General features: G+C 58.3%; 34 protein-coding genes. 32 read left to right on the top strand and 2 right to left on the bottom strand.

Going from position 1 to position 45438, the window contains the following annotated elements; genetic code table 11:
* The coding region (locus RIN49_RS26750; RefSeq protein WP_309123173.1) for an S-layer homology domain-containing protein at nucleotides 1-3905 on the top strand (3905 nt) is incomplete at its 5' end.
* A gap of 77 nt (nucleotides 3906-3982) precedes the next feature.
* On the opposite strand, the gene RIN49_RS26745 is transcribed toward RIN49_RS26750, so the two are convergent.
* Entirely contained in the window at nucleotides 3983-4462 is a 480-nt protein-coding gene (locus RIN49_RS26745) for a DinB family protein (protein WP_309123172.1), read from the bottom strand.
* 111 nt (nucleotides 4463-4573) lie between these two features.
* Between RIN49_RS26745 and RIN49_RS26740 the strand changes: the two genes are divergently transcribed.
* The 31 genes from RIN49_RS26740 (at nucleotide 4574) to RIN49_RS26590 (ending at nucleotide 45273) form a co-directional block, all read left to right on the top strand.
* Nucleotides 4574-5215 (top strand): CGNR zinc finger domain-containing protein, encoded by a 642-nt coding sequence (locus RIN49_RS26740; RefSeq protein ID WP_309123171.1) that lies wholly within the window; start codon nucleotides 4574-4576, stop codon nucleotides 5213-5215.
* 189 nt (nucleotides 5216-5404) lie between these two features.
* The gene (locus RIN49_RS26735) at nucleotides 5405-5803 is read left to right on the top strand and encodes an NADH-quinone oxidoreductase subunit A (protein ID WP_202914570.1); all 399 of its coding nucleotides are present in this window, start codon (nucleotides 5405-5407) and stop codon (nucleotides 5801-5803) included.
* Complete coding sequence (locus RIN49_RS26730; RefSeq protein ID WP_138195894.1) at nucleotides 5788-6306, top strand: NuoB/complex I 20 kDa subunit family protein; 519 nt, start codon at nucleotides 5788-5790, stop codon at nucleotides 6304-6306. Before RIN49_RS26735 ends, RIN49_RS26730 begins: the two co-directional genes overlap by 16 nt.
* Nucleotides 6303-7388 (top strand): NADH-quinone oxidoreductase subunit C, encoded by a 1086-nt coding sequence (locus RIN49_RS26725; RefSeq protein ID WP_309123170.1) that lies wholly within the window; start codon nucleotides 6303-6305, stop codon nucleotides 7386-7388. The genes RIN49_RS26730 and RIN49_RS26725 overlap by 4 nt, the downstream gene beginning before the upstream one ends.
* A gap of 6 nt (nucleotides 7389-7394) precedes the next feature.
* On the top strand, nucleotides 7395-8498 hold the full coding sequence (locus RIN49_RS26720) for an NADH-quinone oxidoreductase subunit D (RefSeq protein ID WP_309123169.1): 1104 nt from the start codon (nucleotides 7395-7397) through the stop codon (nucleotides 8496-8498).
* Nucleotides 8498-9502 (top strand): NADH-quinone oxidoreductase subunit NuoH, encoded by a 1005-nt coding sequence (gene nuoH / locus RIN49_RS26715; RefSeq protein WP_309123168.1) that lies wholly within the window; start codon nucleotides 8498-8500, stop codon nucleotides 9500-9502. Before RIN49_RS26720 ends, nuoH begins: the two co-directional genes overlap by 1 nt.
* 24 nt (nucleotides 9503-9526) lie before the next feature.
* Nucleotides 9527-9979: an NADH-quinone oxidoreductase subunit NuoI gene (gene nuoI, locus RIN49_RS26710; RefSeq protein ID WP_309123167.1), complete on the top strand. Its 453-nt coding sequence runs from the start codon at nucleotides 9527-9529 to the stop codon at nucleotides 9977-9979.
* Nucleotides 9980-10492, top strand: coding sequence for an NADH-quinone oxidoreductase subunit J (locus RIN49_RS26705; protein ID WP_309123166.1), 513 nt, complete (start codon nucleotides 9980-9982; stop codon nucleotides 10490-10492). It begins immediately after the preceding gene.
* Nucleotides 10489-10803 carry an NADH-quinone oxidoreductase subunit NuoK gene (nuoK, locus tag RIN49_RS26700; protein WP_138195899.1) on the top strand — a complete coding sequence of 105 codons (315 nt, stop codon included), beginning with the start codon at nucleotides 10489-10491 and terminating at the stop codon, nucleotides 10801-10803. The genes RIN49_RS26705 and nuoK overlap by 4 nt, the downstream gene beginning before the upstream one ends.
* Before the next feature lie 15 nt (nucleotides 10804-10818).
* The gene (nuoL, locus tag RIN49_RS26695) at nucleotides 10819-12699 is read left to right on the top strand and encodes an NADH-quinone oxidoreductase subunit L (protein WP_309123165.1); all 1881 of its coding nucleotides are present in this window, start codon (nucleotides 10819-10821) and stop codon (nucleotides 12697-12699) included.
* Nucleotides 12700-14331, top strand: a complete 1632-nt coding sequence (locus RIN49_RS26690) for a complex I subunit 4 family protein (protein ID WP_309123164.1) — start codon at nucleotides 12700-12702, stop codon at nucleotides 14329-14331.
* 3 nt (nucleotides 14332-14334) lie between these two features.
* On the top strand, nucleotides 14335-15858 hold the full coding sequence (locus RIN49_RS26685) for an NADH-quinone oxidoreductase subunit N (RefSeq protein ID WP_309123163.1): 1524 nt from the start codon (nucleotides 14335-14337) through the stop codon (nucleotides 15856-15858).
* 188 nt (nucleotides 15859-16046) lie between these two features.
* Entirely contained in the window at nucleotides 16047-18605 is a 2559-nt protein-coding gene (locus RIN49_RS26680; protein ID WP_309123162.1) for a S8 family serine peptidase, read from the top strand.
* Between the two features lie 24 nt (nucleotides 18606-18629).
* Entirely contained in the window at nucleotides 18630-18845 is a 216-nt protein-coding gene (locus RIN49_RS26675) for a DUF1146 family protein (RefSeq protein WP_309123161.1), read from the top strand.
* 240 nt (nucleotides 18846-19085) lie between these two features.
* Nucleotides 19086-20420, top strand: a complete 1335-nt coding sequence (murA, locus tag RIN49_RS26670; RefSeq protein WP_309123160.1) for a UDP-N-acetylglucosamine 1-carboxyvinyltransferase — start codon at nucleotides 19086-19088, stop codon at nucleotides 20418-20420.
* Between the two features lie 146 nt (nucleotides 20421-20566).
* The gene (spoIID, locus tag RIN49_RS26665) at nucleotides 20567-21613 is read left to right on the top strand and encodes a stage II sporulation protein D (RefSeq protein WP_309123159.1); all 1047 of its coding nucleotides are present in this window, start codon (nucleotides 20567-20569) and stop codon (nucleotides 21611-21613) included.
* A 76-nt stretch (nucleotides 21614-21689) separates the two neighbouring features.
* The gene (locus RIN49_RS26660; RefSeq protein WP_309123158.1) at nucleotides 21690-22418 is read left to right on the top strand and encodes a peptidoglycan DD-metalloendopeptidase family protein; all 729 of its coding nucleotides are present in this window, start codon (nucleotides 21690-21692) and stop codon (nucleotides 22416-22418) included.
* Between the two features lie 216 nt (nucleotides 22419-22634).
* Nucleotides 22635-22919 carry a sporulation transcriptional regulator SpoIIID gene (spoIIID, locus tag RIN49_RS26655; protein ID WP_138195908.1) on the top strand — a complete coding sequence of 95 codons (285 nt, stop codon included), beginning with the start codon at nucleotides 22635-22637 and terminating at the stop codon, nucleotides 22917-22919.
* 168 nt (nucleotides 22920-23087) lie between these two features.
* On the top strand, nucleotides 23088-24086 hold the full coding sequence (gene mreB / locus RIN49_RS26650; RefSeq protein ID WP_309123157.1) for a rod shape-determining protein: 999 nt from the start codon (nucleotides 23088-23090) through the stop codon (nucleotides 24084-24086).
* 70 nt (nucleotides 24087-24156) lie between these two features.
* On the top strand, nucleotides 24157-25044 hold the full coding sequence (locus RIN49_RS26645; protein ID WP_309123156.1) for a flagellar hook-basal body protein: 888 nt from the start codon (nucleotides 24157-24159) through the stop codon (nucleotides 25042-25044).
* Nucleotides 25041-25904 (top strand): flagellar hook-basal body protein, encoded by an 864-nt coding sequence (locus tag RIN49_RS26640; RefSeq protein WP_309123155.1) that lies wholly within the window; start codon nucleotides 25041-25043, stop codon nucleotides 25902-25904. Before RIN49_RS26645 ends, RIN49_RS26640 begins: the two co-directional genes overlap by 4 nt.
* A 25-nt stretch (nucleotides 25905-25929) precedes the next feature.
* Nucleotides 25930-26157 carry a DNA-directed RNA polymerase subunit beta gene (locus tag RIN49_RS26635; RefSeq protein WP_309123154.1) on the top strand — a complete coding sequence of 76 codons (228 nt, stop codon included), beginning with the start codon at nucleotides 25930-25932 and terminating at the stop codon, nucleotides 26155-26157.
* A 188-nt stretch (nucleotides 26158-26345) separates the two neighbouring features.
* Nucleotides 26346-26774: a 3-hydroxyacyl-ACP dehydratase FabZ gene (gene fabZ / locus RIN49_RS26630; RefSeq protein WP_309123153.1), complete on the top strand. Its 429-nt coding sequence runs from the start codon at nucleotides 26346-26348 to the stop codon at nucleotides 26772-26774.
* 30 nt (nucleotides 26775-26804) lie between these two features.
* Nucleotides 26805-28526, top strand: a complete 1722-nt coding sequence (locus tag RIN49_RS26625; RefSeq protein ID WP_309123152.1) for a phospho-sugar mutase — start codon at nucleotides 26805-26807, stop codon at nucleotides 28524-28526.
* A gap of 46 nt (nucleotides 28527-28572) precedes the next feature.
* The gene (locus RIN49_RS26620) at nucleotides 28573-30600 is read left to right on the top strand and encodes a DUF5693 family protein (protein WP_375295294.1); all 2028 of its coding nucleotides are present in this window, start codon (nucleotides 28573-28575) and stop codon (nucleotides 30598-30600) included.
* The gene (gene csaB / locus RIN49_RS26615) at nucleotides 30585-31700 is read left to right on the top strand and encodes a polysaccharide pyruvyl transferase CsaB (RefSeq protein ID WP_309123150.1); all 1116 of its coding nucleotides are present in this window, start codon (nucleotides 30585-30587) and stop codon (nucleotides 31698-31700) included. Before RIN49_RS26620 ends, csaB begins: the two co-directional genes overlap by 16 nt.
* 12 nt (nucleotides 31701-31712) lie before the next feature.
* Nucleotides 31713-32477, top strand: a complete 765-nt coding sequence (locus RIN49_RS26610) for a WecB/TagA/CpsF family glycosyltransferase (protein ID WP_309123149.1) — start codon at nucleotides 31713-31715, stop codon at nucleotides 32475-32477.
* Between the two features lie 141 nt (nucleotides 32478-32618).
* A complete protein-coding gene (locus RIN49_RS26605) occupies nucleotides 32619-33689 on the top strand; it encodes a glycosyltransferase family 4 protein (protein ID WP_309123148.1) in 1071 nt (356 codons plus the stop codon).
* Nucleotides 33690-33968: 279 nt separating this feature from the next.
* Nucleotides 33969-39431 (top strand): S-layer homology domain-containing protein, encoded by a 5463-nt coding sequence (locus RIN49_RS26600; RefSeq protein ID WP_309123147.1) that lies wholly within the window; start codon nucleotides 33969-33971, stop codon nucleotides 39429-39431.
* 532 nt (nucleotides 39432-39963) lie between these two features.
* Complete coding sequence (locus RIN49_RS26595; protein ID WP_309123146.1) at nucleotides 39964-42960, top strand: S-layer homology domain-containing protein; 2997 nt, start codon at nucleotides 39964-39966, stop codon at nucleotides 42958-42960.
* A 147-nt stretch (nucleotides 42961-43107) separates the two neighbouring features.
* Nucleotides 43108-45273 (top strand): hypothetical protein, encoded by a 2166-nt coding sequence (locus RIN49_RS26590; RefSeq protein WP_309123145.1) that lies wholly within the window; start codon nucleotides 43108-43110, stop codon nucleotides 45271-45273.
* A 76-nt stretch (nucleotides 45274-45349) separates the two neighbouring features.
* Here RIN49_RS26590 and RIN49_RS26585 read toward each other — a convergent pair whose 3' ends face one another.
* Nucleotides 45350-45433 carry an IS3 family transposase gene (locus RIN49_RS26585; RefSeq protein ID WP_309122735.1) on the bottom strand — a complete coding sequence of 28 codons (84 nt, stop codon included), beginning with the start codon at nucleotides 45431-45433 and terminating at the stop codon, nucleotides 45350-45352.
* Between the last annotated feature and the right edge of the window lie 5 nt (nucleotides 45434-45438).

Genomic DNA, 45438 nt, shown 5'->3' with positions numbered 1-45438 from the left:
CGACGGCGAGCAACGTGACGGTGAGCGGGACGGCGCAAGTAGGGTCGCAGCTGACCGGCGCGTATGACTATGCCGACGCGAACGGCGACGAGGAGTCGGGGACGACGTACCGCTGGCTGCGGTATGACGCGGCGACGGGCGGAACGGGCGAAGCGATCGAAGGAGCGACAAACCCGACCTACACGTTGACGCAGGCGGACGTCGGCAAGTACATCGCGTTCGAGGTGACGCCGAAGAACGCGGCAACGCCGACGACGGGCGCCGCGGTAGAGAGCGCGAACCGTTCGGGCCCGGTAGCTTCGGCAGGCGCGGCGCCGACGGCGAGCAACGTGACGGTGAGCGGGACGGCGCAAGTAGGGTCGCAGCTGACCGGCGCGTATGACTATGCCGACGCGAACGGCGACGAGGAGTCGGGGACGACGTACCGCTGGCTGCGGTATGACGCGGCGACGGGCGGAACGGGCGAAGCGATCGAAGGAGCGACAAACCCGACCTACACGTTGACGCAGGCGGACGTCGGCAAGTACATCGCGTTCGAGGTGACGCCGAAGAACGCGGCAACGCCGACGACGGGCGCCGCGGTAGAGAGCGCGAACCGTTCGGGCCCGGTAGCTTCGGCAGGCGCGGCGCCGACGGCGAGCAACGTGACGGTGAGCGGGACGGCGCAAGTAGGGTCGCAGCTGACCGGCGCGTATGACTATGCCGACGCGAACGGCGACGAGGAGTCGGGGACGACGTACCGCTGGCTGCGGTATGATGCGGCGACGGGCGGAACGGGCGAAGCGATCGAGGGAGCGACAAGCCCGACCTACACGTTGACGCAGGCGGACGTCGGCAAGTACATCGCGTTCGAGGTGACGCCGAAGAACGCGGCAACGCCGACGACGGGCGCCGCGGTAGAGAGCGGGAATCGCTCGGGTCCGGTCACCGTGCCGACGACGCCTCCCGTTACGGCGGTCGGAAGCGTAGACGGAGCGGGAACCGTAACGGTAAGCGCAGCTTCCCCGAACGCGGCGCTCGCGTTGTACGATAAGTTCGGGGTACCGGTCGCAACCGGAACGGCAGACGCCGAAGGGCGGTTCACGTTCACAGGAGTGGCGTTCGGGGCGGATTATGCAGCGACCCAATCCGTGAACGGCGTGGAGAGCGCCTTGTCGAACAAAGTCGCGGTCGGCCCCGGCGCCGTCGTCGCGGTCGGAAGTGTCGGCGGCGAAGGAACGGTCACGGTAACCGGCGCGGTATACGATACGGTGGTTACACTTTATGACAAGCTGGGGAACGTCGTCGGAAGCGGAATCGCCGACGGAACCGGAAGCTACACGTTCCAAGGGGTGCTTCCGGGAACCGACTACGCGGCCACGCAAACCGTCGACGGCATCGAAAGCGCCGTATCCAACAAAGTGTCGGTTGGCACGGGCTTGGTAACGATAACGGGCAGCCGAAACGGGGCGGGCACGATCACCGTGACCGGGGCCGTATACGGCGCCACATTGACGCTGTATGACAAGAACGGGGGCGTAACGTCGACCGGGATAGCGAACCCCGACGGGACGTACACGTTCGTCGGCGTGCCTGTCGCCACGGACTACACGGTGACCCAAACGGTGGACGGCTTGGAGAGCGGCCGCTCTTCCAAAGTTGACGTCGGGCCGGGAATCGTTGCGGCCGTCGGCAGCTCCAATGGCGAGGGGACGGTAACCGCAACCGGCGGGAACCCGAACGCGACGCTCAAGCTGTACGATAAGGACGGTCGACTCGTAGCGACGGGGATCGCGGACGGGAACGGTGCATTCGTCTTCGCCGGCGTTCCGACGGGTACCGATTATTCGGTAACGCAGACAGTGGGAGGCTTGGAAAGCGAACCCTCGGCGAAAGTTCGGGTCGGCGACGACGTCGCGGACGCGTTAAAGCAAGTCAAAGTGCGATTCTCGCAAGGGGATATCTGGGAGAGCGTGACGCTGCCGGTCTTCTTGATTGCGGATGGCGCCTACGAAACGGTCGTCGGTTGGAAGTCGAGCAAGCCGGCCGTCATCAACATCGAACCGGAAGCGCAAATGCAGGGCGGCGAAGTGCCGGAATATAAGACGAGGGTGAATCGTCAAGCGGAAGACGTCAACGTCATATTAACCGCGATCGTCGAAAAAGACGGCCGAAAACTGGAAAGAACGTTCCTGCTCATCGTAAAAAGCAATCAACTCGAAGAAGAGAAGGTAACGACGCCCGCGACGAACGCGGTCAAGGTCGGAGATACGGTAGTCGATCAAGGCGTCAGGGTGACGAGAACGACGCTGAGCACGGACGGCGCGCCGGTGCAAACCGTCGATAAATTAGTAATGTCGGACACGGCGATGCAGGCGATCGTAAATTCGGTGACGGGAAATATTCGAATCGACTTCGACGACAAGCCGAACGCGTCTTCGGACGCGCGGGCGGATGAAATCGCCGTCGAGATCGCGAACGCGGCGCTGCAGGTCATCGAACGAAACGGGGGAGCCCGCGCGCTGAACGTCACGACGCCGGAAGGCGCCATCCAACTGCAGCCGAATTCCATCTCGCAGTTGACCGAAGCCGGCATCGACTTGTTCTTCCGCATCGTTCCGATTCGGGACGCGGGGGAGAAACAGGTCGTCGTGAACCGAACGGCGCAGACGATGCAGGCCGAGGCCGGAAGCGGGAAAACCGCGGAAGTGCTAGGCATCCCAAGGGAAATCGTCACGAACTATGTCGGGTACGAAACGGAAGTCATTTTCCCATTGACGGGACTTGGGATTACATCCGAACAGATCGATTCGATTCGGCTGCTCATCGAGCATGACGACGAAACTAGAATCGTGAAAGTCGGAGACGGTCCGTTGGACGGAACGATCGTTACCGACGAAGGGAACGTTCCCGTAGGATTTAAGTTCAAGCTGCAAAAATTCAGTACGTTCACGTTCTTCCGGGTTTCCGACGCGCCGACGGCGACTGCGCCCGTCGATTCCGTCGAATCCGTAGACGTTCCGAAGCAAGAAGTGTCCATTACGCCTCCGAAGGGGAACGAAGTCGTAACGGATCGGGAAGTCACCATCGTTGGGAAGGCGACGCCGAATGTGCAAGTGGACGTATACTTGAACGGTCGGAAGGTCGGGACCGCGAAGAGCGACGCGCAAGGGACGTGGACGTTCCTCGCGGGAGAATTGGCGGAAGGCGAGTATGAGGTACAGGCGGCGATCGCAGGTTCGGGCGGCGCCAAGAGCCAAGCTTTCAAATTCGTCGTCGCGAAACCGTTCGTTCATTACAAATACATTAACGGGTATCCCGACGGCGAGTTCAAACCGGAGAACTCCATTACGAGAGCGGAGATGGCGATGATGCTCGCGCGGATCCTGCAGCGGAGCGAAGAATTCACGGCGTCTCCGGGAATCGGCGCCGCGTCGTATCCCGACGTGCCGACGTCGCACTGGGCGTTCGGGGCCATCGAACGGATGAAGGAAACGGGAATCATGAAGGGATACGAGAACGGCGAGTTCCACCCCGACAAACGGATCACGAGAGCCGAAATGGCGGCGACCATGCTGCGCTTCCTCGATCTCGAGCCGCTGACCGGTACGACTACCGTCTACACCGACCTGGAGGGGCATTGGGCGATCGATCATGTCGAAACGCTTCGTCAGAAGGGGATCATGAACGGGTATCCGGAAGGGAACTTCTACCCGAATCGGGATCTGACGAGAGCCGAAGCGGTGACGATGATCAACCGGGCCGTCGGACGCGGGCCGTTAACGGGCAATTACGCTTCGTTGTGGCCGGACGTATCGAAGACGTACTGGGCATACGCCGACGTCGGAGAAGCTTCGAAATCGCATGAAGCGATTTGGACGCAGGACGGCAAGGAACAGTGGATTCGTTTCGTAGAAGGGGAATAAATGAAAAGGCGGTCGCACCTCGGAATGAACCGAGGGACGGCCGCCTTTTTCGTCGTGGGGGAGAAAGCGGATGTCGATCAGAGGAGCGCTTCGCGGCCGTGCAAGCGCCGTATGTAAGCGATTTGACCCGCGTGGAACGCTTCGTGATGAAGAATCTGCTGGACGAGGTCATACGGCGCAGGGCGGTTCGCGTCGGCGGCCTCCAGCGCGGCGTCGCCGAGCTTGAAGGCAGCGTCGCGGAACGCGCGTCGCGTATCGTCGTAACGTCCGATCGTCGCCTGCCATTCCTCCGCGGTCAATGCGGCCGGCGTCTCGACCCAGCTTCTCGCTTCGTCCCATTGGCTAGGACGTCCGCCCAACCGATGCGTCGCTTCTTCCGCGCTGTACAACAGATGATGGACGATTTCGTAAATGGTATGCCCGCCTTGAACGGGGCGGCGAATCGCCTCGTCAGGGGTGACGGCTGCGAGCAAGTCGCGCAGCGGCGCGTACCAGTGGTTTCTTTCGTAAATCATCTCGAATTGTTTCGCTAGCGAAAGCTCGGGGGTAAAATCCATGCTATAACCTCCTAAATATACTTTGATGGTTAGATTGTAACTGTAGGACATTGCCAATGTCAATACGGCATGGTACGGTGGACATAGTATCGCTCGGCGGGGGTGGAAGACTTGAATGACAAGGAAGCGGGGCCGGCGTTCAGCTTTCTCGGGGGATCGTTGCCCCTCGATTATTGCAATACGGTAGATTGGCATTCCAGCGCCGCGCCGGTCGATCGACTTCACGGTTATGCGGATGTCGTGGCATGGGCGATAGCCGCCGAAACCTTGAGTCCGGAGTCCGGTGCAGCGCTGCTGAACGCGGCGAAGACGCGAGAGCCGGAAGCCGAAGCGGCGTTCAGGAAAGCTTTGGACGTGAGGGAAGGGTTATTTCGCATCTTCAGCGCGGTCGCGCACGGGGAGCCTCCCGCCAGGGGAGACGTCGAGATGCTGAACGGGATGTGGCGAGAGGTCGGAGCCAACCTGTCGTTGGATTTCGTTAACGACGCATTCGTTTGGCAATGGCAGCCCGGATCCGAAAGCGCGTGGCTGAGGCCCTTGTATCCGGTCATCCGGGCCGCCGTCGAGCTGCTAACCTCGACGCAGGCGGCCGACGTGCGCAGATGCGAAGGGCCGCCCGGCTGCGGATGGCTGTTCCTGGATCATACGAAAAATCATAGCCGCCGTTGGTGCAGCATGCGAGACTGCGGGAACCGGGCGAAGATGCGAAGGTTCCAAGAGCGCAAAAAAGGAAAGCCTGGCAGCAACGGTTAGAAAACCGGCTCGAGTGAAAGACTGGGAGTTGGGTAAGGGAGAGTTTAGCCGTTAGAAATCGCGAGTCGCCATGGAACGGTTCGATCCGATTTCGCAACAAAAACGACCGTTGCATATACTCCGATTGGAGTTTTTGTTATAATGGTAACGTTTTATAGCCAATCTTTGTTAATTCCATAAGTACGCCTGATGCGACGACAAGGAGGAATCGAGAACTTGGAACATTACATGAACAATTACGTGCTGGTGGCGATTTTCGTGGCGCTCGGCGTGTTTTTGCCGGTCGCCGCGCTGACGCTCGGCCGCTTGCTGAGGCCCCATAAGCCGACGGCGCAGAAGCAGACCACCTACGAGAGCGGCAACGATCCGGTAGGGTCCGGGCAAGTTCGGTTTAACGTGCGGTATTATTTGTTCGCGCTGATGTTCGTCGTTTTCGACGTGGAGGCGGTTTTCTTGTACCCGTGGGCGGTCGCCTACGATAAGCTCGGCTTGTTCGCCGTCGTGGAAATGTTGATATTCGTATTGCTGCTCGTCATCGGACTCATCTACGCTTGGAAGAAGAAGGTGTTGAAATGGACCTCGATTTAAGCAAGATTTCGCCGGAGGAACACGAGGAGCTGCAGCGCAACGTCTTCATGACGACGCTCGAACAGCTGAAGGCCTGGGCTCGCAGCAACTCGCTGTGGCCGATGACGTTCGGTCTCGCTTGCTGCGCGATCGAGATGATGGGGACGGGCGGGTCCCATTACGACTTGGACCGCTTCGGCGTCATCTTCCGGACGTCGCCGCGCCAGTCGGACGTAATGATCGTTGCGGGTACGGTTACGAAAAAGATGGGACCGCTCCTTCGCAAGCTGTACGATCAGATGCCCGAGCCGAAGTGGGTCATCGCGATGGGCTCTTGCGCGACCGCGGGCGGCCCGTACGTAAAGTCTTACGCCGTCGTGAAGGGCGTCGATCAGATCGTCCCGGTAGACGTGTATATTCCAGGCTGCCCTCCGAATCCTGCCGCGCTCATCTATGGCATCAATAAGCTGCAAGAGAAGATCCGGTACGAAGCGAAGACCGGGAAGCGGGTGACGAGTCAGTGACGGAAGACGATAAGATCAAGAAGGCGGCGGAAGAGCTGGCGAAGGAAGCCGGCGGCAACCCGCCCGAGCCGGCGCCGGAAGGCACCGACGTATCGATGCCGCAGAACGAGGCGGAGGTTCAGAAGTATAAACCGGAGCCCGATAAGGACGGAGAAATCCATACGAATCATGTCGGCGCGGAAGTGAAGGTCGAAGACGGGAAGGCGACGCCGACCGAGGAGACGGTGAAGCGGGCGGAAGCGCTGCAGGCGACGGGCGACGAGGTCGCCAAGGAGCAAGCGCGCGACGCGGAAGCGGCCAGCGAAGGCAAGAAGGAGCTCGCGGAGACAAGCGGCGCGGATTCGCAAGGCGAGACCGTCGAGAATCCTTCCGCGAAAGCGGTTACCGACGAGGATCGCGAGGCGAAGATCCGTCGCGCCCAGGAAGCGCGGGCGGCTCGAGCCGCGGCGGCGGGCGGCGGAGCACCCGCGGCGGAAGGCGCTGCGGCCGAACGGCCGGCGCGCGCCCCGAGAGCGGAAGGCGCCGGCGAGCGGCCGGCTAGAGCGCCGCGCGCGGCGAAGGCGGAGGACGGCGATGCCGAGCCGCCGAAGCCGAAGGAGCCGTCGAAGAACCAGCCGCTGCTCGACCGTATCGCGGCGATCGTGGCGGAGAGCGTCGGTCCGGAAGCGGTCGAATCGGCGACGATTAACGAGAAGGGCCTAGAGATCCCGACGCTGACCGTGAAGGGAGAACAGTGGTTCAAGACGGCGGAGACGCTCAAGACGCATCCCGAGACGGGGATGAATTACTTGCGCAATCTGTCCGGCGTCGACCACGAGACGCATCTGGAAGTCGTCTATCACCTGGTGAGCCTGACCACGAAGCATGAGGTGTGCGTGAAGGTGAAAGCCGACCGGGAAGCGCCGGTCGTCCCTTCCGTCACGCCGCTCTGGTCGACGGCCAATTGGAACGAGCGCGAAGTATTCGATCTGCTCGGCGTCGACTTCCCGGGTCATCCCGACCTCAGGCGCATTATGATGTCCGACGACTGGGTCGGCCACCCGCTGCGCAAAGACTACGAACCGCTCGACCCGGAGGTGTAAGGACAGATGGCCTTAAGAACCGAAGAACTGCTGCTGAACGTAGGCCCGCAGCATCCAAGCACGCACGGCGTCTTCCGGATCGTCGTCAAGCTGGACGGCGAAATTATTAAGGAAGCGATGCCGGTGATGGGGTATCTGCATCGCGGCACGGAGAAGCTGGCCGAAAACCTGACCTACACGCAGATCATCCCGTATACGGACCGCATGGATTACGTATCGGCGATGACGAACAACTATGTACTGTGCAATACGGTCGAAAAGCTGATGGAGCTGGAAATACCGGAACGGGCGGAATATTTGCGCCTGGTCGTCATGGAGCTGCAGCGCATCGCTTCCCATCTCGTGTGGTGGGGGACGTATTTGCTCGACATCGGCGCGATGAGCCCGTTCCTGTACGCGTTCCGCGACCGAGAGAAGATCATCGACATGTTCAACGAGCTGTGCGGCGCGCGGTTAACCTACTTCTATATGCGCGTCGGCGGCGTCAAATGGGACGCGCCGGAGGGCTGGCTCCAGAAGGTGCGCGATTTCGTGCCGTACATGCGCGAGAAGCTGAAGGAGTACGACGACCTCGTCAGCGGGAACGAAATTTTCTTGTCTCGGATCAAGGGCGTAGGGAAGTACGACGCGCAAACCGCGATCGACTACGGTCTGAGCGGCGCCAATCTGCGCTGCACCGGCGTCAAGTGGGATTTGCGCAAGGATCAACCTTACAGCTTATACGAAAAGTTCGACTTCGACGTTCCGGTAGGGACGAACGGAGATTGCTACGACCGGTACCTATGCCGTCTGGCGGAGATCGAGCAGAGCCTTCGGATTCTCGAGCAAGCGTTGGACAACTTCCCGGGGGACGGCCCGGTCATCGGCAAGGTGCCGCGCGTCATCCGGCCGCCGGAGGGCGAGATTTATTCGGCGATCGAATCGCCTCGGGGCGAGATCGGCTGTTACCTCGTCTCCCGCGGGAAGGATAAGCCGTTCCGCTTGAAGTTCCGTCGCCCGTCGTTCGTAAATCTGCAAATATTGCCGAAGCTGCTCGTCGGCGAGACGATGACCAACTTAGTTACGATTCTTGGAGCGACCGATATCGTCGTCGGGGAGGTGGATGGCTGATGCAAACCTACTTCGAAAACCCGCTCTCTTGGACCGGGTTTTTCACCATGTTGGCCGTGGGCGTGCTCATGCTGCTCATCGTGCTCGGCTTCGTGACGTACGCGATATACTTCGAGCGCAAGGTCATCGGCTACATGCAGCTCCGTCCGGGCCCGAACCGTACGGGACCATGGGGACTCTTGCAGTCGGTCGCCGACGTAACGAAGCTGCTGATCAAGGAAGACACGATCCCCTCGAAGGCGGACCGGGCGTTGTTCATCCTGGCGCCGGCGATCGCGTTCGTGCCGTCGTTCGCGGTCATCGCGACGCTGCCGTACACGAGCAACCTATACGCGGCGGACTTGAACGTCGGATTGCTCTATTATGGGGCGCTGACGAGCATCTCGACGCTCGGCATCGTGCTCGGGGGCTGGGCTTCCAATAATAAGTACTCGCTGCTCGGCGGGATGCGGTCCGCGGCGCAGATGATCTCCTACGAGGTGCCGCTCATCCTGTCGATGGTCGGCGTCATCATGCTGTCCGGCAGCTTGAACCTTCGCACGATCGTCGAAGGGCAAGCAGGCTGGATCTGGAATTGGAACATCTTCCCGCAAATTATCGCGTTCGGCGTGTTCGTCATCGCGGCCATCTCCGAGCTGAACCGGACGCCGTTCGACTTGCCCGAGGCGGAATCGGAGCTCGTCGCCGGCTATCACGTCGAGTACAGCGGCTTCCGCTTCGCGTTTTTCATGCTCGCGGAGTACGTCTACGTGTACGCGATCGCGGCGTTGACGACGGTGTTGTTCTTGGGCGGCTGGCATGCGCCGGCGCCGTTCCTGACGTTCATCCCGGAACTGATCTGGTTCCTGCTCAAATTTTCGGCGGTCGTCTTCGTCTTGTTCTGGCTGCGGGCGACGATGCCGCGCATTCGGATCGACCAGCTGATGGGTCTCGCGTGGAAATACTTGCTGCCGATCGCGTTGATCAACATTTTCCTAACGGCGCTCGTCAAAGAATTGCTGTAAAAACCGCTGGATGGAGGGGTAAACATGAAAGGGATCGCGAAAGGTCTAGGCGTCACGCTCAAGAGCTTCACGAAAGAGAAAGTGACGTACGCTTATCCCGACGTGCCGTTGAACATGCCCGACCGGTTCCGCGGCGTGCAGCATTTCGACCCGGACAAGTGCATCGTGTGCAATCAGTGCGCGCGCGTCTGCCCGACCGAATGCATTACGCTGACCGGGAAGCCGAATCCGGACCCGGAGAAGAAGGGCAAGGTCATCGACACGTACGACATCAATTTCGAAATTTGCATCCTGTGCGATCTATGCACGGAGGTATGTCCAACCGAAGCGATCGTCATGACGAACAACTTCGAGCTCGCGACGTACAGCCGAGACGATCTGTTCAAAAACATGGAATGGCTGAGCGACAACAACACGAACGTTCGCAGCGAGAACAGCAAAAACTTGACGCCTGCCGCCAAAGGAGGGGCCAGCTAGATGTCGTTCCTGACAGGCGAATTGGTCGCCTTCTTCGTGTTCGCCTTGCTCATCATCGGCGGCGCGATCTTTATGATCAGCTTTACGAAGGTCGTACACATGGTCGTCTCGCTTGCGTTCGCGTTCTTGAGCTTGGGCGGCCTGTACGTGCTGCTGGAGGCGGAGTTCGTCGCGTTCGTGCAAATCTTGATTTACGCGGGCGCGGTCTCGATTCTGATGATCTTCGGCATTATGCTCACCAAGCATGAGGAGAACGAGGAAGCGCCGCCGTGGACGACGCAAGAGACGGTAACGGCGATCGGCTGCGTCGCGTTGTTCGGCGCCTTGTTCTTCGCGATCCAGAACGCGGAGCTTCCGAGCGGGGCGGGCTTCGACCCCGGCGCCGACAATACGGCCGCGATCGGTCAAATCATCTTTACGGAGCGGGTGCTGCCGTTCGAGCTCGTATCGGTGCTGCTTACCGTCGCCTTCATCGGCGCGATCGTGCTCGCGAGAAGGGAGGAAGGGCAATGACGGTCGATTTAGCCTCTTCCTACCTGACGCTGGCGGCGATCTTGTTTTGCATCGGATTGTTCGGGGCGCTGACGAAGCGCAACGCCGTCATCGTGCTGCTGTCGATCGAACTGATGCTGAACGCGGTGAACTTGAACCTGGTCGCCTTATCCAAGTACGGCGTCGTCCCTTCGCTGACCGGCCAAATTTTCTCCTTGTTCACCATTACGGTAGCGGCCGCGGAAGCGGCCATCGGCGTCGCGATCTTGATCGCGCTGTTCCGCAACCGGGGCACCAGCGACGTGAAAGACATGAACGAGATGAAGCGATAAGGAGGGGGAAGACAAGTGGATTATACTTTCGTGAATTACGCCTGGCTCATTCCGGTCTTTCCGCTCCTGAGCTTCTTGATACTTACGGCTCTGGGCAAGGGCGCAAGGAAAGTCGGCCCGGCGATCGGCGTCGTCGCCGCATTCGTATCGCTCGGTCTCGCGCTGCTCGTCTTCTTCGAACGGATGGACGGTGCGGCGGCGGCGTATACGTGGGAAGAGTGGCGCTGGCTCGATATCGGCAGCTTCTCGCTGCATATGGGCTTCGAAGTGACGAACCTGAACGCGCTGATGCTCGTCGTCGTCACGCTCGTCAGCGCATTGGTCAATCTGTATTCGCTCGGATACATGGCGGAGGACGAACGGATCTCGACGTTTTTCGCGTATGTGTCGCTGTTTACGTTCTCGATGCTGGGGCTCGTCCTCTCGTCGAACATCGTGATGCTGTACATCTTCTGGGAGCTCGTCGGCGCATGTTCGTTCCTGCTGATCGGCTTCTGGTATCACAAGCCGGAAGCGAAGGCCGCCGCGAAAAAGGCGTTCATCGTCACGCGCATCGGCGACGTCGGGCTGTTTATCGGCATCCTGCTGCTGTTCTGGGCGATGCCGGGGCACCAACTCGATTTCAGCGCCATCCATAACGCCTTCGAGGGCGGCGAAATCGACGGCGGCCTCGCGACGTGGATTGCCTTGCTGATTTTCGTCGGCGCGGTCGGCAAGTCCGGTCAGTTCCCGCTGCATACGTGGCTTCCCGACGCGATGGAAGGCCCGACGCCGATCTCGGCGCTCATCCACGCGGCGACGATGGTCGCGGCGGGCGTCTATCTCGTCGCGCGCACGTACGACATCTTCCTCGCGTCCTCGGCCGCGCTGGAGGTCGTCGCATATGTCGGCGCGTTCACCGCGTTATTCGCGGCGACGATCGCCGTCGCCCAGAACGACATTAAGCGGGTGCTCGCATATTCGACCGTCAGCCAGCTCGGATACATGATGCTGGCGCTCGGCATGGGCTCGGATTTGGGCATGGCGGCGGGCATCTTCCATCTGTTCACCCACGCGTTCTTCAAGGCGCTCTTGTTCCTCGGGGCGGGCAGCGTCATCCATGGCGTACATAACCAAGACATTCGCGAGATGGGCGGACTATTCGGGAAAATGAAAATCACCGCCGTCACGTTCGCGATCGGCACGCTGGCGCTGTCGGGCCTCGTTCCGTTCGCGGGCTTCTGGTCGAAGGACGCGATTCTCTCGGAGACGCTGCACCATGGGCATACGATTCTGTTCGCGGTCGGCTTGCTCGCCGCGTTCTTCACGGCGTTTTACATGACCCGACTGTACGTCCTAGTATTTCTCGGGAAATCGCGCGCGAAGGATCCGCATGCGTATCAACGCGCGCACGAATCTCCGTTCGTCATGACGCTGCCGCTCATCGTGCTGGCCGTGCTCGCCGTCGTCGCCGGCTTCGTCAACGTTCCGGGCGAGCCGTGGCTCGCGGGTTGGCTTGCGGGCAAGACGCTCGTAGAGCATGCGAACTGGATCGTGATCATTCTGTCCAACGTCGCGGCGATCGCCGGCATCTTGATCGGATACATCGTCTTCCGCAAGCCGAATGCGGCCGAGCCGTCCGTGGAAACCGGCCCGGCGGTGTTGCGCAACAAGTATTACATCGACGAAATCTACCAGGCCGTTATCGTAGCGCCGTATCGCGCGATCGGGCAGCTGCTCCATCTCTTCGATACGTACGTGGTGGACGGCGCCGTGAAGCTCGTGACGGCGGCGACGAACGGCATCGGCCGCGTCGGCACCCGATTGCAAAACGGTCAGATGCAGACGTACGGCTTGATCATGCTGTTAGGGTGCCTCGTCTTCATCGCGGCGCTTGCCGGAAGGAGGTTCCTCTAGATGCTGGATAACATCCCGATCTTATCGCTGATCGTCTTCGCTCCGTTGCTCGGCGTATTGGCGCTCTTGTTCGTCCCGAAGGAGAACGGCCGTCTCATCCGTTGGATCGGCATCGGAACGACGTTCCTGCCGCTCCTTCTCGCGGGATGGCTGTACGCGTCGTTCGATCTCGCGGGCGAAGGCACGCAGTTCGCGGAGACGATGCGATGGATCGCCGTCTCGTTGAATTCCGAGTTGCTCGAGCAGCTCGGTTCGGTAGAAACGTATAGAGTGCAGTTCGATTACGCGTTGGCCGCGGACGGCATCTCGCTGCCGCTCGTGTTTCTGACGGCGTTCGTGGCGACGATGGCCGCATTCGCATCCGTTCATATCAAGAAGCGGTTCAAGACGTATTTCATCTTGTTTCTGTTGTTGGAGACGGGCATGCTCGGCGTCTTTCTCGCGAGAGATTTGTTTCTCTTCTTCCTCTTCTTCGAAATTACGCTCGTTCCGATGTTCTTCTTAATCGGAATCTACGGGCTGTACGAGAGGGAAAAGGCGGCCAACCGGTTTCTCGTTTACAACGGATTAGGTTCGGCGCTTATGCTGGTCGCGTTCCTGATCTTGATCGCGACGGCCGGCATGTCCGTCGACGGAGCTTCCTTCATTTATTCCGGGAGCTACGACGTCGTTTTCAAGAACATGCACGATGCCGCGTCCTTCTCCAACATGGGGCCGGAATTCGCGCAAAACTTCCCGAACCCGTTCTTCCTGACGGAAGGGAATCGAACGTTCGTGTTCTTCCTGCTGCTGATCGCGTTCGGCATCAAGCTGCCGATTTTCCCGTTCCATACGTGGATGCTGCGCGTGCACACGGAAGCGCCGCCGTCGATCGTCATGATTCATTCCGGCGTATTGCTGAAGATGGGAGCGTACGGCTTACTGAAGTTCGGCGTCTTCCTGTTCCCGAACGAAGCGAAGCAATGGGCGGTCTTGATCGCGATCCTCGGCGTGGTGAACATCCTGTACGGAGCGGCGCTCGCCTTCGTGCAGAAGGAGTTCAAGCTCGTCCTGGCGTACTCTTCGATCAGCCATATGGGCATCGTGCTGCTGGCCGTCGCGGCGATGAACGGCATCGGCGTACAGGGCGCCGTCTTCCAGATGATCTCGCACGGTCTCATCTCGGCGTTGATGTTCCTCATCGTCGGCAGTTTGTACGAACGGACGTCGTCGACGCTTCTGTCCTCGATGGGGGGCTTCGCCAAGTCGATGCCGTTCATGAGCGGCATGCTGCTCGTGGCGGGCATGGCGTCGCTCGGTCTGCCCGGCTTGTCCGGGTTCGTTAGCGAGTTCCTAGCGTTCGTGTCCTTGTTCGACGCGATGCCGATCCTTACGGCCGTCGGCTGCCTCGGCATCATCCTGGCCGCCGTCTACGTCCTGCGAGGGGTGCTCGGCATTACGTTCGGCGCGGCTTCCGAAGCGTCTTTAACGTATAAAGACGCGCGTTGGGTCGAGGCGGTGCCGATGATCGCCTTGGCGGCGTTCATCTTCTTGATCGGCATCTATCCCGCGGTTTTGAGCGAGCCGCTGCAAACGACGATCGGCGGCTTCGAGCAACTGCTCACGGGCTCCGAAGCGAACGGGGGAGGTTAATCGATGTCACCGGACACATTACTACGACTGCAAGTATCGGACCTCGCCTTCCTGGCGCCGGAGCTGACGCTCGTGATCGCGGCGGTCGTCTTCTCGCTCGTGGATCTTCTGATGCCGCGAAACTTCGATCGGTCGGCGATCGGATGGCTGACGATCGTCGCGCTCGCCGGGTCCGCCGCGTTCGTCGCGCTTCAGCTCGGCGTCGACCAGCCGGTCTCGCTGCTGAACCAATCGTACCGCGTGGACGACTTCGCCTTGGTGCTGAAGCTGCTGTTCCTGGTCGGTACGGCGATGGCGGTGCTGATCAGCCTTGGGATGAAGAAGGAAGATCTCGGCGGCGAAGACATCGGCGAATACTACTACTTCTATCTGCCGGCTACGCTCGGAGCGATGGTCGTCGCTTCGTCGGCCGACCTGATCATGTTGTTCGTCGGACTGGAGCTGCTCAGCATTACGACCTACGTCATGGTCGGCATGCGCAAGCGCGTATCCGTCTCCAGCGAAGGGGCGTTCAAGTACATCGTCATGGGCGGGATTTCGTCCGCGTTCATCTTGTACGGCATGTCCTTCTTGTACGGCTTGACCGGATCGACGAACTTGCTAGAAATCAACGCGGCGCTCCGCGAAAGCGGAATCGACCCGTTCGCGGCGCTGCTCTATGTCGCTTTCTTCCTGATGCTGACGGGCATCGGCTTCAAGATCGCGGCGGCGCCGTTCCATTCGTGGGCGCCGGACGTGTACCAAGGCGCGGCGACGCCGGTCGCGGCCTATCTGGCCGTCGTGTCGAAGGCGGCCGGGTTCGCGCTGCTGTTCCGGTTGTTCTACACCGGCTTCTTCCAAGTCGGTTCGACGAAGTATCCGCTGCATGACGACGTGTTCTTGACGCTCGCCGTGCTTGCGGCGGCCGCGATGATCGTCGGCAACGCGATGGCGCTCCGCCAGCAGAACGTCAAGCGGCTGCTCGCGCTGTCCGGCGTGGCGAACGCGGGCTATCTGCTCGTGCCCATCGTGGCGCAAGTCGGCTTGTTCCACGTGAGCGGGTATGCGGAGCTCGTCTACTATATGATCGCTTACCTGTTCATGAACATGGGGGCGTTCGCGGCGCTTGCGATCGTCTCGCGGGCGTCGGGTCACGACGACATGCGCGGCTTCGCCGGGTTATATCACCGGGCGCCGGCGACGGCGTTCGCGATCGTGCTGATCGTGCTCTCGTTGGCCGGCATTCCGGTGACGGGCGGATTTTTCGGCAAGCTGTTCATCCTGCTCGGCGCGGTCGAGATGAAGCTGTTCTGGCTGGCGCTCGTCATGATCGTCACCAGCGTCGTGTCGTTCTATTATTACTTCGGCCTCATCCGCCAAATGTTCATGCGATCGGGCTCCGAAGAATCGCCGATTCGCGTGACGCCGGCGCTCGGCGTCGCGCTGTGGGTGTCGGCTGCGGCCGGCGTGCTCTTGGGCTTCTTCCCGGGGCCGGTGCTGAACGGACTGGAGCGGCTGTTCCGGTTCTCCACGGACTTCTTCGCGTAAGCGAATGACGAACTTGCCAGACCTTGAGGCTTGCCTCGATCGCAGAGAAATCTGCTTCGGGGCAAGTCTTTTTATTTTCTGTTACAATTTACCGAACATGAAGGCAGGGCAGGGTTTAGGGCGCGAACGGCGAATAGTATATAGTTATGGAATTCTACTGCATGGGCTTTGCAAAGCGGGGAATGAAAATGAACCTATCATTCGCTATCACATCGTGGTTTGCGGCGGCATTGGTAGCGGCCGTAACGGCGGTCGGCGCGGGAACGCCCGCGGCCGCGGCGGCCGATGCGCCGAACGATCCGCATTACAATAAACAACGGTATTTGGAACAGACGGGCGTGCCCGCGGCGTGGGAGGCGATCCAGGCGAGCGGGAAGACGCTCGCCGACGTGACCGTGGCGGTCGTCGACACGGGCGTGGACTTGAAGCATCCGGATTTGGCGGGGCGGCTCGTCGACGGAACGAACATCCTTCAAGCGAAGCAGGCGCCGCAGGACGACAACGGGCACGGCACCGCGGTCGCCGGCGTCATCGCGGCCGTGACCGGCAACGGCCAAGGGATCGCCGGCATCGCGCCGAACGCGCGGATCATGCCGATCAAAGCGGTCGGCGCCAACGGGAAGGGCGACGAGGAGCAGCTCGGCCAAGGGATCCGATATGCCGTGGATAACGGGGCCGACATCGTCGTGCTTTCGCTTGGATTGCACCTGTATTCGCCCTACCTGGCGGAGATCGTGGCCTACGCCGAGAGCAAAGGCGTCTTGCTCGTCGCGGCGACCGGCAACGAAGGGAAGACGGTGCGTTACCCTGCGGCGTACCCGACCGTCGTCGCCGTCGGCGGCGCGTCGGTGACCAACGAATATAAGCCGTTGTCCAACTTCGGTCCCGAGGTCGATCTGATCGCGCCGTGGTTCGTGTTCACGACCGGCAACGGGGGCGCCTACGTCTCGAAAGAAGGCACCTCCATGGCGGCGCCGCAGGTGGCCGGGGCGGTCGCGCTTATGCTGGGGCTCGATCCCGAGCTGACGCCCGGCGACGTGCGCGAGCGGCTGCGGCAATCGGCGCTGCCGCTCGAAGCGGGTTGGAACGTGCGCACCGGCTACGGCTTGCTGCGCACGGATGCGGCGCTCTTGATTCAGCCGAAGGCGGATATGCACGAGCCGGACGACCGCAAGGACCAGGCGAAGCCGACTTCGGTTTCGACGGTCGTACGCGGGGAGTTCGCCTCGAAGAGCGACGTCGATTGGTTCGCCTTCGACCCGCCGTATCAAGGGGAAGTCAGCGTCCGCGTGAAGGGCTGGGACGGCCGGTCGGTCGCCGCCGAGCTCGTGCTCGATCAAGGCGGGGGCTCGTCGAAGACGTTCGACCTGTCGGGCGGCAAGGAAGCGCGTCTGCCGTCCTCGGACGGCGAGCGGCTGTACGCGATGCTTCGGTTGAAATCCGACGCGGGAGCCGGTCCGACGCCGTACCGGATCGAAACCGATTTCCACATCTATTCGGACCCGTACGAACCGAACGACAAAGCGTACCAATCGTACCGCTTGCCGACGAAGGCGACGAACGTCGTAGAAGGCACGTTCAGCAAGATCGACGATCAAGATTGGTACTCGATGAAATTCGATTCGCCGGGCACGATATCCGCGCGGCTCGAGACGGACACGTGGCGGATCGACCCGGAGCTGTACATCGTCCGCGAAGGCGATGCGCCTACGAAGCCCTTCGATGAAAACGGAGAAGGCTTGCCCGAATTTTCCGGAGACATCGAAGTCAAACCAGGAATCTACTATATCCGGGTGAGAAACGTCAAAGCGTTGTTCCCGCTGCCCGTCGTCGGGGAGTACACGCTAACGGTGAAGTTCGAGAAGAAGTTCTTCGACGACTTCGAGCCGAACGACCGCTCGTACCAGGCGACGACCATGGCGCAGGACCGAACGTACCGGGGCGTATTCGATTCGGCGAAGGACGAGGACTGGTTCCAAATTCGACTCAGCCGCAAAAGCTTGGTGACGATCGAAATTACCGACATTCCGCTCGACCGCTACATGTATTACACGCTGTTCACCTCCGGCACCCAGCAAAAGTACGGCCGCACGAGCCCGTTCGGCACGACGTCCATGAAGCTGACGCATGAGCTGGAAGCGGGCGTCTATTACATTCGGTTAATGACGGACGCCGCATACCAAGACAAACAATACGGCGTCGCGTACCGCAGAGCGCCGCTCGTGGCGGGCTTCACCGACCTCGACGAGCATTGGGCGCGGGACAGCGTGAAAGAGTTAGTGGAGAAGGGGATCGTCAAAGGGTACGACGATTACCGCTTCGATCCGAACGGCACGCTGACGAGAGCCGAAGCGGCCGCATTCATCGCGAGAGCCTATGGCTTGAAGCCGAGCGCATCGGCGCGCGCGTTCCCGGACGTCGCCGAAACGCATTGGGCGAAGGATGCGGTGGCGGCGGCCGCGACCAGAGGCGTCATTCAAGGGTACCCGGACGGCACGTTCCGACCGAACGATCCGGTGACGCGCGCCGAGATGACGGTCATGGCGGCGCTTGCGTCGAGTACCGTCAGGAAATCGTCGTCGAGGTCCGCCTTCACGGACGTATCGCCGGATCATTGGGCGGCCTCGTACATTCACGCGTTCGTCGACGGCGGGAAGCTGCAGGGCTTTAAAGACGGCACGTTCCGGCCGAACGGCCGAGCGACCCGCGCCGAATTCGCGACGCTGCTCGCGCATCTTCTGAAATAACGGAACACGAGAGGGGCCAGCTCGATGGATTCGATTCTTAGTCTCGTCATGCTGCGCATGATCATCTTGCTCTTCTGCGTCGCCGTCGCCTGGTGGGCGCTGTCGGGCCTCAAATTCGAGAGGTTCGTCAGCGCTCCCGGCAGCCGGCAGGCGAAGCTGCTTCATCTGTTGCTGGCGATCGTGCTGGGCCATCAATGCTCGGCGTTCGTCTTCTCTTATATCGGTTGGTCGATCCCCTGAAGAGGCGGTTTTCGCTCCCGACGGAATAGGATAGGAACAGTTTGTTAACAATGAGTAGTACAACCGTCATAAATCGAAAGACCCTTTCGAATACTGTAGAAACTTAACAGTTGTTTCGGACGTTGGCTGGTGCTACACTGGAAAGCAGCGTGCAGAAACACGTCGAAATTTGTCATGGTTTCCGATAAATTTCGGCATTTACGATTTCTACAGAGCGGAAAGCGCGGAGGGAACGAACGTATGGACAAAATTTTGATCCGCGGGGGCAATCGTCTTCAGGGCAAAGTGAAAGTAAGCGGCGCGAAGAACGCCGTATTGCCGATTATCGCTGCCTCGATTTTGGCATCGGAAGGCGAGTGCCGCATTCATGAAGCGCCGCCTCTGGACGATGTCATCACGATTAGCCAAGTGCTGCACGCCCTTGGAGTCAACATTCGCTACAAAGACGAAACGATTTACATAACCGCGTCGCAGCTGGAGAAGAGCGAGGCGCCGTACGAGCTGGTTCGGAAAATGAGAGCCTCTTTCCTCGTGATGGGGCCCTTGCTCGCCCGCACGGGCTATGCGCGCATCGCGCTTCCCGGCGGCTGCGCCATCGGGACGCGTCCGATCGATCAGCATCTGAAGGGGTTCGAGGCGATGGGCGCCGAGATCGAGATCGGTCAGGGCTTCATCGAAGCGCGGACGAACGGCCGCAAGCTGCAAGGCGCCAAGATTTATTTGGACGTCGCCAGCGTCGGCGCGACGGAGAACATCATGATGGCGGCCGCGCTCGCCGACGGCGTGACGACGATCGAGAACGCGGCGAAGGAGCCGGAGATCGTAGACCTCGCCAACTTCATGAACGCGATGGGCGCGAAGGTTCGCGGCGCCGGTACCGGCATCATCCGCATCGAAGGCGTCGACAAGCTCGTAGGCGTTCGCCATACGGTCATTCCGGACCGCGTAGAAGCGGGAACGTACATGATCGCTGCGGCGATCACGAAGAGCGACGTTTACATCGAAGGGGCCATCGCGGATCACTTGACGCCGGTCATCTCGAAGCTGCAGGAGATGGGCGTCGCCATCGAGGAGGACGAGAACGGCATTCGCGTCCGCCCCGGCGGCAACCTGAAAGCGGTCGACATTAAGACGCTGCCGTACCCCGGCTTCCCGACCGATATGCAAGCGCAAATGATGGCGCTCTTGCTCGTATCGGACGGCACGAGCATCATAACGGAGACCGTGTTCGAGAATCGGTTCATGCACGTCGACGAATTCAAGAGCATGAACGCGCAAATCAAGGTGGACGGGCGCTCGGCGGTCATTAAGGGCAACGCCGCCCTGAAGGGCGCCAAGGTGTGCGCGACCGACCTGCGGGCCGGCGCGGCGCTCATTCTCGCGGCGCTCGCAGCGGACGGAGAGACGGAAGTGACGGGGCTGCATCATCTGGATCGAGGCTACGTCGACATCGCAGGCAAGCTCCGCCGACTCGGCGCCGACGTAGAACGCGTGGTCGCGGGCGCTCTCGTCGAGGAAGAGCAGGAGCAAGGCCTGACGTTCTTCTCCACGCATGTATCGCCCTCCATGGCGTAACGACGGGATCCGACAGCCAACTGAATATTTTAGAAATCGAAGCGAGCCCTCGGGCTCGCTTTTTTTGCGTCTCTTTCGGCTCGACGGCGTTCTACCAACGGCCCCTCGTTCATAGAATAGTAGCGTACGAACGGGAGGCTAGAAGCATGCGCAGCAAACATCGTCGTTCGCGGCGAACGCGACGAAATCTCGTGATCGGAGCGGCGGGCGTCGCGTCGTTCATGGCCGTCGTTTTCCTCATTCCCAGTATTCTAGTAAATCGGTTCGAGGCGTGGGAGCCGACGCAGCTGCTCCCGCTGCAGCCCAGGGAAGAGTTGGTCGCGCAGGAGCAGCAAATCATGGTGCCGGTATATTTGACGGATCGGAAGGAGACGGTGTCCGTGCCGCTCGAAGCGTACGTTCGCGGCGTGCTGGCGGCGGAGATGCCGGCGGACTTCGAGCTGGAGGCGCTCAAGGCGCAGGCGATCGCGGCGCGGACGTATTTGGCCCGGCGGCTGGCGTCGGGGGAGACGTCCGGTCTGCCGCCCGACGCCGCGGGCGCGCTCGTGACGGACACCGTGGCGCATCAAGCGTACGCGACGGAAGAAGAGCTGCGCGAGCGGTGGGGGTTTTTCAAGTACGCCCGAAACCTCGACAAATTGACGCGGGCGGTGAACGATACCGAGGGGCTCGTACTAACCTACGAGGGGGAGCCGATCGAAGCGACGTTCTTTTCTACCAGCAACGGGTTTACGGAAAACTCGGAGCTGTATTGGCAGGCGGCGATCCCGTATTTACGAAGCGTAGAGTCGCCCTGGGACGAACGCTACGCGCCGAACTACGAACGGGAGGCGTCCTTCGCCTATAAGGATTTCTATACGAAACTAGGACTGAAGGCGTCGAACAAGATGCCGGAGCTCGTCGTCGAGCGAACCTCGGACAGCGGCCGCGTCCTCTCCGTGCGGATCGCGGGGACGTCGTTCGCAGGGCGGGAGGTGCGCGAGAAGCTGGGACTGGCCTCCACGGATTTTACCTGGTCGGCCGCGGACGGCCGCATTACGTTTCATACAGAAGGGTATGGACACGGCGTCGGCATGAGCCAATGGGGCGCGAACGGCATGGCGAAGGAAGGGCGGACGGCGGAGGAAATTCTGCTCCATTACTATCAAGGGGTGCGGCTCGAGCCGCTGCGGAACGTTCTAGCAAAAGCGTAAAATTTTTTTCTATCACCTTACAGGGCCACGTATAAAAGAGTCCGCGCTGGCAACACTGGCTACTGAGGTGATAGATATGAAAGAAGAAAACAAGATTCAATCTTCGCAGGGGGAGCAAAATCACACTTCCCGTCCTGTCGAAGGACCAAGAGCGTCGGGTTCGGTAGGGAAACGGCTGCTCGGCAAGAAATGGGTGTTCCCGGCTACTTACATCGCAGCTGCGGCAATCATCCTAACCCTGATGTGGGCGTATCAAGACAACGCCTCGACTCCGGTCGACGAGACCGACTTGAATCTGTCCGTCACCGGCGACGTGACCGGCGAAGAGCAAGGTCCGGACGCGGTCGCGGTCACGGCGGAAGCGGAGACGCTCGGATGGCCGGTGCAAGACCATAACAGCTTGGAAGTCATCTTGGGCTTCTTCGACGTCAACAACACGAACGAAGACAACCAAGCGGCGATGGTCGAGTACGGCGACACGTTCACGCCTCATTACGGCATCGACCTCGCCAGCCCGAACAACGAAGCGTTCGACGTCTTGGCGGCGATGAGCGGCACGGTCACCCGCGTCGAGCAAGTTCCGGTCGTCGGTCATCTGATCGAGATTACGCACGCGAACGGATTGAGCACGATCTACTCCAGCGTCGAGTCGGTGCAAGTCGCGCAAGGCGACGAAGTCAAGAAGGGCGACATGATCGCGAGGTCGGGCCGCAACGAGCTCGAGAAGGATCTCGGCAACCATGTGCACTTCGAAATTTGGGAAAACAAACAGCCGGTCAATCCGGAGGATTACATCGAGCAATAAGCTCGGCTGAGCGCGGTGTCGGAGACGACGCCGCGCTTTTTTCGCGCGCCGAGGCGAATCGATTCGAGGCGCTCGGCGAGCGTGAAGCGGGCGGCAAGCGGGAAAATGTGAAAATATATCGTCGGAAAAGGCTCGTCAGGCTTGGCTACAAAGAATAAGTGCGTCTACCCCTCAATATACTGTACCAAACATCTCGATCACAGGGAGGCGAGGGGTGTGCACGATTATATTAAGGAGCGAACGATTAAAATCGGGCGCAGCATTGTGGAAACGAAGAATACGGTTCGCACGATCGCGAAAGAATTCGGCGTATCGAAGAGCACGGTGCACAAGGATCTCACCGAGCGGCTGCCGGAAATCAATCCGGAATTGGCCAATCAAGTGAAGACCATCCTGGAGTATCACAAGTCCATCCGCCACCTGCGCGGCGGCGAAGCAACGAAGATCAAATACAAGAAGACGAAGTCGAAACCAGCTCCCGTATTGTCAGGACGTTCTTAGCGCCCGTAAGAACGTTCGCTCCGGCACCGAGTATCTAAGATTTCCCTTCTCCCAAAAAAGGATTTTGCCTTTTTACAGCGAATTATCTTATAGTTAACGTGCTTAATATGGTGCATCGGTTGTTCGGCCCGCCCTCTTCGGCGGGAACGCCGTGAGGAGGATTCTTGGATGTTTGGCAAAGATATCGGTATTGACTTGGGGACGGCCAACGTTCTCATTCACGTTAAGGGACGCGGCGTCGTCCTTGACGAACCTTCCGTCGTCGCGATCGAGAGCGAGACGAAACGAGTTCTTGCCGTGGGCGAGGAAGCTAGGCGAATGGTCGGTCGTACCCCTGGCAATATCGTCGCGGTGCGTCCCCTGAAGGACGGCGTGATCGCGGATTTCGAAATTACGGAGATGATGTTGAAGCACTTCATCAGCCGAGTGGGCGGCAAGCGGTGGTACAGCCACCCTCGGATTTTGATTTGCGCGCCGACCAACATCACCTCCGTAGAAAAGAAAGCGATTCAGGAGGCTGCCGAGCGCAGCGGGGCGAAGGAAGTATTTTTGGAGGAAGAACCGAAAGCGGCGGCGGTCGGCGCCGGCATGGACATTTTCCAGCCTAGCGGCAACATGGTGGTCGACATCGGCGGCGGCACGACGGACGTGGCCGTCTTGTCGATGGGCGACATCGTGACGGCCTCTTCGATCAAGGTCGCAGGAGACAAGTTCGACTCCGCCATCATGAAGTATATCAAGGACAAGTACAAGCTGCTGATCGGCGAACGGACGAGCGAGGACATCAAGGTGAAAATCGGATCGGTCGATCCGCACGGGCGCCAAGAGGAAATCGACATTCGCGGCCGAGACATGGTGAGCGGCCTGCCGCTCACCATTACGATTCAATCCCGGGAAGTGCGCGAAGCGCTGTGGGAGCCGGTCGCTTCGATCGTCGCTTCCGCGAAGACGGTGCTGGAGCGGACCCCGCCGGAGCTGTCCGCGGACATCATCGATCGCGGCGTCATCTTGACCGGCGGCGGCGCGATGCTGCACGGCCTCGATCAATTGATGATGGACGAGCTTCGGGTGCCGGTGTTGATCGCGGAAGACCCGATGCATTGCGTCGTCAAAGGGACGGGCGTCATGCTGGACAACCTGGATAAAGTTTCCCGCAGACCGCGCTAATCGAGCGGACGTCTTCGTCCGATAAACGTAGGACAAGCTTCGCTAGCAAGCACTCCAGGAGGGATTACCGATGTTGCGTGGACTCAATACGGCCGCGGCCGGCATGATCGCCAATCAGCGAAGGCACGATACGGTGACGAACAATATCGCCAACTTGAACACGCCGGGATATAAGGCGAACTTCGCGGTGCAGCGTTCGTTCCCGGAGATGCTGATCGCGCTGGTCGGCGGCGGCGACGGCACGAACGCGCATGTGTCGGGCGTCGGACGCCTCAACACCGGGGTGTTCGCGGAGGAGGCGCCGGCGGTTTATCTGCAGGGCGATCTGATGGAAACCCGAGACCTGTCGGACTTCGCCATCGTTTCGAACATTCAGCTTCCGGGCATCGCCTTCGACGCCTCCGGCAAGTACGTCTCGCCGGAAGGGGAGAAGACGTTCCAGCCGCAAGCGATGTTCGCGGTGCGGACAAGCGCGGGCGAAGAGCAATATACGCGGAACGGAAAGTTCACGATCGACGCGGCGGGCCAACTCGTCACGTCCGACGGGTACCTGGTGCTCGATTCCGAGCGCCGGCCGATTCAGTTCGATCGGAACGTCTCCGAGATCAAGATGACGCCGCAAGGCACGCTGATCGACGGTGTCTCGGGCTTGCCGCTGACGGACGAGAACGGAGCCCCGATCTCGTTCATGGTCGTGCGCATCGACAATCCGAACCGACTGATCCGCGAGGGGAACGGCAACTTCCGCTTGCCGCCGGGCGACGACGAGCCGGGAGCGATCCAGCAGGGCGACGAGGTGGAGCTGTTCCAAGGCTTCATCGAACGTTCGAACGTCGACCCGACGCAAGCGACGATCGACTTGATGGCCGCCGCGCGCGCCTACGAGACGAATCAACGCATGGTGCAGTTTTACGATAAGAGCTTGGAGAAAGCCGTGAACGAGGTAGGTCGCGTATGAACCATTCCATGATTAATGCGTTCGTCTCGATGCAGTCGATGCAGCAGAAGCTGGACGTCATCGCGCACAATATCGCGAACGTGAACACGACGGGATACAAGCGCCGGGAGGCGTCGTTCCAGGACATCCTGACGAACGTATACCAACAGCCTGCGGGCTTCGAACAAGCGGGCCGCTTGACGCCGCTCGGGTTCCCGCAAGGCTGGGGCGCCAAGATCGGCCAGATCGAGCTGGCGATGGAACAGGCGGCGCTCCATTCGACGGGCAACCCGTTCGACCTGGGCATCGAAGGCAACGGCTTGTTCGAGGTGCAGCGGAATAGCGTCGATGCGAACGGCGATCCGGTCGTCGCTTGGACGCGAGACGGATCGTTCCAGCTCATGCAAGATCCTGCGAACCCGGGCTCGATGATTCTCGCGACGCAGCAAGGGGATCGAGTGCGCGGCGTCGACGGCGGCCCGATCGTCGTTCCGACGAACTATTCGATTCGGATCGACGAGGCCGGCCGCGTCTTCGCCACGAACCATTCGAATCCGGAGGCGGAGCCGATCGAGACGGGCCAGCTGGCGCTCATGCGCGCGGTGCGTCCGCAAGTGCTCGTCAACGACGGATCGAACTTGTTCACGTTGCCTCCGGGCGTCGCTGCGGAGGGTGTGCTGGAGCGAGTGGATCCGACGACGAACGATGCGAACGAGCGGCAGAAGGTCGCGGTGCGCCAAGGCTTCTTGGAGCAGTCGAATGTCAGTCTGACGGACGAGATGACCGAGCTCATGACCGTACAGCGAGCGTACCAGCTGAATGCGAGAGCGATCACGTCGAGCGACACGTTAATGAACCTTACGAATAACTTGCGTGCATAAGATGCAAGCCCAAGGTGTGAATCGCATGTCTAACGGAAAGCAAACGAAGACGACGAAGAAGCGCCCCCTTCCCAAGGGATGGCGTATCGCGTTACGGATCTGCCGGTCGCTGATCTTCCCCTTATTGCTGATCATCGGCCTCTATGCGGGGCTTCGCATCGGGTATGTGCGATTCGGCGGCGGGGATCCGACCGACGTCTTACAGTGGGAAACATGGAAGCATATGTTGGATTTGGTATTCGCTGAAAATTGAAGCGCGTTCGCTCCCTCCGACCGGAGGGAGTTTTTTTTTCCTCGGCGGAACGGTATAATGGTGGGGTTATGATGAGAAAAGGGCGCCAGCCGCCGCTTCAGGACGGATCTGGCGCCCTCTTATATGAACCTTCGCCGCTGCAGACGATCGAAGGGACATTGGTTATTGTATCCGAAGGAGGATGGATTATGCTCGACGCCAAACAAATCCAGGACATTATTCCGCACCGTCCGCCGTTCTTATTGGTGGATCGCATTCTTGAAGTCGAAGCGGGCGTTCGCGCCGTCGGCCTTAAGAACGTCTCGATGAACGAGCCGTATTTCGTCGGCCACTTCCCGCAATTTCCGGTGATGCCCGGCGTACTTATTATTGAAGCGTTGGCGCAGGTCGGCACGGTGGCGCTCCTTAGCGTGGAAGAAAACAAGGAGAAGATCGGGTTTTTCGCCGGGATCGACGGGGCACGGTTCCGCGGCATGGTCACGCCGGGAGATACGCTTCGCCTCGAGGTGAATATTACGCGTTGGAAAGGTTCCATCGGGAAGGGCACGGGCGTAGCGACGGTGGACGGCAAGACGGTCGCCGAAGCGGAACTCATGTTTTCTTTGCAGAAAGTTTAAAGACAACGGATTTCGGAAGGGGCGCGGATGATGACGAACAACGGAAATGCGGTGGAGACGGCGTATCGGCTGTGGCTGACGGACGATAGCATCGACGAGGCGACGAAAGCGGAGCTCCGGGCATTGGAAGGACGAGAGAAGGAGATCGAGGACCGCTTCTACCGGGAGCTGGAATTCGGGACGGGCGGCCTGCGCGGCGTCATCGGCGCGGGGACGAATCGGATGAACCGGTACACGGTCGGCCGGGCGACGCAAGGGCTCGCCGCCTATATTCGTTCGGTCGCGGGAGACGCCGGTTCGGTCGCGATCGCGTACGATTCTCGGTTCATGTCGCCGGAATTCGCCTTGGAGGCGGCGCTCGTGCTGGCGGGCAACGGCGTGAAGGCATACGTGTTCGAAAGCCTGCGGCCGACGCCGGAGCTGTCGTTCGCGGTGCGCCGTCTCGGCGCGACGGGCGGCATCGTCGTCACCGCGTCGCATAATCCCCCGGAATATAACGGCTATAAGGTGTACGGCAGCGACGGCGGGCAGTTGGTGCCGGACGCGGCCGAGCGCGTCATGGCGGAGATCGCCCGCGTGGCGTCGTTCCGCGACGTCGTCCGCATGGAGCGGGAGGCGGCGGAAGCGGCGGGTCTGCTCGTCTGGCTCGGCGCGGACATCGACGAGGCGTACGTGGCCGCGGTCGTCGGGGCGAGCCCGAATCCGGGGTTAGGCGCGGCCGCCGCGGCGGAAGGCGTGGGCGTCAGCGTCGTGTATACGCCGCTTCACGGCTCCGGCAACATGCCGGTTCGAGCGGTGCTGGCCGCGGCGGGCTTCGACGACGTGACGGTCGTGCCCGAGCAGGAGAAGCCGGATTCGCAATTTTCCACGGTGAAGTCACCGAACCCGGAGGAGCGGGACGCTTTCGCATTGGCGATTGCGCTCGGGGAGAAGACCGGCGCGGAGCTGCTGCTCGGCACCGATCCGGATTGCGACCGCGTCGGCGCCGTCGTAAAGGATCCTTCCGGCGCGTACGTGGTCCTGAACGGCAACCAGACCGGCGCGATTCTGGCGGAGTACTTGCTCGAGAGTTTGACGGCTCGCGGCGCGATGCCGGCGAACCCGGTCGTCGTCAAGACGATCGTAACAAGCGAGCTCGGCGCCGTCGTCGCCCGCCATTACGGGGCGGACGTGCTGAACACGCTGACGGGTTTCAAATACATAGGCGAGAAAATGACGGAGTTCGAGCGGACCGGCGAGCGGTCGTTCGTGTTCGGGTACGAGGAAAGCTACGGTTATTTGGCTGGCACGTACGCGCGGGATAAGGACGCCGTCGTCGCCTCGTTGTTGATCGCCGAAGCGGCATTGTATTATAAGCGCCAGGGACTGACGCTTTATGACGTGCTGCAGCGATTGTACGAGCGGCATGGGCATTATTTGGAAGGGCTGCAATCCCGAACGCTGAAGGGCAAGGACGGGCTCGAGAAGATGCGGGGGCTGATGGACGCATGGCGCGGCTCGTCGCCTTCGACGGTCGCGGGTCTCGCGGTCGCGCAGCGGCTCGACTATATGGAAGACGTGCACGGCTTGCCTTTGGAAAATGTCCTGAAATACGTGCTCGAAGACGGCTCGTGGTTTTGCTTGCGCCCGTCCGGCACGGAGCCGAAGATTAAAATGTATTTCGCGGTGCAGGGCGCGAACGCGAACGACGCGCGGGCGAAGCTCGACGCGCTGACGGCGGACGTGATGGGCCGCGTCGACGCGGCGATCTAACCGTTCCAACCGATGTATCGATCGATAATTTAGCTTTCGTTAGGGAGTGTTATTTTTGCTAGCTTTGTATGACAGATGGAACCGCGGTGCGAAGCTTGCCCTGTGGACGTTGACGATCGTCGGTCTGCTCGCGTCTTTGCCGTTCGCCTTCTTGAGGCACGGCGTGGAGCAGTCGGCGGACCGCGTGGAATTCGTGTTCGATTACCGAGACTTGCTGGAGGTTTCTTCGTATCGCAGCAAGCCGTCGGAGTACATGCTGGAGCGGCTGCTCGAGCTGAAGTCCGCCGGCATCCATTCGATGGCTGTCTACGAGAGCAACCTGCGCGAGCTCGAGCTGAGCGGCCGCGTACAGACGCTGTCTTCTTCGGAAGCGGCGATGTTGACGGATTTCCGGTTGCCCGCCAACGAGAAGAGCACGTACGTGCTCTTCCTCGGCGACGCGTCGGAAAACATTATTCAGCCGCTCGTCGTCGACGCGTTCGCCCGGCTCGGCGTCGAAGCCTCCCCTTGGAGCTACGAAGGCATCCCGGGCATCGAGCTGGCGATGCCGAAGGACGAGGCGCTCCTGCAGGCGATGGATCCGGATCCGATCACCATGGCGGAGCTGCAATCGCTAGGGTTCCATCTCGTCGTACGGCTTAGCGACCAGCGCCAGCCGTTCGACGCCGAACGCGCGGACGCGCTCTTGGCGGATCTCGCCTCGCACGGCGTGACCCGCATCGTGTTCGAAGGCGATTCGGTGACCGGCGCCGCGGACGACGCCGCGTCGAAGTCGTTGACGGTCATGGCGGAGCTCATGAACCAATACGGAATCGGTCTCGCGACGATCGAGATGTCGAAGCCGCAGAAGGGCTTCGGCAAGTTGGCGCATCTGACGGATTACAACGTCGTCCGGCTTCATTCGCTGCCGGCCAACATGTCCAATATGGCGCCGGAGGATTTGGCCGATCGGTTCGCGCTGGCGACCCAAGATCGAAATATCCGAATGATCTTCCTTAACACGGCCGCTTCGTTCGATACGTCGCTCGGCCTTCGCAAAGATACGGTCGGCAACCTAGTGAAGAGCCTGGAAGGGGAAAACGGGGCGCTTGCGCGTATCCAAGATAACGGATTTACACTAGGCGTGGCGGAGCCGTTCGAGGCGAACGGCTGGTCCGGCGCCGTGTCGCTCGTACTGAAGGCGCTCGTTACGATCGGCGCGGTGGCGCTGATCGCCATTCTGATCGGCGCCTTCTTCCCGAGCCTGGCGCTGTCGGCGTTCGTCGTCGGACTCGCCGGTTCGGCGGCGCTGTACGTCCTGTCGACGACGCTGCTGTCGCAAGGACTCGCGCTCGGCGCCGGCATCGCCGCGGCGACGCTGGCGACGCTGTTCGCCGTGCGCCGCGCCGACGCGGCTTCCGGCGGCTCGGCGGCGCTGCGGACCGTGAAGCTGCTTGCGGGCGCATCGCTTCTTTCGTTCATCGGCATTGCGTACATCGTCGGCTTGCTCGATCACATCACGTATCTCTACGTGCTGCGCCAATACCGCGGCGTCAGCCTGCTGCACCTCGCGCCGATCGCGCTCGCGTTCGCGTACGTGCTGTTCTTCCACGGGGAGACAAGCCTTCGCGGCGTCGCGCTGCGCATTCGTTCGTTCCTCATGACGAACATTACGGTGCTATGGGTCGCGCTGGCGGCCGTCGCCGGCGTCGGGGCGCTGTATTATATGTCCCGAACGGGCAACGCGGGAACGACGACCGGCTTGGAGCGCGCATTCCGAGACGCGCTTCAGGACACGCTCGGCGTTCGGCCGCGCACGAAGGAGTTTCTGCTCGCCCATCCGCTGTTCGTCTTGGGCGTCTATTTGGCCGCGACGACGCGCCGGAAGCTCGGGCTCTTCCTGATCGCGGTCGGCTCGATCGGGCAGCTGTCGATCGTCGATACGTTCGCGCATCTGCACACGCCGCTCGTCATCTCGCTGATCCGGGTGTTCTACGGCCTCGCGTTCGGTCTCGTCATCGGGCTGATCTTGATCGCGATCTGGCGGTTGCTTGAGAGAGGGTGGAGCCGATGGGCAAGATGGCTCGAACCATAGTCGTATCGGGATATTACGGCTTTAATAACAGCGGCGACGAGGCGGTGCTGCACGCGATCGTGACCGCGCTTCGAGACGAAGCGCGGGCGGCGGGCGCGGAGGCGCGCATCGTCGTTCTGTCGGGCGACCCGGCGGGAACGGCGCGCCTGCACGGCGTCGAGGCGGCGCATCGGATGCGGCCGCTGGCGCTGCTTGGCGCGCTGCGCCGCGCCGACGCGCTGATCAGCGGCGGAGGAAGCCTGCTGCAGGACGTCACCAGCGCCAAGTCGGTGCTGTATTACTTGGCCGTCTTGAAGCTTGCTCGTTGGATGCGCGTGCCGACGTTCATCTATGCGCAGGGCGTCGGCCCGATTCGCGACCGCGGCCGATTCGGGCCGACGATTCGCTCGGCCTTCGAGGCGAGCCGGTACGTCTCGGTGCGCGACGAGGAATCGAAGGAGCTCGTCGCTTCCTTCGGCGTCGCCCCGGAGCGGATCGACGTCGTGCCCGACCCCGTGATGGGCATGGGCTTGTCGCTGTCGCAAACCGAGGCCGCAACAACTGCTGCAGGGCTTCGTATTGGGGTATCGGTCCGATTTTGGCGGGACGACCGCCAGGAGCTGGAGCGGCTTGCGGCGGGACTCGCATTGGTACTGGAGGAGCGGGAGGACGCGAAGGTCGCGCTGCTACCTTTTCACCTGCCGTCGGACAAGCTTGCCTCGGAATTCGTGGCGGATCGAATGGCTGCGGCCGGCTTCGGGCCGGAGCGCGTCGAGGTACACGAAGGCGCTTCGCATCCGAAGGACATGCTGCGCGAGGTCGCGGGCTGCGACGCGCTGATCGGGATGCGTCTGCACTCGCTCATCTACGCCGCTACCGCAGGGGTGCCGCCGATCGCCGTCTCGTACGATCCGAAGATCGATCAGTTCATGAGACGTCTGGGGGAGTCGCCGGTCGGCGATACGGATTCGTTAGATGCGGATGCGTTGGCGGCGGCGGTATTAGGGCGGCTGAAACTCGGGAAGACTGCTTGGTACGGGGAAAAACGCGCAGCAATCGAGGAAATGCAACAAAATTCTCGCGCTCCGGCGCAACAAATCTTTCGCGAACTGCGTATATAAGGTTGGTCGATAATGGAAACGACTGTAGGGAAGGCGAAGGCGGAGACGGTCACGCTGTTCGGCGTGGAGGTCTCTAAGATGGGGATGCGTCAGACGGTCGAATATTTAGCGGACGCGGTGGGGCGGCGCCGCGCGACGCACGTGGTTACGGCGAATCCGATCATGTTCATGACCGGATTCGAAAACGAAAGCTTTATGCGAATGCTGCGGGAGGCCGATCTGGTCGTTCCCGACGGCGCGGGGCTCGTCTGGGCCGCTCGCCGGTTAGGGAAGCCCGTCGCGGAACGCGTCGCGGGGTTCGACCTCGTGCAGGAGCTGTTCCGCGTAGGGACGCGCGAAGGTTGGAGCGTCTACCTGCTCGGCACGTCGCAGGAGTTGATCGAGGCGGCGCGGGATCGGATCGCGGAGAAGTATCCGGGCCTTCGGATCGTCGGGTGCCGGAACGGATTTTTCGGACCGGACGAAGACGACGAAGTCGTTCGGGATATCGCCGAGGCGAAGCCGGACCTGCTGCTGGTCGGAAGATCGACGTATACGCAAGATCCGTGGATCGCGCAATACCATCAACGGCTGAACGTGCCCATTATGATCGGCGTCGGAGGCAGCTTCGACGTCATGTCCGGCAAGCTGAAGCGCGCGCCGCGGTGGATGCAGAAGGCGGGCCTCGAATGGGCGCATCGCCTGATGCTCGAGCCTACCCGTTGGAGACGCATGCTGGTGTTGCCTAAATTCGCATTGAAAGTGATGGTTTTCGGCGAAAAGCAACGCGCGCGTTGAATCCGACGTGAAATCTTTCTGAAAATGGCCTGAAAACAGGCGAAAACGAGTAAAAACCGTCTTCATCCGCGCTAGCTTACGGAATACGGCAGGAGTATAATGGGCACTGTCAGCTTTCGAAGGGGTGGAATGTAAAGAAAGATGGAAATCGCATATATCGTAGGATTCGCCGTCGCGCTCGCGATGGCGTTGGGAATGACTCCGCTTGTGAAGAGGTTCGCTATCCGGGTAGGCGCCGTCGACGCGCCGAATCAACGCAAGGTACATACGCGGATCATGCCGCGTCTCGGCGGTCTCGCGATCTACTTGGCGTTCATGGCCGCGATCATGATCGCATTGCCGCTCGTCAGCGGCGAGAAGCCGCACGTCATCTGGGGACTGTTGCTCGGCGGGACGATCGTTACGATCGTCGGCGCGCTCGACGACCGATTCGATTTATCGCCGAAGGTGAAGCTGCTCGGCCAGATCGCCGCCGCTAGCGTCGTCGTCTCGTTCGGCGTCAAGGTCGACTTCGTCACGCTTCCGTTCGGCGACGGCACGCAGATGGGATGGCTTAGTATTCCGATTACGATCTTCTGGATCGTCGGAGTGACGAACGCCATTAACTTGATCGACGGCCTCGACGGTTTGGCCGCCGGCGTATCGGCGATCGCGACGGGTACGATCTTCGTCCTTGCGTTGATTATGGGCAATGTCACGGTAGCCGTCTTAAGCGCCGTATTGCTCGGCAGCATTCTCGGTTTCCTTTTCTTCAACTTTCATCCGGCGAAGATCTTTATGGGCGATTCCGGGGCATTGTTCCTCGGATTCAGCTTGGCGGCCTTGTCGGTGTTAGGGTTTAAGCAAGCGACGCTCGTATCGTTCGTCGTTCCGATCTTCATCTTGGGCGTGCCGCTGTCCGATACGTTCTTCGCGATCGTGCGCCGTACGTTGAACAAGACGCCGATCTCGGCCGCGGATAAGAACCACTTGCATCACTGCATTCTGGCGTTGGGCTTAAGCCATCGCAATTCGGTGCTCGTGATCTACGCCATCGCCGCGATGTTCGCGCTAAGCGCCATTCTGCTCTCCACGGTCGCGCAGTGGGTCGCGCTGATCGTGATCGCCGTGACGTTGCTCGTGCTGCAGGTCGGCGCGGAGCTGATCGGCATCGTGCAGAAGGGTCGGCGCCCGGTCATCAACTTCGTGCAACGACTGCTTTCGTTGAAATAGCAATTTCTTGCGTACCGACGCTCGCCATCCGGCGGGCGTTTTTATTTTCGGGAGTTGGGGGAAATAGGCTTATTTTACTAAGGCGTTTATATTAAGTTTGTGTCGGATTTTGCCGATATATTGGAATACATGAAACTTTTTGCACTGGGAAGAAGTCTAACTTAAGCAGAGGTTTCTTCCAAACATTTGAAGGAGGGGCTGTTAGATCGGGCTGGACCGCGACAGGCATGGAGAACCGCTCACAAGAGACGACAATGCATGAATAAGGAGGAATTAAGCTTGAAACGGTTTTTTCGACCTTGGCTTCAATTTACGCTCATATTTTCAATTCTAGCTGCACTGCTTCCCTTACCTATACATACGGCTTCCGCAGCATCCCGAATCTCGATCAATAGCTTGTACGTGACGGAATCGGCGAACGATATCGTCAACAACCGTCCGAAGGACGACAACAAGGTTCCGAGGGTCGTGACGAAGAACATCAATATTACCGCTACGGTCGAAGGGGTCAGCGACGCGCAAATCTCTTCCTTATATATTCAGCTTACGAATGTGGCGTCCGGGGTGACGCAGTCGGATACGGGAATTAAAGCGCAGAAAATTCCCAATACGTTCGACGTCGTGTTTTCGAACGTCCCCTTGACGGAAGGGCTGAACAAAGTCGTAGTGAAATTAGGCGGTACGAGCGTCGTCGAATCGGCGCCGGGCTGGGTGTATTACACCGCGACGACGAACATTACGGACCTGAAGGTAAACGCCAAGCCGTTCGTGGAGACGCAATTTTACCCGGAAAATCCGTTGCAATCGACGGCCGTTTCCATTACGGGTAAGGCGGCCAACGCGGCCGAGGTGCGTGCCAGCTTGAACAACGGTACGCCGATTACGGGGTTTATCGATCAAGCGACGGGCGAATTTTTCTTCTCGGGCGACGATGCCGGGAACTCGACTTCGGTCGCCAGCCTGAAGCTGACGCCGGGCGATAACCCGCTGACGCTGTTGTCCGTCAACAGCACCAAGACGTTCCAGGTCGACCGGAACTTAATCTACGACAACGGCAAGCCGTTCGCCTTCGATGCGAAGATTTCGCAGGACGTTCCGGAAACGCCGGCGGATAATCCTACAACGAAGGTGTACGGCAATCCGATGAAGCTGTTGACGAAGCCGACGGTGCAAAATCCGTTCGTGAAGATCGACTCGAAGCTTAAGGTCGATCTCGATACGAACGGCGTTCCGCAATACCGTTACGTGGAAGTGTCCGCGGGCGGGAGCAAGTTCGGCCCGTACGATTTGATTTCGAACGCGCTTCCGGCGGAGCGCGCTGTCGACGTGTACCCGAAGTCTATTATTACGGAGCATAGTCAGTATGATTTTACGCTGCATGGTGCGGCTTTGGATGGCGTACGGTTGTTCTATAAAAATAAGGACGGTACCGTTACGGGCGAGTTGTCTCAACTGGACGAAGAAAACAAGATCAGAATCTCGCCGGATAAGACGATGAAGATCTTTACGCTGCCTGCAAACACCTTCACGACGACAGGCTCGCCGTATACGTTGACGGCGTACAAAGCGGACGGCACGACCGTCTTGAACGTGTTCGACAATATTACGGTATTCGGGAAGACCGTCACGACGGCGGTGCCGCGGGTGAGCGATGGGTTTACGATCACGAACTTGAAGGCGAAGTATCCGAATAACACGATGATTACGGTTCCTCTGGCGAGCGCGGTGGCGGATACGACCAAGAACATGCGGATGGAAATCGTCCGCATGGCCGGCACGTTGTCTTCCGGCGTCGGTTTCTCGAATGGAAGCACGTCGTATCAGACATCGCCGGACCGAATCGAACTGAACATGCCGCAAGATCTTCCCGCGGGCGAATATAAAGCGCGTATTTATTACAACGACCAAGTGATTTCGGAGCGTTATTTCAAGATCGCGCCGGCCGATCCGGAGACGCCTGTCATTACGAAGGTGACGACGTCGTCCATCGTGCCATACAACAGCAAGACGTATCTGGTTGTGTCCGGCACGAACTTCGGCAATGCGCCGGATACGACGATCATCAATGCGAATTTGGGCGGCGAACCACTCTCTCTATATGATCATCGCGATTCCCAAGTGATCTTCCGTTTGGATGACCCTGACGATCTTGCTCTGGGGACTCATAAACTTACTTTCCAAGTTCGTCACACATCGCCGGCAATGGATATCTCGGCGACGGCTATGCCTTCGACGGCCAACGATGTGGCGGTGGCTGCGAGCGCTCCGGACTATCAGAACATGACGGTGACGGACGCGACGCCGCTGCAGCTGCAGCGGACGGCCGCCAATCGTCAGATTACGGTGACCGGTACGAATTTGCGCAATGACGGCAACAATAACCTGATCGCCCGCTTATACAACAGCTCGGAAGTGCTCTTGGATCAACCGTCAGTAACAGTGACGAACTCTTCCAATACGGAAGGGAGCTTTAACTTCCCGCCCGTTGCAACCGCGGGAGACTATTACGTTCAGTTCGTAAACGTTACGGCTGGACACGAGCGCGTCTTGGCACAGTATCCGTTCACCATCGTCGAACCGCTGCCTACGGCGATCTCGCCGAGTTCGGCTCCGTCGACCCCTTCCCAGAAGTTGAAAATATTAGGCACGAACTTCGGCAGAGTACCTGGCTTGCTTTCCGTCCGGTTCACGTCGGATGCCGACACGAACCTTCGGACGACGATGCCGGTTACCGCTCTCCACACCGGAGGGACGGCCGTGCTGGACTCGCCGTCGGGCTTGGCCCCGGGGTCTTACACGGTCAATCTGTTGTACAACGGCGAAGCGGTCGGGAACGCTATGAAGTACACGGTCACGTCCGCCTCTTCGGCGACGCTGCGGGAGAACGGAACCTGGTCGAAGGCGAACCGGTATATGGTGTACGACTTTTCGGCTGAAATTCAAATCCCCACCGATCAACAGCAGAACTTGGTGTTCCGCTTCTACAACTCGGAATCGGATCAGAATCAACCGAACTCGCTCTTCACGTATTATTATTGGAACGCAAGCCTTCCATACATCGATCATGCGGCGATCGACAACGCGGGAGCTTCGATCCGTCTGATGGAAGGCGTCGAAAACCAAGTGACGGAGCTTCCGGCGAAGTTCTACGTGTACACGAATACGAATGCAGACCGAGTGAACTATTACCTCGGCGAGTATCGTCCAAGCTCGGCGCCGACCGGAGGCAGCAACACGTACGTCATCGATCCGGTGACGGGACTTCGGAAGTTTACGATCACGATCCCGTCGCTCCCGAGCGGGTTCAACGAGATGACGTTTATTCCTAGCCGAGGCGGCATAGAAAACTTGTCGGCGAAGAAGACGTACCAATTGAACGTATCAAGCACGCCTTACGTGATCGTCAGCAATATTTATAACGGCATGGTGATTAAAAGCATCGGCGAGATCGCTTGTTCCACGGGTACGGGGAATGTGACGCAATGTTTGCAGGGGCGTCTCGTGAACGTCTCCGATCCGAACCTGGATCCGGCGAAGACGCGCGTGGAAGTATTGATTAACGACGTGTCGTTCAATCTGTCCCGGAATACCGATTTCAAGGATTCTACGAATCCGGATAAGTTCACGTTCTGGTTCGGGCCGGGCAGCGATCACCCGACGTCGGGAGATTTGAAGGAAGGCAAGAACGTCATTAAGTTTTTGATCTACGAAAATGGTTCGACCGTTCCGATTACGCAGGCGACGTTCGAAATTTTCAAATTCAGCACGAACGCTCCGGAATTTATCGCGATTAAGCCGGTAGAGAGCGGGGATGTTCCGAAGTTTTTCCAAAGCGAAAACCAAGCGAACCCGGATGCTTACGCGACTAGCGAAACCTCCGTCGTACTGGAAGGCCAATTCGCTAACGCAACAGAAATCAAGTTGACGGTAACGAAGAAAGACCCTGTAACGAATCAGTTGATTACGTTATACGACCGCAGATACGGCGGCAGCTTCAATCAAGCGGAGCCGACGACGGGCAACCCGAACTATTTCTCGCGGATCAACACGCCGCAGGCGGGCCAGTTCCTTACGGTTCCGATCGCGCTGAGCCCGATCGGGGATACGACTTTCGAATTTTCGATCACGAACTCGTCGAACATCGTCGTCGTTCGAACGATCACGATTACGAGAGAGCCGCTGCCGTATGTGGTCATTAGTCCGAAGCTGTCCAAAAATTCGGCAGGTCAGGATCAAGCGAACATTAACGGAAACTTCATTGAGATCGAGTTGGAGGCTGAAAATGCAGACGCAGTCTTCGTAGGAAAGAATCAGGCAACGCCAAGACAAGTTGTGGATCCGGTCACCCGATTGGCTGAAACGCACTATTTCTACGAAGTAAGAGATTTAAAGAACGGCAAAAACGAAATCGAGTTCACCGTCGTAAGAGGGGACGAGGAAGAAGAGGGCAGTATTATCGTCTTCAACGTCAACACGCCGATCGAAGGGGCGCAGTACAAGACGTTGCTCAAGAACAAGATTTCGGCTTTCGAGAAGCAGCTGGAGTTGTCGTTCCCAAGAGGTACGGTGTTGCGCCGCAACGATCCGTCGGGGATCAATCAATTCATCTCGAACGAGCGCCAAATCTTGTTCGGGATCGCAGGCTCGGACGGACGCGTAGATAAGTATAAGTTCCCGTTCGCAAACGACGGGCAAATCGGAAATCCGAACCCGATCGTCAACGACGCAAGGCTCATGCTGATGGAGCCGACGGGCCGATTCGATGCGATCAGTCCGCTGTATTGGATCGACGCCGGCACGATCGCGGCGAACGAGACGGACATGCGCAAAGCGCTGACGGGAAGCGGCGAACTGCCATATGCAGGAACTCAATTCTACAATCGCAACCTGAAGGATCTTGTCATCCCGTCGCAACCGGGACAATTAACGTTGAAGTACGACCCGATCATCCGGAACGAAGGCTGGAAGTACGTCACCGTATATCACTACGATATTTATGAAGATCATCGAGGCGTCGTCGCTCCGAGATGGCGCAATGTCGGCGGGGTCGTCGACCCGGGCAAGAACACGATCACGGTGCCGCTCGAGCGGTTCGGCTATTATCAGGTCATGTACATGGATCAGAGCTATGACGACGTTATTGCGCATGCATGGGCGCGGGACGACTTGGACATCTTATATTCCAAAGGGGTCATGATCAACAAAGGGACGACAAGCTTCATGCCGAACGATGCGATCACTCGCGGCGAGTTCGCCACGATGCTGGTCAAGATTTTCGATATTCCGTTGACCTATACGGAAAACCCGACGTTTACCGACGTGCTTCGCATCAATCCGTTGGCTAATGGCCTGTACGATTATAAGTACATTGAGACGGCTGCGAAGGCAGGCATCGTGCGCGGCGCAGGCGGCGGACGATTCCAACCGGACGGCGCGATCACGAGACAAGACGCTTCGGTCATGATCGCCCGGGCCGCGAACTTGAAGCTGGAGTCGGACAGCGAGAAATCGCTCAAGTCGCTTCAGAAGGAGTTTACCGACGCAAACGGCATCGATGTGTACGCCAGGGCTGCCGTCGAAGCGGTTTTTGACGAAGAGTTTATTCTCGGCAAAGAGAACGTGATGCTCCAAGGTCAAAAGAAACCGACGTATCGCTTCGATCCGACGGCGACGTTCACCCGCGCGGAGGCCGCCGCGGTGGCGATCCGAGTCATGAAATCGAATAAGAAAATTCCAAAGTAATCACGCGAAAAGCCGCCCGGTCCCGGGCGGCTTTTCTTTGGATTCGCCAGGTGCAGTTGCAACGCAAGATGGAAAGCATTAGTGATAGACGATAATGATAGATCAAGATATACTAAGTTTCGTAGCCGGCAAGCAACACGCGGTTGCAACGCAGAGAAGAAAGAAAAAAGTTTTCGAATGATCGCAACTTTTTTCGAAACCCTGCGTTTAATATGATGAACCCGAGGCGAGAGGCCACTGGACATTGGAGAAAGCGACAAGCGAAATTGGAGTTTGGAACAATTTCTCAAAATCCTCTTTACGCTTATTGCCTACCAATGTATAATTGTAAAGTGGTTTTAGTGTCTAGCAAGTTGGTTGGTTTACTAGTTTCTGCAGCTTGTACAAACAAGTAATAAGCTGTAGACTTCCTAAATAGGAAATCAACGCTCAACCTTGGAAAGGGGGTGAATCGGCGATGAGGGATAAGAGCTACACAATTAAGAGAAATTCTCACACACCGAACGATATTCGAGGAGGAGAAAAAAAGGTTATGAAAAAAGGTTTATCTTTGCTTCTCGCAGCATCCGTAGCATTCTCTGCATTCTCCGCTACAGCATTCGCTGCTGAACCGCAAACAGCACAAGAGAAATACGACGCACTTGTTGAAGCAGGCATCTTCGAAGGCTTCCCGGACGGCGAAGCTCACCTCGACGAGAACATGACTCGTGCGCAAGCAGCGAAGATCGTTGCTATGGTACTCGGTCTTGAAGAAGACGCAGCAGCAGCATCGATCTACACCGACCTGAAGGACGCTGAGTGGGCAGCTGGTTTCATCGGCGCAGCTACGGAAGCAGGCGTACTCGAAGGCCGCGGCAACGGCGTATTCGATCCGTCCGCAAACGTAACGGTCCAAGAGCTTGCTAAGATCATGGTTGAAGCTCTCGACATCGAAGTCGACGCAGAAGCTACGGTTGAAGGCGCAGACGAATGGGCAGCAGCTTACGTTGCAGCAGCAGTAGCAGCTGGCTTGATCCCTGAGCAAGACGACTACACTGCACCGGCTTCCCGTACGATCTTGGTAGAAGCTAGCTACTCCGCATACGCACAAACGAACGTACCGGACGTAGCAAGCGTTAAAGAAGCTAAAGCAACTGGCGTATACAAAGTTCAAGTAACTTTGGATAAAGAAGTTGACACGGCGAAAGCAACGTTGACGTTGAAGAAGGGTGCATCGACAGTTACTACTAAGACAGTTTGGGGCGAAGATAAGAAGTCCGCAACGTTGGAACTCAGCACGCGCATTACGGCTGGCGAGTACTCGGTAACGTTGGGCGGTCTTGATTCCTCCGCAGTAGGAACTACGGTTGCTTCCTTCACGGCTGAAGACGAGAAGGTAACGAAGATCGACTTCGTGAACTCGAACGATACGCTTCCGTACAGCGACCATGCAGCAATCGAACTCGTTGCAGAGAACCAATACGAAGAAGCGGTTTCGCTTGCTCCATCGAACTTCACTGCACTTGTTTCCGGCACGGCGGTAACGATGACGAAGAACGACGACGGCACGTTCACGCTTCCGGTTGATACGAAGCGCGACGGCGTATCGCAAGGCAACGGCTTGATTCCGGTAACGGTTTATTACAATGCAAGCACGGTAACGGTTTCGAAGAACTTCAAAGTCGGCACAGTTCCATTGCTGTCGAAGGTTGAAGCTGGAGAAGTGAAATACTCCAACACAACTACGAAGAAGTTGAGCGTTGCTAACGACGTCGCTACGATTCCGTTGACTTTGTATGATCAGTACGGCAACAAGCTAGTTAAAGCGCAACTTGACGGAGCAACTCCGGAAGTGGTAACGAACATTAACCCGGTTGTAACACCGTTCGACCAGAAGTTTGAATTCAACAAGAATGCTGACGACAAAGTATTGTTGTTCGACGACAACGGCAATGCGAAGTTGGAACTGAAGGTCACTGCGAAGATGGATAAGAACGGAGAGTACACTGTCAACATCTACGGTGGCGCATCTTCGGCGACAGCAACGGTTTCGGTCGGCGCAGCGAAAGTTGCAACGAAGTTTGAGTTCGACGTCTCCGGTGTTACGTTGGCAGCGAACGACGACAAAGTCATTGTTCCGATCATTGCATATGATGCTAACGGCGAGCAATTGACTGCACAGGAAATCGCAGATAGCGCAGCGGATAACCGCTTCAGCCTGACGGCGCCAAGCAACGCTACTGTGAAGGTCCTTCAAACGGGCACGGACAAGGGTAAGCTGGAAGTTAAATTCACGGGTACTGGACCGGTTTACAATCAAGTAAACACTAAAGTATTCCTTTCCGGTCAAATCAACAATGCACAAACGAACACGTTCGTTCAAACGAATATCACAGTGTCCGACTTCAGAACGCCGGAAAGCTTCAAAGTCGACAATGATCTTACTCCTAAGGCAATCTTGGGCGCAGGTGACGACTTCGTTCTGAAACTGCAAGATGCGCATGGTCAGGAAGTTAAGAACATTCCGGCAACGATCGAAGGTGCGAACGGTCAAACGTCGTCCTACCGCGTATTTGTAGAAGTAACGGCGAGCGGCGATCTTACAGTTGCAAATGTTACTCCGAAAGGCACTGGCATTACTGCTGATGCTGGCGCAACTGCAACCAAGAAGACCTTCACGTTCACGAATGGCCAATTCGAAGAGTTCAACAAAGGCTTCGCTGTGACATCGAGCGTAGGCGACGAAGGTAAAGTGACGATCAAGGCGACGGTTCAGAAGAAGGGTAGCACGGGCGACTTCTCGAACTACTCCTCGTCGGTATCCCGCACGTTCGAAGCTATCAAGAGCGACGCTGACCTGACGTACTCGCTTAAGACGATCGGCGATCTCTACGCTGCTATCGACAAGCTTGATGCACCGATCGAAGGCTCGGTAGGCGCTAGCCAATTCGATAAGAAAATCGAAGTAGTCGCTAAGGATTCGGCAGGTAACGAAGTGAAGTTGCCGGAAAACTTCGTGAAGGACATTTCCTCTTCGAACCCGTCGGTCGTAGTGGCTGGTCCTGACGTTGGCACACCTCCTAAACAAGATGGATATGTCCTTGGTAACAAAGCAGGTACGGCTACGGTAACTGCTATCGTCTACACGAACAAGGGCAACACCGTTAACCTTACTCAAGAAGTGACGGTTAAAGCTGATCAGATCGTAGTCGAGAAGTTGGAAGCCGACAAGAAGAGCAAGGCGTTCGATGCAGCGATCGTTAACGCAATTGGTTACTTCGAGAAGATCAAGGTGACGGATCAATACGGAATCGCATACGAGAGCAATAACAAGTCCGGTAGCGACGCTAAATCGGAAATCTCGACGTATGATTCTGTCCTTGGTCTCCGTTACACAGTCAAAGTTGTCAATGGTACAGGGGCTGTGACAGTTGATCCTAAGTCCGGCGCAATCGATGTAGGTGCTATCCCGACAACTGTTAAAGAATTCGAAATCACTGCAACTGCACCGAACGGCAAGTCGGTAACGGTTCTCGTAAGCCGTCCGTAATCATCTTTAATGTAGTCTGCTAAGAGAGGACCCTTCGGGGTCCTCTTTTATTGTTATCCTTAAGGTATAAATTATACCAACCCGAAAAATATCAATTCTAGAAACTTTTCGTTCTCGATTTGCGTTTAATGTAGCAGGAGGGATTACATGATGAACGCATATCGGAAGAAGGCAGTTGCCCTTGCAACTGTGATGGCATTAGCGGTCAGTTTTGGACAAGTACATGCGGCCGGAAGCACGCCAACCGCAGCCGCTCAAACGACGCCATACACGGCACCGTCTTTAGGTAAGGTCAATATTTCCAACACTGCGAACTTTGAAGTATTCAACGTTCAGGAACTGGAACAGACTACGAATAAGATCGTCTCGTTTACGTTGCGCTTAACGAACAAGAGCACGCAGGGCTCGGTTAATTTTAACGATTATTGGGTCCGGTTGAAATCCAAGGGTGGGACTAACTTTACTGTGAGCTTAGTCTCCGAGAACAAGGATCAACAAAATGTAGCAGCTGGGACGCATCAAGATTATCGATTCTACGCAATCGTAAATAAAACAACGAAATTATCGGATCTTCAGTTTAATCTGATCGCCTGGGATTTCTCCCAGTCAAACTTCGAGCGTTTGCTCGGAACGATTAACATACCGGCTACATACACGAAAAGCGTGCCGGTGAATCGCTCTTATACCGTGGTTTCGGACAAAGGCAGCTTTAATACTTCTGTGAAACGAGTAGCGACAGGGAAGAACGATAAAAATTTCTTGCCGAACATTACGATCGTCATGGAGAATGCAGGCGCCCAAGCGATCACGGGGATGAATCTGCAGTTCCAGCTTCGTAGTAAGTCGGGGTTGTTCTATCCGTTAAAAAGCACGGTAACAGAGACAACCGTCTTCAATCCTTTGGAAAAGAAAGAACTTACCCTTACAGGCGCAGTACCGGTCGAAGCCGGCGGGGAAGGATGGCAGTTGGTATTAACCCAAACCGTAACGAACGATAAGGGAGCAGTCACGTTCCCACTCGCTTCATACGACCTCCCAGCAACGACGGCAGAGGATGTCTCGATCGGTTCGGAGCAGACCTTTTCTACGGAAAATGGAACTTATACGGCCGTTCTGACGAACTTAACCCGGGTTCCATGGGAAGACCAGGATTTGCTCGTATCCAATGTCTCGATAAAAAATAAAGGGACTACTCCATTACCTGTTCCCAACCTGGCAGGAAGCTACAAATTGGATGAAGTCGTCGACTCCGACGCAGAACTCGTGCAATTCGATAAAGTACTCACGATTGCACCGGGCTCCGAAATGAACGTACAATTCGTGAGCAAGGTCCCTTATACGTATTCTTTCCAGAAGATCGCCTTAGCATTGGAGGAAAAGGCTGGCGAAGGCACCGAAGCGACAACGACGGAACTTCTCCGCTTCCAGCATAGCTCGGAATTGATGTCGATTCCGTCGGTCGCGGTCGGTAAGCAGCACACGGTAGAAGCGATCGGGAAGCGCGCAGCCGTTACGGTCCGGACCACGGACACGTTCGGGAGCTCTTCGGCAAAGCTTGTCAACGCGGTCGTGGACGTTACGAACCTAGAGAAGCGATATACTCCAACAGGGACCTTCGTCGGGCAATTCCAGACGGCGGACGGGGCCGTATATCCGGCAACGATTGTCAAGCCGGATACGAAAATCGCTCCGAACGGAAAAGCGTTAGTTTCGTTCCAAGCGAGCATTCCGAATCAAGTTGACCTGAAGGGGCTTAAACTGTTACTAGGTGAGGCGGTCGAAACGACAACCCAACCGACGAATGGGGAAGCGGGAACGGTTACGAGCGCATACGTCAATCCTGTGCTGCTCGATCTACCCAAAGAAATCACGGAGCCTAAGAAGGATACTAAAGAGATCAACGTGTATCCTTATAAAATCTCTTTCGAGAAATTCGGTACGCAAATTAACTTTGTGGAAAACAAAGTCCAACTCGAATTCGACTATACGCTGGAACGTGACTTCACGGTCGAAGCGAACACGACGGATCGGAAGGTCATTGTAGAAATTCAAGATCCCAAGACGAAGTTCAGCTTAACTTACGAACTGAAATTGGATGATGGCAAGGTCAAGTCGGATAATGGCGAGGCGCCGACAACCGACATGCTGATGCTTGGAACGCATAGCATGGAATTGACGAAGGTAGACGAAAACTTCATGTACCAACTCGACAACCTGCAAAACTATACCCTGAACATCTACGATCAGGTGAAACCAGGGTATAAGAAGTTGATTGCTACGAAGTCGATTCGGTGGTTTACGATTTCGGATTAACAATGATATAGAAGCCTGTAGTTAGGGGAGAGGATCCCCTGGTCAAGCCCCATTTTAATGGACATCGAAGAAAGCCCTAGGCTGCAAGCTGACGTCGGTACTCTACTGGCGTCAGCTTGCTTAGCTTTCTTTGTGGTCTGTGATGGTTGTAAAAATGGATATATT

This window comes from Paenibacillus sp. (assembly GCF_031177825.1).
Lineage (GTDB): Bacteria > Bacillota > Bacilli > Paenibacillales > YIM-B00363 > Paenibacillus_AE.
Note: the sequence above shows the minus strand (reverse complement) of the source record. Positions and strands in the feature narration are given on the sequence as shown.

Coding starts and splice junctions, on each gene's coding strand:
- murA (WP_309123160.1), top strand. CDS start 19,086: ATGGACAAAATTTTGATCCGCGGGGGCAATCGTCTTCAGGGCAAAGTG.
- RIN49_RS26660 (WP_309123158.1), top strand. CDS start 21,690: ATGAAAGAAGAAAACAAGATTCAATCTTCGCAGGGGGAGCAAAATCAC.
- RIN49_RS26690 (WP_309123164.1), top strand. CDS start 12,700: ATGCTGGATAACATCCCGATCTTATCGCTGATCGTCTTCGCTCCGTTG.
- nuoI (WP_309123167.1), top strand. CDS start 9,527: ATGAAAGGGATCGCGAAAGGTCTAGGCGTCACGCTCAAGAGCTTCACG.
- fabZ (WP_309123153.1), top strand. CDS start 26,346: ATGCTCGACGCCAAACAAATCCAGGACATTATTCCGCACCGTCCGCCG.
- spoIID (WP_309123159.1), top strand. CDS start 20,567: ATGCGCAGCAAACATCGTCGTTCGCGGCGAACGCGACGAAATCTCGTG.
- RIN49_RS26590 (WP_309123145.1), top strand. CDS start 43,108: ATGATGAACGCATATCGGAAGAAGGCAGTTGCCCTTGCAACTGTGATG.
- RIN49_RS26730 (WP_138195894.1), top strand. CDS start 5,788: ATGGACCTCGATTTAAGCAAGATTTCGCCGGAGGAACACGAGGAGCTG.
- csaB (WP_309123150.1), top strand. CDS start 30,585: ATGGCTCGAACCATAGTCGTATCGGGATATTACGGCTTTAATAACAGC.
- RIN49_RS26705 (WP_309123166.1), top strand. CDS start 9,980: ATGTCGTTCCTGACAGGCGAATTGGTCGCCTTCTTCGTGTTCGCCTTG.
- RIN49_RS26735 (WP_202914570.1), top strand. CDS start 5,405: ATGCGACGACAAGGAGGAATCGAGAACTTGGAACATTACATGAACAAT.
- RIN49_RS26610 (WP_309123149.1), top strand. CDS start 31,713: ATGGAAACGACTGTAGGGAAGGCGAAGGCGGAGACGGTCACGCTGTTC.
- RIN49_RS26680 (WP_309123162.1), top strand. CDS start 16,047: ATGAACCTATCATTCGCTATCACATCGTGGTTTGCGGCGGCATTGGTA.
- nuoH (WP_309123168.1), top strand. CDS start 8,498: ATGCAAACCTACTTCGAAAACCCGCTCTCTTGGACCGGGTTTTTCACC.
- RIN49_RS26720 (WP_309123169.1), top strand. CDS start 7,395: ATGGCCTTAAGAACCGAAGAACTGCTGCTGAACGTAGGCCCGCAGCAT.
- RIN49_RS26685 (WP_309123163.1), top strand. CDS start 14,335: ATGTCACCGGACACATTACTACGACTGCAAGTATCGGACCTCGCCTTC.
- nuoK (WP_138195899.1), top strand. CDS start 10,489: ATGACGGTCGATTTAGCCTCTTCCTACCTGACGCTGGCGGCGATCTTG.
- RIN49_RS26635 (WP_309123154.1), top strand. CDS start 25,930: ATGTCTAACGGAAAGCAAACGAAGACGACGAAGAAGCGCCCCCTTCCC.
- RIN49_RS26675 (WP_309123161.1), top strand. CDS start 18,630: ATGGATTCGATTCTTAGTCTCGTCATGCTGCGCATGATCATCTTGCTC.
- RIN49_RS26625 (WP_309123152.1), top strand. CDS start 26,805: ATGACGAACAACGGAAATGCGGTGGAGACGGCGTATCGGCTGTGGCTG.
- RIN49_RS26595 (WP_309123146.1), top strand. CDS start 39,964: ATGAAAAAAGGTTTATCTTTGCTTCTCGCAGCATCCGTAGCATTCTCT.
- RIN49_RS26645 (WP_309123156.1), top strand. CDS start 24,157: ATGTTGCGTGGACTCAATACGGCCGCGGCCGGCATGATCGCCAATCAG.
- mreB (WP_309123157.1), top strand. CDS start 23,088: ATGTTTGGCAAAGATATCGGTATTGACTTGGGGACGGCCAACGTTCTC.
- RIN49_RS26640 (WP_309123155.1), top strand. CDS start 25,041: ATGAACCATTCCATGATTAATGCGTTCGTCTCGATGCAGTCGATGCAG.
- RIN49_RS26605 (WP_309123148.1), top strand. CDS start 32,619: ATGGAAATCGCATATATCGTAGGATTCGCCGTCGCGCTCGCGATGGCG.
- RIN49_RS26745 (WP_309123172.1), bottom strand. CDS start 4,462: ATGGATTTTACCCCCGAGCTTTCGCTAGCGAAACAATTCGAGATGATT.